Origin of the sequence: Nocardia violaceofusca NBRC 14427 (genome assembly GCF_963869435.1) — a bacterium.
GTDB classification, from domain to species: Bacteria; Actinomycetota; Actinomycetes; order Mycobacteriales; family Mycobacteriaceae; genus Nocardia; species Nocardia aobensis.
The window spans coordinates 1-57,671 of sequence record NZ_CAWMPM010000007.1; the positions used below are offsets into that span (position 1 = coordinate 1).

Consider the following 57,671-nt stretch of genomic DNA (forward strand, 5'->3'; position numbering starts at 1 on the left):
CTGGTGATCAGTTGGCGCGCGGGTATCTGCGTCGTCCGGATCTGACTTCGGATCGGTTCGTGGCCAATCCGTTCGGTGCGGCCGGGGCTCGGATGTATCGCACCGGCGACCTCGTCCGCTGGAACGCGGACGCCCTCGATTATCTGGGTCGGATCGACTTCCAGGTGAAGTTCCGGGGCCAGCGCATCGAGCTGGGCGAAGTCGAAGCCGCCTTGCTGGCCGTTCCGGGCGTCAGCCAGGCGGTCGCGGTCGTCGCTCCCGGGCCGGCCGGCGAGCAGCTCGTCGGCTATGCGGTCGCCGCCCCGAATGCCGCGTTGGACTCCGCGGCTCTGCGCGACGCCGTCGCCGACCGCTTGCCGTCCTACATGGTCCCTTCGGCCGTGCTGGTCTTGGACGCGTTGCCGCTCAACACATCCGGGAAACTCGATCGGAAGGCGCTGCCGGCGCCGGTCTTCGAGACCCACGAGTACACCGCCCCCGCTACACCCATCGAGGAGACCGTGGCGGCCGTGTTCGCCGAGGTGCTCGGCATCGAGCGGGTGGGTCGCGACGACGACTTCTTCGCACTGGGCGGCAACTCGCTGAGCGCCACCCGGGTCGCGGCGCGGCTCGGCTCCGCCCTCGACACCCAGGTGCCGGTCCGCGTGGTGTTCGAAACCGGCACCGTCGCCGGCCTGGCCGCACGGGTCGAGGCGCAGGCTCCGGCCGCCGGACGCCCCGCGCTCGTCGCGGGACCGCGGCCGGAACGCATTCCGCTCTCGCCGGCGCAGCAGCGGATGTGGTTCCTCAACCAGTTCGACACCGCCTCCCCGGCCTACAACATCACCGCGGCCGTGCGGCTGACCGGCGCACTGGATATCGTCGCACTCAACGCGGCGGTGGCCGATCTGGTCGCGCGCCACGAGATCCTGCGCACCTGGTACCCCCAGGATGCCGAAGGGCCCGTGCAGCGGATCCGATCCGCCGCCGAAGCCACTCCCGAGCTGCGGCCGGTCGCGGTCGCCGCGACGGAACTGGCGGACAGTATCGGTGCGGTGGTCGCCCGCGGCTTCGACGTCGCGGCCGAAGTGCCGGTCCGGCTCGCTCTCTTCGCGCTCGGCGCGGAGGAATACGCCCTGGTCCTGGTGGTGCACCACATCGCCGGCGACGGCTGGTCGATGGGACCGCTCACCCGTGACCTGATGGCGGCGTACGCGGCCCGCAGCAACGGCGACGAGCCGGGATGGGCTCCGCTGCCGCTGCAGTACGCGGATTACGCGCTGTGGCAGCGGGAGTTGCTCGGTGACGAGACCGACGACGACTCGCTGGCCGCCGAGCAGATCGCATTCTGGAAGTCCGCGCTGGCGGGGTTGCCGGAGGAATCGACGCTGCCCGCCGACCGGCCGCGACCGGCGACCCAGTCCTTCCGGGCGGGCATCGTCGACGCGGTGGTCGACGCCGACGTTCATGCCGGGCTGAAAGCGTTGGCCCGCAACGGAAATGCTTCGGTGTTCGTCGTGGTGCACACCGCGCTCGCGGTGCTGCTGTCGCGACTGTCCGGTAACTCCGACGTAGCCATCGGCACCCCGGTGGCCGGTCGCGGAGCTGCCGAACTCGACGACGTCGTCGGCATGTTCGTCAACACCGTCGTACTGCGCACGACGACGGCGGCCGCCGAACCGTTCACCGCGTTGCTGGCCCGGCAGCGCGATACCGATCTGGCTGCCTTCGCGCACGCCGATCTGCCGTTCGAGCGCCTCGTGGAAGCATTGGATCCGGTCCGGTCCACCGGCCGCAGCCCGCTGTTCCAGGTGGCCCTCTCGTTCGAGAACCTGCCTTCGGGCAGCTTCGAGCTGCCCGGACTGCGGGCGACCGCGCTCGAATCCGACACCGGCGTCGAACGTTTCGACGTGACGGTCACCGTCACCGAAACCGGCAGTGGTCTGGCCGTGCGGTTCACCTATGCGCGGGATCTGTTCGACGAAGCCACCATTCGTGCTTTCGCCGAGCGGTTCGGCCGGGTGCTGAGTGCCGTCGCCGCCGATCCGGCCATCGACGTCGCCGATCTTCCGCTGCTCTCGGCGGCCGAGACCGAACGCCTGACCCGGGTGGCCGGTCCCGCGGTGACCACCTCCGGCACCCTGCCCGACCTGATGGCCGCCGCGGCGGCGGCCGCACCGGAAGCGATCGCGCTGCGCGGCGGCGGACGGTCGATGACCTACGCCGAATTGGATGCCCGCTCCTCGCGACTGGCCCGGGAACTGATCGGCCGGGGCATCGGCCCGGGCGACCGGGTGGCACTGGGTATTCCGCGGTCGATCGAATCGGTGCTGGCGGTCTGGGCGGTCGCCAAGGCCGGCGCCGCCTTCGTGCCGATCGACCCGAACTATCCCGCCGAGCGCATCGAGCGCATGGTCACCGATTCCGAGGTCCGCCTCGGCCTGGTCGTCGGCGCGGTGCGCGACCGGTTCCCGGCGACCGTGGAGTGGTTGCTGCTCGACCACCCCGCGTTCGGGCTGGAACTCGAAAGGCGCAGTGGCGCACCGGTTTCCGACACGGACCGGATTCGCCCGCTGCGGCCGGCCGATATCGCGTACATGATCTACACCTCCGGTTCGTCGGGTCTGCCGAAGGGTGTGCTGATCACCCACGCCGGTATCGCCGGATATCTGGCCGAACAGCGGGACCGCTTCGGCGTCACCCCGCAGTCGCGCACGCTCCATTTCGCCAGCCCGTCGTTCGACGCCGCGATGCTCGAACTGCTGCTGGCGCTGGCCGGACCGGCCACCATGGTGATCGCGCCGACCACCGTGTACGGCGGTGCGGAACTCGCGGAATTCCTGCGGGCCGAGCGGGTGACGCACGCGTTCGTCACCGCCGCCGCGATGGCGTCGGTCGATCCGACCGGGCTCGACGAGCTCGAGGTCGTCATCACGGGTGGTGAGAGCTGGGCTCCGGAGCTGGTGCGCCGCTGGGCGGTTCCGGTCGCGAGTGGCACCAGGCGGTTCTACAACGCCTACGGTCCTACCGAGGCGACCATCGCCACCAACATCAGTGACGCGCTGCGGCCGGGCGAACCGGTCACCCTCGGTGGACCGATCCGCGGCATCACCGCGTGGGTGCTCGACGAGCGCCTGCGTCCGGTACCGGCCGGTGTCGCCGGGGAGCTCTACGTCGCCGGTGCGCAACTGGCTCGCGGCTACCATCGCCGTCCCGGCCTGACCGCCGAGCGGTTCGTGGCCTGTCCGTGGTTGCCCGGGGTGCGGATGTATCGCACCGGTGACGTGGTGCGCTGGCTGTCCGCTCCGCAGCACGGCGACCAGGCGCAGTACCGGGTGGAATACTTGGGCCGCAACGACTTCCAGGTCAAGGTGCGCGGATTCCGCATCGAACTCGGTGAGATCGACGCGGTGCTGGCCGCCCACGAATCGGTGGACTTCGCGGTCACCGTCGGGCGTACGGCGCCCAGCGGCGCGACCGCGCTGGTGTCCTACGTGCTGCCCGCCGCGACCGGCGCGACGGCGGTATTCGACCGGCAGGTCCTCGACGCCCACGCCCGGGAACAGCTCCCGGCGCACATGGTGCCGACGATGATCATCGAGCTGGACCGGATTCCGCTGACTCCGGTCGGCAAGCTGGACCGCGCCGCGCTGCCGGAGCCGGTCTTCGAGGCCACCGCCTTCCGGGCTCCGGTCACCGCGACGGAGCAGGCGGTCGCGGCGGTCTACGCCGAGGTGCTGGGCGTGGAGCGGGTCGGTCTGGACGACGACTTCTTCGCCCTCGGCGGCAACTCGCTCAGCGCCACCCGCGTGGTCGCGCGCCTGGGTACCGCCCTCGACGCCGAGGTGCCGGTGCGGCTGGTGTTCGAGGCCGCGACGGTGGAGCGCCTCGCCGCACAGGTCGAGACCTCGGCCGCGGCGGCACGCCCGGCGCTGACCGCGCGCAGCACGGCGCCCGCGTCGACGGGAAGCCAGGAGCCGGAACGGATTCCGCTCTCGCCCGCGCAGCAGCGGATGTGGTTCCTCAACCAGTTCGACACCGAGTCCGCGGCATACAACATTCCGATCGCGGTCCGGCTGATCGGGCGGTTGGATGTTCCGGCGCTGCGCCGCGCGGTGGGTGACGTCGTGGCCCGCCACGAGATTCTGCGAACCTATTACCCGCAGACGCAGGACGGTCCGGTGCAGGTCGTGGAGCCGGCCTCGCAGGCGGCTCCGCAGATTCTGCCGATGCGGGTGGCCGAGCGCGACCTGGCCGAGCGGATCATCGACGTGATCGCCGTCGGATTCGATGTGTCGGCGGAGGTTCCGCTGCGGGTCGCGCTGTTCCGGCTCACCGACCGGACCGACGAGCACGTGATCGTGTTCGTGGTCCACCACATCGCGGGCGACGGCTGGTCGATGGGACCGCTCACCCGGGATGTGATGGCCGCCTACGCCGCTCGCGCGCAGCAACTCGAGCCCGAGTGGGCGCCGCTGCCGGTGCAGTACGCCGATTACAGCGTCTGGCAGCGCGAGCTGCTGGGTGCGGAGGACGATCCGCAATCGCTGGCGGCGCGCCAGATCGACTACTGGCGCAACGCCCTCGCCGACCTGCCGGAGGAGTCCACGCTGCCGGCCGACCGGCCGCGGCCCAACGCTCCGAGTTACCTCGGCGCCGGCATCGACTTCACCGTCGACGCGGACGTGCGCCACGGTCTGGTGGAGCTGGCCCGCCGCGCCAACACCACGATGTTCATGGTCGTGCACGCCGCGCTGGCGGTACTGCTGGGCAGGATGTCCGGCAGCGCCGACGTCGCGATCGGCACCCCGGTGGCCGGCCGCGGCCAGGCCGCACTCGACGATCTGATCGGCATGTTCGTCAACACGCTGGTGCTGCGCAGCGAGCTGCGGCCGGGCGAGAGTTTCCTCGACCTGCTCGCGCGCCAGCGGGAGACCGACCTGGCGGCATTCGCCAACGCCGACATTCCGTTCGAACGGCTCGTGGACGCGCTCGCCCCCGAGCGCTCGACCGTCCGCTCGCCGCTGTTCCAGGTGTCGCTGGCGTTCCAGAACCTGCCGTCGGGCTCGTTCGAATTGCCCGGACTCCGGGTGGAGGCCGTCGATTTCGACGTGGCGATCGAAAAGTTCGATCTGTCGGTGACGCTGTTCGAGGCGGGAGACGCGGCCGGTGATGCGACCCTCGCGGGCCGGATCACCTATGCGCGCGACCTGTTCGACGAGTCGACGATCCGTGAGTTCGCACAGCGGTATCACCGGGTGCTGCGCGAGATCGCGGCCGCGCCGGATACCGCGGTCGCCGATATCGAGCTGCTGACCGATGCCGAACGCGATCGCGTACTCGGACAATGGGTTTCGGCGGGAACGGATTCCGGTCCGGAGACGACGCTGGTCGAGGCGTTCGACGCCGCGGCGGCCGCACACGCCGATCGCACCGCGCTGATCTTCGGCGACGAACGGATCGGATACGCGGAACTGTCGCAGCGGGTGAACCGCTTGGCGCGCACCCTGATCGAGGCTGGCGCCGGTCCGGAGACGCTGGTGGCGGTGGCACTGCCGCGTTCGGCGGATCTGGTCGTCGCACTGCTGGCGGCGATCCGTGCCGGAGCCGGATATCTGCCGGTCGACCCGACGTATCCGGCCGACCGCATCGCCTACATGCTCGACGACGCCCGGCCGATCTGCGCGGTCACCACCTCCGATCGGGAGATCGAGTTGCGTGGGGTCCCGACCGTGGTGGAACTGGATCGGCTGGATCTGTCGGCGGTGTCGTCCGACCCGATCACGCCGGACGAGCGCCGGGGCACGCCGACTCCCGACAGCATCGCCTATGTCATCTACACCTCCGGTTCGACCGGTCGCCCCAAGGGCGTGCAGGTGCCGCATCGCACCGTGGCGAAGCTGTTCGCCAACACGCGCGACTGGTTCGCCTTCGACGAGACCGACGTGTGGACGATGTTCCACTCCTACGCGTTCGACTTCTCGGTATGGGAGCTGTGGGGCCCGCTGTTGCACGGCGGCGCCCTGGTCGTGGTGGACTACCACACCTCGCGCTCGCCGGAGCAGTTCCTGGAACTGCTGCGCCGGGAACGGGTCACCGTGCTGAACCAGACGCCCTCGGCGTTCTATCAGCTCGACGCGGCCGATCAGGCCGCCGCCGACTCCGCGGCGCCACTGGCGTTGCGCTGTGTGGTGTACGGCGGTGAGGCGCTGGAGCTGCGGCGCTTGAACGGCTGGTACGACCGCCACGGCGATGCCGCGCCGCGACTGATCAACATGTACGGCATCACCGAGACGACCGTGCACGTCACCTATCGCGCCCTGGACGCGGCGGCCGTCGCCGAGGCCGACGGCAGCGTGATCGGCCGGGCCATCCCGGGGCTGCGCACCTATCTGCTGGACAACCGGCTGCGGCCGGTACCGGTGGGCGTTCCGGGTGAGATCTACGTCGCCGGAACGCAATTGGCGCGCGGCTACCTCGGGCAGCCGGCGCTGACCGCGGGCCGGTTCGTGGCGGATCCGTTCGGTGCGCCGGGCACCCGGCTCTACCGCTCGGGTGACCTCGCGCGCTGGAACGCCGACGGCGATCTGGAATACCTGGGTCGCGCCGACGACCAGGTGAAGGTGCGCGGTTTCCGCATCGAACTCGGCGAGATCGAGGCGGCCGTACTCTCCCGCCCCGGCATCGCCCAGGCCGCGGTGCTGGTGCGCGAGGATCGCCCCGGCGATCCGCGCATCGTCGCGTACGTGGTGCCCGAGGATCCGGCGGACCGTCCGTCCGCCGGAAACGTCGACGATCGCTGGCGTGCCGGGGTGGCCGAATCGCTGCCCGAGTACATGGTGCCGTCGGCCTTCGTGGTGCTCGACGCGATTCCGCTGACCGCCAACGGAAAGCTGGATCGCCGCGCGCTGCCGGCGCCGGCCTTCGCGGTGACGGCGTCGCGGACCTCGCTCACCGCGCTAGAGACGCGGCTGGCCGAGTTGTTCGCGCAGGTGCTGGGCGTACCGGAGGTCGGAGTCGACGACTCCTTCTTCGCGGTCGGCGGTGACAGCATCATGTCCATCCAGCTGGTGTCGCGGGCCAAAGCGGCCGGCATCGTCTTCACCCCGCGAGATGTGTTCGAACACCGGACGGTCGCGGGCCTGGCCCGGGTGGCCGTGGCGGACGGGCTGGCCGAACCCGAGGTGCTGGCCGAACTGCCGGGCGGCGGAGTCGGCGAAATCCCGCTGACTCCCGTGCTGGCGGCGTATCTGGACAGCGGCGTGCACAACCGGTTCGCGCAGACGATGGTGCTCGGATTGCCCGAGCACATCGACGAATCGGGTCTGATCGCGACCATCGCCGCGGTGCTCGACCACCACGACGTGCTGCGCTCGCGGGTCCGGCGGACCGGCGAGGGCTGGACCTTCGAGGCCTCGCCCACGGGTTCGGTGGATGTCCGCGACCTGGTCACCACGATCGACGTCCCCGCCGGGGTCGACGCCGAGGAATTGAACCGGATCGCAAGCGCCGCAATGGATTCGGCGTTGGCAGCGCTCGACCCGCAGGCGGGCCGGATGCTGACCTTCACCTGGTTGCGCCGGCCCGACGGTCGCGACGCGGTGACCGTCGCCGCGCACCACTACGTGATCGACGGCGTCTCCTGGCGCATCCTGATCCCGGATCTGGCGGTCGCCTGGGCGCAGCGCAGCGCCGGTGCTCCGATCGAGCTGCCGCCGGTGGGCACATCGTTCCGGCGGTGGGCACACGGTCTGGTCACCGCGGCGGAGTCCGACGAGCGGATCGCGGAGACGGATTACTGGCGTGGCGTGCTGGCGACGCCGGATCCGCTGCTGGGCGCTCGCGCCCTCGATCCGGCGGTCGACACGCATCGGACCGTGCGTCGCTTCGAGACGCGGGTGCCGGTGGAGGTCGCCGACGCCGTGCTCACCCGCCTGCCCGCGCTGTACCGCGGCGGTGTCAACGACGGTCTGCTGGCCGCGCTGGCACTGGCGGTCCGCACCTGGCGTGGTCGCCGTGGCATCGACGCACCGGTGACCCGGGTGAAGCTCGAGGGCCACGGCCGCGAGGAGGCCACGGTCCCCGGCGCCGACCTGACCCGCACGATCGGCTGGTTCACCAGCATCTATCCCGTCTCGCTGGATCTGACGGGCATAGACGTCGGAGCCGCGTTCGCGGGCACGACGGTGACCGCGGACCTGGTGAAGTCGGTCAAGGAACAGCTGCTCGCGGTGCCCGACCGGGGAATCGGTTACGGCCTGCTGCGGTATCTCAACCCGGCGTCCGCCCCGGCGGTCGCGGGCGAACTGGGCCAGATCAGCTTCAACTACCTGGGCCGGGTCTCCACGGGCGGCGTTCCCGAGGGCCTGCCGGATCTGGGCTGGCTGCCCACGGCGGAACTGGGATCGGTTGTCGCGGATCAAGATCCGGATATGCCGGCGGCGGCGGTGATCGACGTCAACGCGATCGTCAACGACGGTCCGGACGGCCCGCTCATGGACGTCACCTTCCTGTACGCGGCCGATATCGTCGGCGAGGACGCGGTGCGGGAACTGGCGCGGGACTGGGTCTCCGCGCTGACCGCGCTCGCCCGCCATACCCAGGATCCGGCCGCCGGCGGCCTCACTCCGTCGGACGTGCCGCTGGTGCGGGTCGGCCAGGCGGAACTGGACGCCTGGCGGGAGGCTCGCCCGGGACTCTCCGACGTGCTGCCGCTGTCACCGCTGCAGGAGGGTCTGCTGTTCCTGACCGAACTGCAGGCGGCCGACGGCGTCGACGACTACGTCATGCAGTTCACCCTGGAACTGTCCGGTGATATCGATCTGGACCGGTTGCACCGATCCGCGCAGGCGGTCCTCGATCGGCACGCGAATCTGCGCACGGCCTTCGTCACCACGGCGACCGGTGTGCCCGTGCAGCTGGTGGTCGACGACGTGGAGGTGCCCTGGAAGGTCGTGACCGGGGTGGCCGACGACGAGCTGACCCAGGTGCTGGCCGCGGACCGGTACCGGTTCGATCCGGCGGTCGCGCCGCTGGTGCGATTCACCGTGTACCGCACCGATTCCGGCGCCACCCATCTGGCGTTGACGACGCATCACATCCTGCTGGACGGCTGGTCCATGCCGCTGCTGATGAAGGATCTGCTGATTCTGTACGCGGTGCAGGGTGATTCGTCGATGCTGCCGCGGGTCCGGCCGTACCGCGACTACCTGGCGTGGCTGTCCCGGCAGGACCACGATCGGGCGCTGTCGGAGTGGGCCGGTGCCCTGGCCGGGCTCGAGCCCAGTCATCTGGCCCCCGCACTCGCGGCGCCCGCCGCCCCGGGTGACGGCATCGGCACGCTGACCTTCGACCTGTCGCCGGAGCAGACCCGCGCGCTGACGACGTTCGCCGCCGAGGCAGGCGTGACCGTCAATACCGTGGTTCAGGCGGCGTGGGGTGCGGTGATCGCGGCCCATACCGATCGCGACGACGTGGTCTTCGGTGCCGCGGTCTCCGGTCGTCCGCCGCAGCTCGACGGCATCGACGACATGATCGGGTTGTTCGTCAACACGATTCCGGTGCGCGTGCGGTTCGATCCGCGCTGGTCGGTGCAGGATGCGTTGCAGCGCTTGCAGTCCGAGCAGGCGGCTCGGCTCGACCAGCACCACATCGGGCTGGCCGAAATCCAGGGCGCCCTCGGTGTGGAGGGCCTGTTCGACACGATGATCGCGTTCGAGTCCTACCCCATCGACACCGAGGGGTTGCAGGAAGCGAGCACCATCGACGGCATGGCCGTCACCGGCCTGCAGGCGGTCAACTTCACGCATTACCCGCTGACCGTGCTGGTGAACCTGGATTCGCAACTCCGGGTGAAGATGCTGTACCGGCACGACACCGTCGACGCGGCGGCCGCGGCCGCCGTCACCGACAGGTTGCGCATGCTGATCGGTGAGTTCGTCGCCGCGCCGCGTCGCGGTCTGCCGGGCATCGGGCTGCTGCTCGACGCCGAGCGGACCAGCCTGGCGGCCAGCAACGACACCGCGGCGCCGGAACTGCTCGACGACGCCACCCTGGTGTCGTTGTTCCACGCGCAGTGCGACCGCACTCCGGACGCACCCGCGGTCACCTACGGCGACCGGACCCTGACCTACGCCGAATTGCGTTCCGCGGCAACCGGTCTGGCCGGTGCCCTGGCCGAGGCGGGGGCCGGGCCGGAGACCCGCGTCGCGGTAGCGATGCGGCGTTCGGCCGAACTGGTGGTGGCGCTCTACGCGGTCCTCGAGAGCGGCGCCGCGTACGTGCCGGTCGATCCGGACCATCCGGCCGAACGCAACGATCATGTGCTGCGCGGGTCGAACCCGCTGTGCGTGCTCACCACGGCGGCCGACGGATTCACCACCGCCACCGGCATTCCGGTGGTGGACGTGGCGAGCCTGACCGCGCGAGCGGCGCGGCCGCTTCCGCGTCCGCGCCCCGACAACGCGGCCTACGTCATCTACACCTCGGGTTCGACGGGCCGGCCCAAGGGCGTGGTGATCACGCATCGGCAGGTGGCCAACCAGTTCCGCTGGGCACAGGCACGGTATCCGCACGGGGTCGGTGACACGGTGTTGCACAAGACGCCGATCACCTTCGACATCTCCACCTGGGAACTGTTCTGGCCCTTGCAAACCGGTGCCCGGATCGTGGTGGCGGAGCCGGACGGGCATCGGGATCCGCAGTACCTGGCGGAGGTGATCGCCCGGGAGTCGATCGGCACGGTGCACTTCGTGCCCGCGATGCTCGACGCCTTCCTGGAGCTCGGCCGGCAACCGAATTCCCCGCTGCGCCTGGTGTTCGCCGCCGGTGAAGCGCTGACGACGGGCACCGCCGCCGCGTTCCACGACGCCCTGCCCGCGCAGTTGCACAACTGGTACGGCCCCGCGGAGGCCACCGTGGTGACCGCCGCCCGCGCCGAGGCCGGCGCCGGGCGCACCGCGGTGCCGATCGGTGATCCGGTCGCCAATACCCGTGTGTACGTGCTCGATCGGCAGTTGCGGCAGGTTCCGGCCGGTGCGGCCGGTGAACTCTACGTCGCCGGTGTGCAGTTGGCTCGCGGTTACCACGGCGCTGCGGCGCTGACCGCCGAGCGGTTCGTCGCCGATCCGTTCGAGCCGGGCGGGCGCCTGTACCGCACCGGCGACATCGTGCGGTTCGGCGAGGCCGGACTGGAATATCTGGGTCGCGCCGACTTCCAGGTCAAGCTGCGTGGACAGCGCATCGAACTCGGCGAGATCGAGGCGGTACTGCTCGATCACGCCTCGGTGGCGCACGCGGCCGCGGCGGTGGTACCCGATCCGGACCGCCTGGTCGCCTATGTGGTGCCGGCCGCCGGGCACGCCGTCGATCCGGACGAGCTCACCGCCTATGCGCGGCGCCGGCTGCCCGCGTACATGGTCCCGGCGGTGCTGATGCCGCTGGCCGAGCTACCGCTCAACGCCAGTGGGAAATTGGATCGCCGCGCACTGCCGATTCCCGCGCTCGCCGCGCGTCCCTACCGGGAACCGGTGACCGGGTTGCAGCAGTCCGTGGCGGCGGCCTTCGCCGAGGTGCTGGGCACCGATCGAGTCGGGCTGGACGACGACTTCTTCGCCCTCGGCGGGACCAGTTTGAACGCCGGTCGCGTGGTGCATCAGTTGCGCCGGGTCACCGGGGCCGAGATCCGGGTGCAGTGGTTCTTCCTGGATCCCACGGTGGCCGGTATCTCCGCGCGCATCGCCGAATCGCTGGAAGCCGGTCTGGAATACGACGAGCAGTCCGACGCCGCGCTGGGGCTGATCCTGCCGATCCGCGCCGCGGGCGATCGGCGTCCGCTGTTCTGCATCCATCCGATGTACGGCCTGTCCTGGTGCTACGCCGGGCTCGCGCGCTACACGGATCCGGAGCAGCCGATCTTCGGCGTGCAGGCCGCCGCGCTGTCGGAGGATTCCGAACCGCCGCGGTCGCTGGCGGAGATGGCGGACCGGTACGCTCGCGAGATCGTCGCCCGCCAGCCCGAGGGGCCGTACCGGCTGCTCGGCTGGTCCCTGGGTGGTCTGCTGGCGCACGAGGTGGCGGTCCGGCTGCGCGCGGCGGGACACGAGGTGGATCTGCTCGCCATGCTGGACAGCGACCACGGGTTCGACCTCGGCACGTTCCGTGAGGCGATGCAGGAGACGCTGGCGGAACTCGGCATTCGCGATGTCGACCCGGAGCGTCTCGACCAGTTGACGGAGGAGGACTTCGTGCGGTTGCACGATGCGATTCCGGCGGATCTGGTCGTGCTCACACAGGATCGCTTGCGGCGCATCTACACCAGCGCCATGCGTTCGGTTCAGCTGACCCGCGGATTCGTGCCGCAGGTGTTCGACGGCACCGTGCACTACTTCCGCGCCGCCGCGGACGAGCGCCGGACCCACGACGTCATCGCCGGATGGCGTCCGTACGCCGGTGATGTCGTGGACCACCCGGTCCCGACCCGCCACGAGCTGATGACTCAGCCCGAGGCGCTCGCGGTGATCGGACCGGTGTTGCAGGAGCTGTTGCGCGACCGCGACCGAGCGGAGTGACCGGTCCCTGACACGACGAAGGCCGCGTGGCGAATTCGCCACGCGGCCTTCGACTGTCCGAGCTGCTACCGCATGTCAGCCGATCTGGATGCTGGCACCGTTCGCGGCGCCGACGGCACCCGCGGGCACCGTGCCGGTGACATCACCGGTGCAGTCGGCGTTGCTGAAGACGGTGGCGTCGCGATCGGTGTAGTTGGCCACCGAGTTGGCCATCAGCGGGCTGCCGTTCACCTGAATGCATCCCGACGGGTTGCCGATCATCCGGCTGTTGATGCCGAGCGAGCCGGTCGCCGCGTTCGCGGACGCGGGCGCGAGCACTGTGACCAGGCCGGCCAGCGCGGCAGCGCCGATAAAACCTGCAGTTCGCAACATCGAAAGTCCTCCGTGTAGTTTTCTTCCCGACCCGTCATCCGTACAGGGGCGATTCTGGCATGCCGGTCGCGCACCGGACAACGTATGTCGCTTCGCCACAGTGGTTTATCCGGGTGGCCCGGTTTCACACGCTGTTGCCGCCGATCTGCGACCATGCTGAGGGATCGGCGCCCGGGGTGCGTGGGGTCGGCCCATGCCCGACAATGAGCGGGCAACCGGCGGTAGGAGGTAGAGGCTCGTGGTTCGGCTGTTCGAGCGGCGGGAAGATGTTCGGCAGGAGACCACGGTATGACCCACTCTGTCGGCATTCGCCGAGCCCGGTCCCATAGATCGTTCGTGAGAACGCTGCCGCAACTGCTGACCGCCGCGGTGGAATCCGATCCGGACGCGATAGCCGTCGTCGTCGCGGACCGCACCGGCCCGGTCGCCGATCTCACCTATGCCGAGCTGGACGCCGAGTCGGCGCCGTTGGCCCGGTTGCTGATTCAGCGCGGGATCGGCAGTGAGGACCTGGTGGCGGTGGCGGCCGTGCCCTCGCTGGAAGCGGTGATCGCGGTCTGGGCGGTCGCGCAGACCGGCGCCGCCGTCGTACCCCTGGATCCCGCTGCGCCGCAGACCTGGACGAGCCGAATTCTCGCCGATGCGCGTCCCGCGGTGGGGTTGACCATGACGGCCGACCTCGCGGGACTGCCGGCCGGGCCGGAATGGCTGTGTCTCGACAGCGCCGAACTGGGCGCCGCGCTGGACCGGCTGCCCGCCGATCCGGTGACCTATGCCCACCGGGTGCGCCCGCTGCGGGCCGAACATCCGGCGGCAGTGCTCTATCCGGTCGACGAGGCGGACGCGGCCGTCGGCACCGTGATCACCCAGGCCGGGCTGTGCGCCGCCTGCGACGAGCGTCGCGAGCGGCTGGGCGTCGACGCCGAGTCGCGGGTACTGCATCCGGCGGCGTCGGCCTCGGCCCTGTCGTTGCTCGAGCTGCTGACCGCGATCCGGGGCAGTGCGACGCTGGTCGTCGCCGCGCCGACGGTGGCCACGGGCGCGGACCTCACGGAACTGTCGGCGGCGGCGGAGGTCACCCACGCCGTTCTCACCTCGCAGACACAGGCGGTCACGCCCGTCACCGCGCTCGCGACGGCCGGTGTCGCACCGGGCGTCGGTGAGCCGATGCGCGGTATCGCCGTGTGGGTGCTCGACGAGCAGCTGCGGCCGGTGCCGGACGGCGTGGCGGGCGAGTTGTATATCGGTGGTGACAGATTGGCACGGGGCTGTCACGGCCGCGCGGCGGCGACCGCGGCGGTCTTCGTCGCGAATCCGTTCGAGCCCGACGGTTCTCGCCTGTTCCGCACCGGAGAAGTGGTGCGGCGCACCGAGAGCGGGCTCGAATTCCTGCCGCGGCCGAGCACCGTCGCGCGCGAGGATGTGGCTGAGCCGTTCGCGTCGCAGCCCGTTGCTTCGGCGCCGGTGCCTGCTGCGTCCGCGCCGGAGTCCGTTGCGTCCGCGCCGGAGCGGGCTGCTTCCGCTCCGGTGCTGCCTCCGGCCGCTGCCGGACCGGTCGTCACGCCGGAGCCACCGGCGCTGCCTGAGCCGTCTGCACGCCCGGTGCCGTCGGCGCTGCCGGTGTCGTCGGCGCTGTCGGAGCCGTCTGCACGCCCGGTGCCGTCCGTGCTACCGGGGCCGTCCGCGCGCCCGAAGTCGTCAGCGCTCCCGGAGCCACCGGCGCCACCGGTGCCACCGGTGCCGTCGGCGCGCCCTGAGTCGTTGGCGCGCCCAGAGTTGTCGGCGCGCCCAGAGTTGTCGGCGCTCCCGGAGCCACCGGTGCCGTCGGCGCGCCCTGAGTCGTTGGCGCGCCCAGAGTTGTCGGCGCTGCCTGAGCCGTCTGCGCGCACGGTGCCGTCGGCGCTACCGGTGCCGTCGGCGCTGCCGGTCCCGCCTGAGCGCCCGGTGTCGTCGGCGCTGTCGGAGCCGTCCGCGCGCCCGGTGCCGCCCTCACTACCGGGGCCGCCGGTGCGCCCGGACCGTCTTCCGCTGTCGCCGCGGCAGTGGCACATCTGGTTTCACAATCAGTTCGACGCCGGCGACGGCCACACGACCGCACCCGTGGACGCGGTCGCCTCCGCGCTGCGGCTGTCCGGCCGTCTGAATGTGGACGCGATGCGGGCCGCTCTGGCCGACGTGGCCGAGCGGCACGAAATCCTGCGGACCGTCTATCCACAGACCGACGGCATACCCCACCAGGTCGTCCTGCCACCGGAGGAGGCTGTGCGGGAGGTGGAGCCGGTCTCGATCGACGAGGCGGAACTCCCCGGCTGGCTGGCCGACGTCGTGGGCGCCGCCTTCGATGTCGCGACCGAGGTGCCGGTGCGGTTCGCGCTGGCCGAACTGAACGACGCGCAGCACGTGCTCGCGGTCGGCGTGCATCGCATCGCCGCCGACCACGAGTCGATGGCCGTCCTCCTGCGCGATCTGCTGATCGCCTTCCTCGCGCGGCGCAATCGCGCGGTGCCTTCGCGCCCGCCGCTGGCACTGCACTACGCCGACCACGCACTGCTGCATGCCCAACTCCTCGGCGATCGACACGATCCCGCCTCGGTCGCGGCCGGGGAGATCGAATACTGGCGGGAGGTGCTCGCCGGAATATCCGATCCGCTGCCCCTGCCCGCGGATCGCCCGCGCCCGCCGGTGGCTTCCGGGCGCGGCGCGGAATATCCGTTCCCCATCGACGCCCGGCTCCGGGAGCGAATCGACGAGCTGGCGCGGACGTCGGGTGTCGACCTCTTCACCGTGCTGCACGCGGCGTTGGCCGTCCTGCTCGCGCGGCTGTCGGGGCGGCGCGACATCGTGGTCGGCACTCCGCTTTCCGGCCGCAGCGAAGGTGCCCTCGCCGCGCTGATCGGCCCGCTGGAGAATCTGGTCGCACTGCGGACCCCGGTGGACCCGGCGCTGCCGTTCACCGAGCTGCTGGCGACGGTGGCGCACCGCGACCGGGACGCGTTCGAGCACGCCGTCCTGCCGTTCGAGCTCCTGCTGGAAGGGCTGAGCCCGCGGCGTTCGCGCGACCGCCACCCGCTGGTGCAGGTGCTGCTGGCGGTCCGTGAGCCGGATCGGACTCCGCTGTCGTTGCCGGGCCTGTCGCTCGCGCCGGTCGAGATCGACTGCACCGCAACGCCGTTCGATCTGCAACTCACCGTGGCGCCGGTCCGCTCCGACGGCCGCGGGCAGGAGCTGACCGCGCGATTCGGGTATGCGACCGATCTGTTCGACGAGCCGACGGTGGCCCGTCTGGCCGATCGATTGCTGCGGTTGCTGACCGAGGTTACCGACGCTCCGGACCGCCCGATCGGTGACCTCGAGGGTCTCGCTCCGGACGAGCTGACCCGGATCGTTTACGAATACAACGACAATCGGCACCCGGTCGCGCCGGCGCTGCTGCTGGACGGCTTCCGCCGGGCCGTGGCGCAGGTGCCCGACGCGACGGCCGTCTCCTGCGCGGGCGCCGAACTCACCTACGCCCAATTGGACGCTCAGGTCAACCAGCTTGCCCGCCTGCTCATTTCCCGCGGGGTGCGACCGGAGACCACGGTCGGCCTGGCCGTTCGCCGGTCCCCGGATCTGCTCGTCGGGATGTACGCGATCCTGGCGGCCGGTGGCGTCTGTGTGCCGCTGGATCCCGACGATCCGGCCGATCGCACGGCACATATCGTCGATGTCGCGCGGCCGGTCTGCGTGGTGACCACCGTCGCCGACGTCATCACCGTGCCCGCGCGCATCCCCCTGCTGCGGTTGGACACGATGGATCTCGGCGGGTTCGATCCGAGCCCGATCAGGCCGCCGGAACTGCTGTCGCCGTTGCTCCCCGGGCATCCGGCCTACATCGTCTTCGCTCCGGCAACGGCGGGCCGGCCGACGGGCGCCGTGCTGTCGCACGCCGCGCTCGACCAGCAGATCGAGTGGATGTCGGCGGCCTATCCGCTGGGCAGCTGGGACGTCTATCTCCAGTGGACGGCGGTGACCGCGGATGTGGCGCTGTGGGGCTGCCTGCTGCCTCTGCGCGCCGGCGCCACGCTGGTGCTCGCCACGCGCGGCAGCGAGCGTGATCCGCGCGTTCTCGCGAAAACGATTGCCGCCCAAGGTGTTACGGTCACCGACTTCTCCCCGTCGGCACTGTCGGAATTCGCCGAGCACACCGCCGCGGGAAGCTGCCCCACGTTGCAGGACGTCTTCGTCATCGGCGAGGAGTTGTGCCCGGAAACCGTCGATGCGGTACACGCCGTCTGCGATGCCCGCGTGCACCAGCTGTACGGGCCGCCCGAGGCCGCGATCTCGGTCACCTACTGGCCGGCGGACGGCGAGGATCGGCCGGTCGTGCCGATCGGGTTGCCGCAGTGGAATGTTCGCGCCTACGTGCTCGACGACCGCCTGCGTCCCGTGCCGGAGGGGGAGCAGGGCGAACTGTATGTCGCCGGAGAGCGGCTGGCCCGCGGATACCTGCGGCGACCCGGTGCGACCGCGGAACGTTTCGTGGCCGACCCGTTCGGCTCCGGTGAACGCATGTACCGGACCGGCGATCGGGCGCTCTGGGATGCCCCGGAGGACACGCGGCCCCCACGCCTGGTTCGGCTGGGCGGCACGGATCATCGGATGGAATTCCGGCGGCGGCCGGGCGCGACCCGGATCGGCGGGACGGCACCGTCCGAGCCGATGCGTGCCGAGCCCGAGTTCCGCGCGGCCGTCACTCCCACGGAGCAAATGGTCGCGGAGGCCTTCGGCTCGGAACTCGCCCGCGAGCGGGTAGGCGCGGACGACGACTTCTTCGCAATCGGTGGCGGTTCCGCCCTCGCCCTCAGAGTGGTGACCCGGCTGGGCGCGGCGCTCGGCGAACGGGTGCCGCTGCGATGGCTGTTCGAGAACCCCACCGTCGCGGGGCTCGCGGCCCTTCTCGACGCGGAGATACATGCCCGCCGCCGGCCTCGCCTCGGTTCGATCGAGCGTCCCGAGCGGCTGCCGCTCGCTCCGGCGCAACAGCGGATGTGGTTCCTCAACCGTTTCGACCGTGGTGATGCCGGCACGCCGGAGTCGCGCCCGCATGCCGAGGCCCACCACCTGAGCTTCGCGCTGCGGTTGACCGGCAGCCTGGACACCGAGGCGCTCGGTACCGCATTCGACGACGTTCTCGTCCGGCACGAGATCCTGCGCACGGTGTATCCGGACACCGCGGACGGACCGGTGCCGACGGTGCTCCCCGCCGATATCCGGCTGGAGCTGCGTTCCGAACGGCTCGACGCGGACGATGTACCGGAAGCGGTGAAGGCAACGGCGGCAACGCCGTTCGACCTCGCGACCGAGATCCCCCTGCGGGTGCGGTTGCTCGAGATCGCCGATCTCGCCCCCGGAGCGCGCCGGGAGTACATCCTCATCGTGGTGGTCCACCACATCGCCGCCGATGTGTCCTCGACGCGTCCGCTGGTCCGCGATGTGCTGGCCGCCTACGCCGCCCGTACTCGCGGCGCCGCGCCCGAGTGGGCGCCGCTGCCGGCGCAGTACGCGGACTATGTGCTCTGGCGCGAAGGCGTACTCGGATCGGCGTCGCAGCCGGGTTCGGTTGCCCACCGCGAACTGTCGTACTGGCAGCGCGAACTGCGCGGGCTGCCCGAGGTTCTGGCGTTGCCCACGGACCGTCCGCGTCCGCCGCTGGCGACGCGAGCCGGCGCCCGCGTCGACGTGTGGATCGCGCCGCAGGTGCACGCCGGTCTGCTCGAGGTGGCACGCGCTCACCGCGCGACACTGGCCACCGTCGTCCATGCGGCCTTCGCCGTGCTGCTCGCCCGGCTGTCGGACAGCACCGACATCGCTGTCGGTACTCCTGTCGAGCGCCGCACGGAGACCGAACTCGACGATCTGATCGGCGTGTTCACCGATACCGTGGTGGTCCGCACCCACGTCGATGCCCGGGAACCGTTCACCGAGCTGCTGACGCGCCGACGCGACGGCGACGCGCAGATCCACGCGCACACCGAACTGCCGTTCGCGATCCTGATCGAGGCGCTGGCCGCGCCCCGGTCGACGGCGCATCATCCGCTGTTCCAGGTGGGCCTGTCGCTGCGCGACCGGGCTGCCGAATCGGCACTGCCGGAACGGGACCTGCCCGGTCTGAGCGTGACCGAGGTCGACGCCGATACCGCCGCCACGCCACTCGATCTGCATCTGAGCGTGGCCGACACCTACGGCGAGGACGGAAACCCCACGGGAATCGGCGGCGCTCTCACCTATGCGACCGACCTGTTCGAGGCCGCCACCGCGACCACGATCGCCGAGCGGTTGACTCTGCTGCTCGCGGAGGTGGCGGCCGACCCCACGACGCCGGTCGGTGACCTGAACATCCTGACACCCGCCGAGCGGAGCCTGCCGGACCCTGGCGCGCCCGGCGAACCGGATCCGGACGCCACCACCCTGCCGGCCCTGCTGGCGGCCGCCGTCGCCACCGCACCGCCGGATGCGGTGGCGCTGGTGGCCGACTCGGCCGATGCCGGAGAGCCCGATCAGGCCCCGGTGCGACTGAGCTACGCGGAACTCGACGCTCGGGTCAATCGCCTTGCGCGACATCTGATCTCGCTGGGCGTGGGCCCCGAGTCGCGGGTGGCGCTGGTGATGCCGCGCGGTGTGGACCTCATGATCGCGACGTTCGCGGTCTCGGTCGCCGGTGGTGCCGCTGTGCCGGTGGACCCCGCTCATCCCGTCGAGAGGATCGGCCGTCTCCTCGCGGCCGCCGAGCCGGTCGTCGTGCTGTCCGCGACGGACCTGCCGGTGCCGCCCGGGCCCGGCGCGCCCGCCGAACCCGCGGTGGTGGCCCGTGATTGGCGCGGCCGCTCCCAATCCATGCCGGCGTTCACCGAGGCGGGCCGGGGTGTGGCCCGCGAGGACGTCGTACGCATCGACGAACTGGACTTGTCCGGAATCTCGCCGCGGCCGGTCGGCGACGACGATCGGCTCGCGCCGCTGCTCCCGCAGCATCCGGCCTTCGTAATCGTCGGTCCGGGGCCGGACGGTCGGCTCCGGGGCCTCACCATTGCGCACCGCGCCGCCGCGCGCCAACTGGTCCGGTACCGAACACGATTCGAGCTCGGACCCGACGATGCGGTGCTCCCGGCGACCACCTCGCCCCTCGAGTCGGCGGCCTGGGAACTCTGGACCGCGGTCACGGCGGCCGGTCGGCTGGTACTCGCCGCACCGGACGCCACCGACGGTTCGCTGTCCGAGCTGATCGAGCGCGAGCGGGTGACCACGCTGCACACCGCGTCCGCGGCACCGCTGGACGATGCGGCGCCCGGCGACGACGCGGAGGTGAGTCCGAGTTCGCTCCGGCGCGTGATCGTCCTCGGTGATGTGCCCGGCACGCCGCCGCAACGTCCGGACGTCTCGCATCCGGTGGAGCTCCACCACCTGTGCGCCTACGCCGAGGGCGGGATCTCGATCGTCGACCGTCGTTCCGACGCGGCGCACGCGGCCGGTGCGGCGTCCCGCAACAGCCATATATACGTGCTGGATTCACGGCTGCATCCGGTTCCGGTCGGTGTCTCCGGCGAGCTGTATCTGGCGGGTCCGGACCTCGCCCGTGGCTATGTCGCGGGTCCGGCCCGGACGGCGGAACGCTTCGTGGCCGACCCGTTCGGCGGCGGTGGGCGGATGTATCGCACCGGCGATCTGGTCGCGTGGACCGCGGCCGGCGATCTCGACTATCGCGGCCGCACCGATCATCAGGCGCTGGTCGGGGGTTTCCGCGTCCAACCGGGCGAGATCGAGGCCGTGCTGCTGCGGTTGCCGCAACTCGCGCAGGCGGCGGTGGTGGCGAAATCCGATCCGCGCACCGGCGATCGACTGGTCGCCTATCTCGTCTCCGCCGATCGGGAACTCGATCTGGCGCAGGTGAGATCGGCGTTGCGCGCGGCGTTGCCGGATCGTCTGATCCCCGCCGCATTCGTGGTGCTCGACTCGCTGCCGCTGACCGCGAACGGGAAGCTCGATCGAGACGCGCTGCCGGAGCCGGAATCCCCGTCCACCGGTTTCCGGGCGCCCGTCACCCCGGTGCAGGGAGTCGTGGCCGGTGCCTTCGCCGAGGTGCTCGGCGTCGACCGGATCGGCATCGACGACGACTTCTTCGCGCGCGGCGGCAACTCCGTGCAGGCGGTTCGGGCGGCCGAGAACATCGGCGGCGCACTGGGATTCGCCGTACCGGTGCGAGCCCTGTACGAGGCCGCGACGGTGGGGGCGCTGGCCGCGTGGCTGGAGCGCGGCACACGACCGGCGCTGAGCGCGGCGCCGCGGCGGCAACCGCTGCCGCTGTCCTACGCCCAGCATCGGTTCTGGCTGCTCGACCAGTTCGACACCACCGCAACGGATTACATCATCTCGTGCGAGATCCGGGTGTCGGGCGCGCTGGATGTGGCGGTGTTGCGGCAGGCGCTGGCGGACCTGGTGACGCGGCACGACATGCTGCGCACGGTCTATCCCGAGGTCGAGGCCGGAACGGGCATCCCGATTCAACGGGTGCTGCCGGTGGCCGAGGCGACGCCGGATCTCGAGGTCGTGCAGGCCGGCGCGGACCGGGGGAGAGGCGAATTCGGCGGCGGTGTCGACGTCACCGTCGACCTTCCGTTCCGTGTACGTCTCCAGCAGCTGTCCGGTACCGAATCTGTGCTGATGATCGCCGCCCACCGGATCGCCGTGGACGATCTCTCGATGAGGTTGCTGATCCGGGACCTCGCGACCGCGTACACATCCCGGCGCGCGGGCCGAGCGCCGGCGTGGGCACCGCTACCCGTGCGCTACGCCGATTACGCGCAGTGGCAGCTCGCGGTATCGGGTTCCGAGGACGATCCGGACTCCCCGATCTCCGGCCGATTGCGTTACTGGACAACGGAACTCGCCGATCTCGCGGACGAACCGCGCTGGCCCGCCGGTCGCCCGACGCAGCGGAGTTTCGACGTCGGCACGGTCGACATCACCGTCGACCCGCGGGTGCACGCCGCCCTCACCGCGCTGGCGCCGGCGTACAGCTCGACCGTGTCCACGGTGGTGCACGCGGCGCTCGCGGTGGTGCTGGCCCGGATGTCCGGTACCGACGACGTCACGATCGGAATCCCGGTCACCGGCCGTGGCGAACCCGGCCTCGCCGATGTGGTCGGCCCGTTCGCCGACATCCTGGTGCTGCGCAGCCGGGTCATGCCGAATCGCACCTTCGCGCAGTTGCTGACCGAGGTCCGTGACACCCGGCTGCGGGCTGTCGCCAACGCCGGCGTCCCCTTCGAACGCCTGGTGGACGCGCTGGCTCCGCAGCGCGGCGAAGCGTGGCATCCGCTGACGCAGGTGGCGTTCTCGTTCGGCGAACCGGTGGCGTGCGGTTTCGACGTACCGGACCTGAGTTCGGTGGTGGCGGAACCGGTCACCGGCAGCGAGCGGTTCGATCTGCGCCTGAGTCTGCGCGAACATCGCACGGCCGCCGGCGGCGCGGCCGGGATCCGCGGTGAATTCACCTATGCCACCGACCTGTTCGACCGCGAGTCGGTCACGCAGGCCGCTGAGCAACTGGTCCGGATTCTGGCGGCGGTGGCGCACGACGCCGACATCGCGCTCGACGGCCCGGAGATGCCCGGGGCACCCGAGACCGGCGATCTCGTCGCGGATACCGACGTGCCGGTGCGTGCGCCCGTGACGCTGCCCGACCTGATGGCGGCCGCGGTCGCCGCCGATCCGGACGGTCCGGCGGTGGTCGTGGGCGGTCGCGCGTTCACCTACGCCCAGCTCGACCTGGCCTCGACCAAACTGGCCCGGCTGCTGATCGAACTGGGGGCGGGCCCGGATGTCCGGGTCGCGGTGGCCATCGGACGTTCGCTCGAAGCCGTGGTGGCGCTGTGGTCGGTGGTCAAATCGGGCGCGGTGCTCGTGCCGATCGATCCGAGCGGTCCCGCCGACCGGATCGCCCGGATCGTGTCCGACTGTCGCGCGGACCTCGGCGTCACGGTGCGAGCCGCGGGCGCGCGGCTACCGGACACCGCGGGCGGCTGGATCGTGCTGGACGACCCGAGGTTCGCCTACGAGGTCGACTCCTGTTCCGGCGCACCGATTTCCGATGCCGACCGCACGGTCGCGCTGCATCCGGACAATGCCGCGTGCCTGCTCTACGCTCCCGATTCCGACGATGCCGCCGACCGGCTGGGCGCCGTCGTGCTCACGCACTCGGGGCTGGGAAACCTGAGCGCCGAACTCGCTGAGCGCTACGAGCCGGGCCCGGCCGCTCGGGTCCTGGCCTTCGCGTCGCCCGCGCATGCCGCGGCGCTGCTCGAGCTGGTGCTCGCCGTCGGGGTGGCCGGGCCGCTGGTCATCGTGCCGCCGCATATCGCGGGAGGCGCCGAACTGGCCGGGGTCATGCGCGACCGCGAGGTGACGCATGCCGTTCTCGACGTGCCGACCCTCGCCGCACTGGACGGCGATCTACCGGAGTCGGCGCAGATCATCCTCACCGGTGCCGAGCCGGTCGGGGCCGATGCACCGGCGTGGTGGCAGAACGGCCCCGAGGGCCCGGATCCCCGCGTGCACATCGCCTTCGGCGCCGCCGAGAGCACCGTCGCCTTCGCCGTGGGCGAGGCGGCCGCGCCCGATGCGGTGCCGGCGATCGCTGCGCCGAACCGAGGCGTACACGCGGTACTACTCGACGCACGGTTGCGGCCGGTGCCGGCGGGAGTGGCCGGTGAGCTGTATCTCGGCGGTGTCCAGCTGGCGCGGGGATATCACGACCGCCCCGGTGCCACCGCGGCCCGGTTCGTCGCCGATCCCGGCGGGGCACCCGGGCAGCGGTTGTTCCGCACCGGTTACGTGGTTCGCCGGCAGCGCGGTGTGCCGACGCTGGAATACGTGGGCCGTACCGAACCGCGCGCCGGCCGCCCGGCGATCGAGCACCGAGCACCGGAAACCCCGGCCGAACAGTTGATCGCCGAAATCTTCGCCGAGGTGGCGGGGATCGAGCACGTCGGCGCGACCGACGACTTCTTCGCACTGGGTGGTGACATCGAGCTCGCCGTTCGACTCGCGGCGCGGGCTCGCACCCGGGGTCTGCGTTTCACCCCCCGCGACGTGTTCACCGCGCGAACGATCGAATCGCTCGCCCGCGTCGCGATCATCGAGGCGCCGGCCACCACCGGCGGGCCGATGCCGTTGCCGCCGATGGCGGTTCGGCTGCTGGGACTGGAAGCGTCGACGCTGCCGCAGCAGGCGATCGTGGTCGACCTTCCGTCCGACTGCGATCCCGAGCGGATCCGGGAAGCGGTGGCAGGCGTCCTCGAGCGGCATCCGATGCTGTCGGCGCGGCTGGACGACGAGGCCGGAGTGTTCGTGATTCCGGAAACGCCCCCGGCGGCGGTGCTGCGGCAGTTCGCGCCGGGCTCGGAGGCCGTCGATCTGGCGGTCCGAGCGATGGGCCGGGAACTGGATCCGGCGAGCGGGCACAACATCGCCTTCGGGCTGATCCCGTCGCCCGAAGGCGGCGACGCGGCGGCCAATGTGGTCGTGGTCGCGAACTGCCTGGTCATCGACGATACGTCCTGGCGCATCGTGGTCGACGAGCTGTCGGACGCCTGGGCGGGCGGCCATTCCGCGCCCGCGGCCGTCGACGCCGGTCCGATCGGATTCAGTCGCGTCCTGCACGAGCGGGCGAACGCCGCCGACACCGTCGAGCAACTCGACTGGTGGCACCATCATCTCCGGCCCGCCCCGGCCGACGCCCCGATTCAGGGGCTCGATCTCGCGGCGCGCGGCCGGGTTTCGCTGGTGATCACCGCCGAGGGCGCGATCGCCGTGGACGCGGTGGCGCGGGCCTACCATGCCACCGTCGAGGAGGTATTGCTCACCGCGTTCGCCCTGGCGCAGGAACCCACGCCCCGCGGCACCGCCGGCGACCTGATCGGTGCCGTGGTGCAGCTGCCGGCCGACGCTCGCGCGGTGTGCGGAACGGAATACGCCACTACCGCAGGCGGTTTCACGGCCACCCACCCGTTGCTCGTGGGCCTTGCGGGGATCGATGTGGACGAGGCTCTGCTCGGCGGCCCCGCTGCCGGCGTGGCCATCGGCCGGATCAAGGAGTTGCGCCGCGCAGTACCCGATTCCGGGGTCGGCTACGGCCTGCTGCGTTATCTCAACCCGCGGACCGGTCCGCAGTTGGCCGCGGCGGCCCGAGGGCGCACCGCCTTCCGCTACCGGGATCTGCGTCCGGCCCGGCCCTATCCGGGACCGCCGCCCGGCGATGTGCTGCTCGACATCACCGTGGACGCGACCGACGACGGCCTGCTGGCACGATTCGACTACGCGGCATCGGCTTTCACCGTCGATCAGGTGAAAGAGTTCGCCGGGCAATGGGTTCGGGCCCTGGGCGGTCTGGCCGAACACGGAACCCGCCCCGACGCCGGCGGTTTCACGGTGTCGGACTTCACCCTGGTGCGGATGGAGCAGAACGAGATCTCCGAACTGTCGCAGATCTACCCGAACCTGGCGGATGTCTGGCCGGTACCCGCGGCGCAGGCGGATATGCTGGCCGCCCGCGCCGACTCCCCGGCGGGCCCAGCGCTGACCAGGGTCACCGTGGATCTCGACGGCTCCGTGGACGAGTCCCGGTTGCGCGCTGCGGCCCAAGCCGTGCTCGAGCGCCACGACGCCCTCCGCGTCGCCTTCACCGCCGACCACGCCGGCACTCCGATCCAGGTCGTGTCGTCCCGGGTCGACGTCGCCTGGCGCGGTATCGATCTCACCGATCTCGAAGTCGACGCGGCGCAGGCCGAGGCGACGCGCATCGCCGAACTCGACTCCGCCGAGCATGTCGAGCCGGATCGGGCGCCGCTGCTGCGCTTCACCTTCCTGCGGTTGCCCGCCGCGGCCTACCGCCTGCTGATCACCGGCCATCGTGCGCTGATCGACGGCTGGTCGGCGTCGCTGCTCGTCCGGGATCTGCTGACGCGCTACGCGGTGGGCACGCGGACCCGGCAGCTGCCGAAATCCGTTTCGCACGCGGAGTATCTGCGGTGGCTGGTCGCACAGGATCTCACCACCGCACGCGCGCGGTGGCGGCACGCGCTCGCCGGAGTCACCGAACCGACGCTGCTGGCCCCGGCCGAGGCGGGTCGTGCCCGCTCGAACGAGACGGGCGTCGTGGGCTTCGAACTGTCGGCCGCGGACACCGAGCGCCTGACCCGACTCGCGGTCCGGCTGAACGTATCGGTGGACACCGTGGTGCGGGCGGCCTGGGGCCTGGCCGTCGCGCGGGAGACCGGCCGCGACGACATCGTCTTCGGCGCAGTGGTTTCCGGCCGGCCCACGGCCCTGCCCGGAGTGGCGGCGATGGTGGGGTCGTTCCGGACCGTGGTTCCGGTGCGGCTGCGCGCGGCGTCCTCGGGCACCGTGACCGAGTTGCTGACCCGCATGCAGGCCGAACAGTCCGCGCTGTCGGAATCCTGCTGTCTGGGGCTGCGCGATATCGAGAATGCCGCCGGTGTGGGCGGAATGTTCGACTCCCTGGTCGTATTCGAATCGTTCCCGGTCGATCGCGAGGTACTCGACCGGCTGGCCGTCGACGGCGTCGGGGTGACCGGATTCGCCGTAGCGGACGATCTCGACTATCCGCTGACCGTTGTCGTGGTGCGCGACAACCAGCTTCGCGTCACCCTGAAATACGCGTGCGATGTCTTCGACGAATCCGCCGCCGGCGCCTTCTCGCAACGACTCGCCGCACTCGTCGCCCGGTTCGTCGAGACGCCGCAGGCGGACCTCGCCGACCTCGACGTGTCGGCGGCCGCCGGATCGGCGGCGCCTTCCGACCTCGGGCCACTGCTGGCGCGCGGGGCCGGTCCTCGCCCGGAGGGGCCGTCTCCGGCATGATGGGCGGCGCATACGTAACGGACCGGTCTGGTCAGACGACTAGATAGGCCGTAGGGTCGGGCGAGGTCTCGACCGTCCGGGTGGCGCCTCGCCGGGCGCCCCGCGGAAAGCTGAAACCGAATTCGAGCAGATAGCGAAGGTGTGAACATTGATTCGTCGACACTTCCGGCGTAGTGGTCTGAGAGCTGCTGCCGTGCTCGCGGCCACCGGAGTCCTCACAGGCGTCGTGGCCGGAGTCGGCGCAACGTCCGCCTCGGCGGACGATCCGGTCATCGCCTCGAAGTCTCTGTTGGCCGACCCGCAGTCGCCCGACGGATCGCGGATCGAGAAGGCCACCTACAAGGACGACCGCAGCATCCGGCTGTACGTCCACTCGGCGGCGATGAACCGCACCTTCCCGGTCGATGTGCAGCGCCCCGCCGACGCCTCGGTGCCGCGCCCGACCCTGTATCTGCTCAACGGCGCGGGCGGCGGCGAGGACGACGCGTCGTGGCAGAAGAAGACCGATATCGTCAACGGCTTCCTGTCGGACAAGAACGTCAACGTCGTGCAGCCCATCGGCGGTAAGTGGAGCTACTACACCGACTGGCTGAAGGACGACCCGAGCCTGGGCCGCAACAAGTGGAAGACCTTCTTCACCGAGGAGCTGCCCTCGCTGATCGACGGCGCGCTGGGCACCAACGGCGTCAATGCCATTGCGGGTCTGTCGACTTCGGGCACCTCGGTGCTGAACCTGGCGATCGCCAAGCCTGGCCTGTACAAGTCGGTGGCCGCCTACTCCGGCTGCGCGGAGAGCAGCACACAGGTCGGCCGCGAAGCGGTGAAGCTCACCGTCAACACCTGGGGCGGCGGCGACGTGCGCAACATGTACGGCGAGGACGACAACCCGGCCTGGCAGGACAACGACCCGCTGCTGCACGCCGATCAGCTGCGCGGCGCGAACCTGTACATCTCCTCGGGTAACGGCCTGCCCGGCCAGTGGGACACCCTCAACGGCCCCTACGCCCTCCCCGGCGCCTACGGCTTGGGTAACCAGCTTGTCGTCGGCGGTGTGATCGAGGCCGCCACCAACTACTGCAGCCACGACCTGCAGGCGAAGCTGGACTCGCTGAACATTCCGGCGACCTACAACTTCCGCAGCTCGGGCACCCACTCGTGGGGCTACTGGCACGACGACTTCCTCGACTCGTGGCCGGTGCTGGCCCGCGGTCTGGGCATCTGACCGCCTCACCCGAACCACCGGATCCGCCTCGATCGCCCTCGCGATCGGGGCGGATTCACTCTTTTCGGGGGGGCTGGCTCACTAAAAAGTTCGGTTGCCCGTAAACTATTTTTCATGGACGCGATCACCGTCGAATCCGGGCCGGCGAGCCGGAATCGGCTGCGTTCGCTCGTGGTCCTGCTGGGCCCGGCGTTCGTGGCGGCGATCGCCTACGTCGACCCCGGCAATGTGGCCTCCAATATCAGCGCCGGCGCGCAGTACGGGTATCTGCTGGTGTGGGTGGTCGTCATGGCGAATGTGATGGCCGCGCTGGTGCAGTATCTGTCGGCGAAACTGGGCGTGGTGACCGGCCGCTCACTACCGCAGATCGTGCGCGAACGAGCCGGGCGCCCGGTCCGGCTGGCCTACTGGGGACAGGCCGAATTGGCCGCGATGGCAACCGATCTCGCCGAAGTCGTCGGCGGCGCCATCGCCTTGAACCTGCTGTTCGGACTGCCGCTGCTGCTCGGCGGCGTGATCACCGGCGTGGTGTCGATGGCCTTGCTGGCCGTGCAGAACCGCCGCGGACAGCAGCCGTTCGAGCGCGTGATCATCGGCCTGCTGGCGGTGATCGCGATCGGCTTCCTGGCCGGTGTGGTGATCTCGCCGCCCTCGCCGTCCGGCGTGGCCGGCGGGCTGGTGCCGCGTTTCGAGGGTGCGCAGAGTGTGCTGCTCGCCGCCGCGATGATCGGCGCCACGGTGATGCCGCACGCGATCTATCTGCACTCCGGCCTGACCCGCGACCGGCACGGCCGCACCGAGCCGGGCCCGCGCCGCAGCCGCCTGTTGCGCGCGACCCGGATGGACGTCGGCCTCGCGATGATCATCGCCGGTGCGGTCAATCTGGCGATGCTGCTGATGGCCGCCGCTACGCTCGGCGGCCGCGATATCGACTCGATCGAATCCGCGCATGCCGCGGTCCGCGAGGTCCTCGGTCCGTGGGCCGCCCTGCTGCTGGCCGTGGCCCTGCTCGCCTCCGGACTGGCGTCCACCTCGGTGGGCGCCTACGCCGGCGCGATGATCATGGACGGGCTGCTGCGCCGCAAGATCCCACTGCTGTTCCGCCGCGTGGTCACCTTGATTCCCGCTCTGCTCATCCTCGCCGCCGGCGTGGACCCCACCCGCGCCCTGATCGTCTCGCAGGTGGTGCTGTCCTTCGGCATCCCGTTCGCGCTGATCCCGCTGGTGCGGTTCACGAGTGATCGCGTTCTGATGGGCGCCGACGCCAATCATCGGGCGACCACCGCGGCCGCGTGGCTGATCGCCGCGGTGATCAGTGCCTTGAACCTGCTGCTGATCTATCTGACCGTGGCCGGTGGGTAACGGCCGTCACGCCGTCGTCCGTCGGTAATGCTCCGCGATCTCGTCGCTCGTGGTCACCCAGACGCCCGGATGATTGACCACGTAGTCGAGCGCCTCGTCCAGATAGCGGTGCCGGAACGCCTGGCCGGTGACGAACGGGTGCAGCGCCAGCGCCAGCACCCGGCCGCTGTCGGCGGAATCGGCGTAGAGCTGGTCGAGCTGGTCGCGGACCATGCGGACGAAGTCGGGGCCGGTGAGGCCCTTGCTGACGAAGATGCCGATGTCGTTCAGTTCCACCGAATACGGAACACTCAGCAGCCCGGGCACATTCAGCCGATAGGGCTGATCGTCGTTGGTCCAGTCGAGCACGTACTCGAGTCCCAGTTCGGCCAGCAGCTGCGGCGTGTGGAAGGTTTCGGTGAGGCCGGGTCCCATCCAGCCGCGGGGCCGGCGGCCGGTGGTCTTCTCGATGGTGGTGACGATATCGGTCAGGACCCGGCGTTCCTCGTCCAGTGACAGTCCGGTGTGCAGATGGCTGTTGCTGCTGCCGTGCGCGAGCCAATCCCAGCCGCGTTCCTTGCCGGCCGCGATGATCTGCGGATACCGTTCGCCCACATCGGAATTCAACAGGGCGCTGGCCCGGATCCCGTACTTGTCGAGCAGTTGGATCTGGCGCCAGATGCCCACCCGCGGGCCGTAGTCACGCCAGCCGTAGTTCAGGGCGTCCGGCGTCAGAGTGGTGGTGCCCTCGTAGGTCGCGGTGCCCGGCAGGTCGACGTAGAAATGTTCGATATTGAGGCCGACGTAGAACGCGACTCGTTTACCCTCGGGCCAGTGGATCGGCTCGCGCTCGGTGATGGGGGAGTAGTCGTACAGTGTGATGTCCGTGCTCATGCCGGTATCGTCGAACCTTGCCATACATGTGAAGGTCAATCGAAAGCCGTTGTGAGGTAGGACATATGCGAATCGGCGAGTTGGCGGAGCGGACCGATACGTCCCGGCGGCTGTTGCGCTACTACGAGGAGCAGGGCCTGATCCGGGTGCGCCGCTGCGCCAACGGTTACCGCGACTACGACGAGCGTCTGGTCGATCAGATCCTGCACATCCGCGGGCTACTGGACGCGGGCCTGCCCACCCGGATCATCAAGCAGATCCTGCCCTGCCTGGACGACCCGCGCGACATCCATTTCGCCGACGCCACACCGGAAATCATCGCCACCCTCGAACACCAGCGCGACCGCCTGACCCAGCGCATCGACCTGCTCACCCGCAACCGCGACGCCATGACCGCATACATCGGCGAACTACGCGGCTGCGCCCGCCCGGCGTCGTAGGCCGGCCCTTGGCGGCCGTATCGGCGGGCTCAGCTCGCCTGGGCCTGCTCACGTGCCTTGGATGCTGTCATCTGTCCGATCCGCTGGAAGGTGTATCCGGTGAGACTTGCGATGTCTCGCAACGGAATTCCCTGCTCGGCGAGTTCGACGGCCAGCGCCTGCGCCTCGGCCTGGTTCTCCCGCTCGATGCGCTCGATTTCGGCCCGTCCGGCGCGGATACGCGCGGCGCGTTCGTTGATATTGCGCACGCCACCGAGGTCATCGATCACCACCTCGATATCGATCGTGGAGGGGGCTACGTCGAGGGTGACGGTGACATAGTCCCGTGCCTCGTCCGCGACGTCGTCGAGTCTGCGTGCCTGGGTCTGTGCGTCCTCGCCTAGTGCGGGGATGGTCACCGCCCACCACCGGCCCTCGCGTCCGGTTACGTGTGCCTCGTATTTCATCGCCGTCTCCTCTCGGCAACTGCAGCCGTCGACCGCTTTCCGGATGCTCCGCACCACGCCGGCTCGGATCGTCGTATGCCCATCCGGAACAGTCACCGAATGTTGCCCGGTCGGACACTGCCACAGACTGTGACTGCCCTTGCCCTGGCGCTTACGGCTCCATCCCGAACGGATGAGTTCCTGGAGGATCGTCCGGGTCGGCTGTTCGCTGATCACCAGTGTTGTCTACTCATTGGACAATTACAAGTCAAATGAGTAGACGTGTCCTTGTCGAATCAGGCTCCTGTTTCGGCGGCGCGGCGGTAGCCGCGTACGGCCGGGTAGCCGAAGACGACGATCATGCCGAAAACCCAGGCCACCGTCTTCCACAGGGATTCGGCGACCGGGCCGTCCCAGCAGAGGCCGCGCATGGCGTCGATGGCGGTGCTCATGGGCTGGTTCTCGACGATCGTCTGCAACCAGGTGGGGTAGGCGAAGACCGGGACGAAGCCGGAGTTGAAGAACATCAGCAGGGTGTTGATGATGCTGATGATGTTGACCAGCATCACGCCCTCGGAGACGGTGGCCAGGGCGGTCACCATCACCGCGAAGCCCACGCCGAACAGCACCGGAATGCCGATCATGGCCAGGGACGCCAGCGGGCCGTTCCAGAAGCGGAAGCCGATGCAGACGCCGACCGCGATCACGAACAGCGTGGTCACCAGGACGCGCAGCGCCTCGGCCAGCAGCCGCCCGGTGAGCCCCGCGGCCCGATGGATCGGCATCGTCCAGAAGCGTCCGAGCAGGCCGGTGTACTTCTCGGTTTTGAAGCCCAGCGCACTGACCACGGCTCCGGACATGGCCGCCACCAGCGTGATCAGCGGGACCGTGCCGTAGACGCTGGGCATGCCGGTGGCCGCGGTGATCGAATCACCGAGCACGATCCGGAACATCAGCAGCGTCAGGGCGGGGTAGATCAGCGTCTGAATGGTGGTCGCGGGGTCGCGCGCCCACACCATCAGCAACCGCTTGCATTGGATCAGGCTGTGCCGCGCCCAGGTCGCGACGGACCGCTCCGACCGCGGCGCGACCACCGGCAGCGGCGTCTGCCAGCCGAGAGTTTCCGGGGCGGTCTCGGTCGTTTCGATGGTCAGACTGCTCACGATCGCCTCACACTCGCCCACACCGCCAGCGGTACGAACGCCGCCGTCAGACTGATCAACCACACCAGCGGCACCCACAGCACATGCCAGCTCACCCCGCCCGCGGCCATATCCCGCAGCGCGAAGGAGAACTGTGAGACCGGCTGATTACGCGCGAACGGCCGAATCCACGCCGGGAATCCGGATTCCGGCACGAAGCCGCACGACAGCATGCCGAGGATCAGCGTCGGCAGGGTCAGTGCCTGACTCAGCGCCTCCGGACTCTTGGTGAAACTGCCCAGCGCGTCCGCGCCGATGGCCAGCACGGTTCCGACGGCCAGTGAGAACGCGCAGAACAGCACCGCCTGGCCGAGGCCGGCGGTGAACCGGAAACCGATCATGTAACCGAAGATCAACGCCGCGATCAGCGAGGTCACCGAGCGCACCAGACCCGCGCAGATACGCGAGATCAGCGGGACCATCGGCCCGATCGGCATGGTCTGCATCCGGGTGTGCAGACCGGTCATCGATTCGAAGGCGGCGATCTGCGCATTCGACATCATGGTGAACGACATGGTCTGCAGCACGATGATCGGCATCACGAACTGCGCGTAGTCGATGCCGCGGAACTGCATCACATAACGCAGCGGCAGATAGAAGCCGAGGGTGAACACCAGCGGCGTGATCACCGCGACGACCAGTTCTCCCTTGGTCGCCATCGTGCGCACGATCCGCCCGGTCAGCGCCCGCCACTGGGCGAAACTGGAGATCCGCGCCTCGGGCATCTGTGCGAAGAGGCGGGCCTCGGCGGCCACCGGCGCGCTCACTGAACTCCGCCGGAATGACCGGTGATGGACAGGAAGACGTCGTCGAGCGAGGGCCGCCGCAGCGCGATATCGGCCAGTTCCAGGCCCGCGGCGTCGAGACGGCGCACCGCCTCGGCGAGGGTGCTCGCCCCGTCCGGGGCGGGGATGGAGATCCGATCGCCGGCGAATTCGTGCCGCAGCGCCTCGGGCACCAGCTCGCCGAGCGCGGACACCGCCTTGCGCAACTGCGTCGGGTCCAGCGGGACCACCTCGCAGTAGCTGCCGCCGGTCTTCTCCTTGAGTTCGTCGGCGGTGCCCTCGGCGATCACCGTGCCCTTGTCGATGACGATGATGTTGTCGCTGAGAACGTCGGCCTCTTCCAGATACTGCGTGGTCAGCAGCACCGTGATGCCCTGCTCCTTGAGCGCGTTGACCAGATCCCACACGCCTTGGCGGCTGCGCGGGTCGAGGCCGGTGGTCGGCTCGTCGAGGAAGACCACCTCCGGCCGCACCACCAATCCGCAGGCGATGTCGACGCGACGGCGCATACCGCCGGAGTAGTGCCGCACCGCGCGCTTACCGGCGCCGACCAGGTCGAATTCCTCGAGCAGCGTGTCGGCGCGGCGACGCGCGTCCTTCTTGGGCAGGCCCATCAACCGCCCGAACAGTTCCAGGTTCTCGCGGCCGGAGAGATTCTCGTCCAGTGCGGCGTACTGCCCGGTCATCATGATCGAGCGGCGCACCCCGGCCGCGTCGGCGACCACATCGTGCCCGGCCACCGAGGCGCTGCCCGAATCGGGGCGCAACAGGGTGGACAGGATCTTGACGGTGGTGGTCTTGCCGGCGCCGTTGGGTCCGAGGATGCCCAGCACCGAGGCGCGCGCGGCGGTGAAGCTGATGCCCTGCAGCGCCTGGACCTCGCCGAAGGATTTGCGCACATCGTCGACCACGACGGCCGGATCGGTGCCCGATGCGGTCACGGCGGTATCGGCACCGGTGGTGATATCGGTGCTCACCCGAGACGCTGCCGCGTGGGTGTCTGCGCGAGACGCTGCCGCGTCGGTGTTTGCCCGAGACGCTGCCGCGTCGGTGTCTGCCCGAGACGCTGCCGCGTCGGTGCCGCCCGAATCCTCACGCGGTGTGTGCGATTCTGCGTTGTCCAAACTCGGCATCAATTCTCCACTATCGGCCGGGCCGCGACCGGATTGTCCGGAACGCTGATCTTTGTCCCGGTTGATGGATACCTTCCACCGGGCGCGATGTTACTTCGTCCGGCTGCGCGGCCGTCGGTGCCGCGGGCTCGGGGCGTCGACCGAGCCCCGGCGTTTTCCGCCGCGATAGTTTTCTACCGCGATCTGAAACAGGTCGTCGTCGAAACGCGTCGGCGGGTTCAATCTGTGGCGTTGCTCACACTTCCGTCGGCGAATCGGCCTCGATCACCATTGTCGCTGGTCCGGACGCGGACCGGGCGGTTCGTAGGATGTTCGTGGTTGTTGTCGCTCGCCCGGGACGCACCATAGTCTGACGACCAGGGGAGCGGTATCGATTCGTCCGCACCCGCCCGCGGCATCGTCGCCCGCCCGCTGCTGGTGCACACGTCGAACGAATGCCGAGGTCTCCGCCGGCGAGAGGGTGGCCAATGGCCGAGATGCTGAAGTCCCACGATCCACGCACCGGCGAGCTCATCGGCGAATATCCGATCATGGACGCGGCAGCGGTCACCGAGGTCGTGCGCGCCGCTCGATCGGCCGAGACCTGGTGGGCGGCAATCGGATTCGCCGGGCGCAAGCGCTGGCTGCTGGAATGGAAGCGCAGTATCGCCCGCAACGCCGGCGAACTGGCCGAACTGATCTGCACCGAATCGGGTAAGCCGCGCGTCGACGCCGCGATCGAGATCATGCTCGCCGTGGAACATCTGAACTGGGCCGCGCGCAACGCCGAAAAACTCTTGGGGCGAGGCAAACTCGCCTCGACCTGGCTCACCCGCAATCAGCGGGCCTCGGTGGGCTATCTGCCGCTGGGCGTGGTCGGAGTGCTCGGCTCGCCGAACAATCCGGTCTTCACCCCGATGGGCTCGATCGCGTACGCGATGGCCGCCGGCAACGCGGTGGTGTTCAAGCCCAGTGAGCTCACCCCCGGTGTCGGTATCTGGCTGGCCGACAGCTGGGCGGCGCTGGCGCCGAACAAGCCTGTCCTGCAGGCGATCACCGGAACCAGCGCGACCAGCGCCGAACTGTGCCGCGCCCGGGTCGACAAGATCGCCTACGCCGGCTCCGAGGCCGGTGCGCGCGAGGTGATCGAACTGTGCGCGCCCACGCTGACGCCCGTCGTGGTCGAGAAGGCCGGCAAAGGCACGATGATCGTGCACGTCGACGCCAAACTCGACACCGCGGCCGAGGCGGCGGTGTTCGGCGCCATGTCCAACGCGGGGCAGAGCCCGGCCGGTATCCAGCGGGCCTACGTCGCGGACTCGGTCTACGAACCGTTCCTGGAAAGGGTCGTCGCCCAGGCGCGTTCGCTGCGTCCCGGTGGCGATCGCAAGGCCTCCTACGGTCCGATGATCATGGATTCCCAGGTCGACGTGGTCCGCCGGCAGGTCAAGGATGCGATCGCGCGCGGCGGCCGGGCCGTGGTGGGCGGCCTGGAATCGATCCGCGAACCGTATATCGAGCCGATCGTGCTGACCGATGTGCCCGAGGACAGCCAGGCGATCACCGCGGAGGCGGTCGGGCCGGTGCTGATCGTGAATCGGGTGGCGAATATCGACGAGGCGATCGACCGCATCAACGCCGCCGATCAAGGCCTGGCGGTCTCGGTGTTCACCCGCGACGTGCGGGGTGTCGCCGACTTCGCCGAACGCATCAGAACCGGTGTGGTGACCGTGAATTCGACCATGGCCTACGCCGCCAACCCGGCCCTGCCCTTCGGCGGGGTCGGCGAGTACGGGCAGGGGCATACGCACGGCGAGGCCGGATTGCGCGAATTCAGCCGCACCCTGGCGATCGCGGAGAAGCGCTACCGGGCGCCGGTGGATCTGTCGAGTTTCGACCGGCACCCGCGCCATCTGCGGTTGACGCGGGCGATCTTCCGGATCCGCCACAGCCGGTTCTAGCCGCGGCCGGTTCCGGCGCCGCTACGCCTCGAGCTGTTCGCCCTGCGCCGCCTCCGGTGCTGAATTCCAGCCCAGCAGAACCGCTTCCATCAACGCGCACACCCGGGCGACATGTTCCGGCCGATTCTCGAAGCGCACGCGCCGCCCGACGTCGACGACCTGCGCGATGGCCGCATGGACGCGGCAGCGCGCCTCGGCCGGGTCGTCGTCGAGCAGATGCGCCCATTCGAGCACGTTCTGCCGCTGCACCGAACGCAGCTTCTGCTGTTCGGCCGCGGGCAGATTCGAGAATTCGGCGAAGTAGACCGGCAGGATCTCCGGCGTCGAGAAGGTCAGCCGTGCGAACCGCGCCGCGATGCGCAGCGCGGCGTCGGAGCGGCTGGTCGCCTCCGCCAGTGCCTCGGAATTCGCGATCGCGACGCGTTCCCCGGTGCGGTGGAACGCGGCGGCCAGCAGATCGGATTTACTCGCGAAGTAGCGGTACACGCTGGACGCGTTGATGCCGACCGCCGCGCCGATCTCCTCGATACTGGCCTCGTGATAGCCCTGGCGGCCGAAGATACGGATCGCCTCGGTGAGCAGCTGTTCGCGTTTGGAACTCAGCGGCAGCCCGCGCACCGGCGCCCCGCCGGCCGCGGGGTCGGGCAGCGGCGGCAGCTCGGTGTGCAGGAGCGACCAGCACATATCGAGCATCAGATCGGTCAGCCGCGCGTTGGACAGGGCCGTGCGGTGCGCGGTGATGCTGCCGATCACGCCCAGCATGCCCGTCGCGATCAGTTCCACGTCTGCGGGCGATGCCTCCGGCCGCAGCGCGGCGACCGCGGATTCGATCAGATCCTGCAGCTCGTCGTAGATCACCCGGATGCGCGCGCGGTCCTCGCGCTCGAGGTAGCGGCGCTCCCAGCGGTACAACCCGCCCTCGCGGCGCACATCGATGGTGTGCTCGGCCAGGGCGCGGATCAGCGCGGTGAGTCGCGATTTCGGATCGAGTCCGGGTGCGTCGGCGGCCTTGGCGGCGTCGAGCAGTTGCTGGGCGCCGGCCTCGGCGGCGGCCACCAGCAGTGCGTACTTGTTGGCGAAGTGGCGGTACAGCGCCGGTCCCGAGATGCCCACCTCGGCGGCGATCTCGTCCACGCCGACCGGGTGATAGCCGCGTTCACTGAAGGCACGGGCGGCGACCCGCACGATCTGTGCCTTGCGATTCTTCGGCCGACGCCGGGTCGTCGTGGTGGTACCCGGTCGCGCGGATGCGAGCCCGGCCTCGCTGCGATCCGCGACCATACACCTCTCCTTCTGCGTTTCGGCTCGTCGACGGCGCCGATTGGTTGACAGCGCCGGACAAGTCAACATAAGTTAACCACAATTCGCAAAGTTAACCATCATTCTCGTCTCGTCGCCAGCGGCGACGGCCCACCTGGGAGTAACCATGAGCGATCACGACCACACCCCCGGCCTCACCATCGTGCGGGACGATCGCGTTTTGCGGGTGACCATCGACAATCCCGGTCGCAAGAACGCCCTCAGCTACGACGCGATGATCGCCCTCGGTGACACGCTGGGGAATGTGGCCGAGGATCAGTCGATTCGCGTCGTCGTGCTGACCGGGGCGGGCGGTGATTTCTGCACCGGCGCCGACCTGGCCGCGGCGGCCGCCGAGAAGGAGCGGGGCATCACCCCCGAGATGACCATGGACGGCGCGAACCGGATGATCCGTTCGATCATCGACGCGCCGGTGCCGGTGATCGCGCGGGTACGCGGCGCCGCCGCGGGAATCGGTGTGGCGCTGGCACTTTCCGCCGATTTCACCTATGCGAGCGAAGAGGCCTATCTGCTGCAGGCCTTCATCAACATCGGCCTGATGCCCGACGGTGGCGCCGCCGCGCTGGTGGCCGCCGCATCCGGGCGGGCACTGGCCGCGGAGCTGGCGCTGCTCGGGGAGCGGCTGCCCGTCACCGAGGCCTATCGACGCGGCCTGCTGGCCGGGGTCCTGCCCGTCGACGAGCTCGATGCGAAGGTCGAGGCGGTCGCCGCCAAACTCGCCCACGGCCCGCGCCGCGCCCTCGAACTCACCAAGCGCACCCTCAACCGGGCCGCCCTGGCGTCGTTGGACGAGGCGCTCGCCGCCGAGAAGGCCGGGCAGGCGGAGTTGCTGCGCGGACCCGATTTCGCCGAGGGCGCCGCCGCGATGCTCGGCAAGCGCAAAGCGGTGTTCACCCACTAGGACGCCCTGGCCGCTAGCCGCCGGTGCTCCCGTCCTCCGGGAGCGCTGCGTCCAGCACCGGATCCGAGGTCGCCGCCGGATACTCGTAGCCCACCCAGCGGTTGCGATTCGCCCAGCCGACCAGATCGAATCGCCAGCGGAACGGCCAGGTTCGCGACACCGTCAGGAACAGCACCGCCCCGAGGGCCGCGTAGTCGTCGTGCGCCGACAGCAGCGCCCGCTGCTGGCGCGGGGAGGCGGTGAAGAAGGCCTCGAACATCGAGATCGATTGCGCGGTCGTCAGCCGCCCCAAGCCGTAGAGGCCGCGCATCCGCATCCAATACACCAGCCGCGCCTGCCACGGCCACAGCGCCGCGACCGGATCGGCGCCCGTGCGCACCGCGTCGACCAGCGTGTCGACCAACGCGAACGAATCGGCGACGCTGTAGCCGGTGCACGGATGCATCATGCCGCCGCGGGAGCCGAACGGCACCGGATCGTCGCCGCGCAGCGACCGGCGCATCGGCGGGGGCGGCTGATCCAGCGGATAGTGCGCGGCCTCGGACGGTTCGTCACCGCGCAGCCGGACGCCGTGCGCGGCGAGCCGATGCAGGGTGCGCCGGCGCAGTTCGTGCTGCGGCATGCCGCCGCGCAGGCCGAGACTGGTCTCCTCGAAGATCACCGTGCCGTCGCCGAGCGGGACCGCGTACAGGAACGAGGGCGGCTCGTCCGGGCCGGCGCCGTTCTCCTCGCGCCAATCCAGCAGCAGCCCTTCACCATCGGCGATCATCGGCGCCGCCCGGTCGGCATCGACGAAGATGCCGTGCGCGCTGGCGGTGCGCCGCGACCCCGGCGAAGCCAGTCCGCGGGTATCGACCACCGCGGCGGCGGTGACGGTGCCGCCGTCCTGCAATTCCACGCGATGAGCGTCGACGGAGGTAGCGCGCCCAGCCAGGACGGTGGCATCGTCCAGAGGAAGCGCGTCGCGTAGCCCGGGCTTGGAGAGTACGCAGTACGGCCTGTCGATTCGATGTGGCGTCTGCGTCCAGACGGTGGGCGCCTCGATGCGCTGGGCGATCGCGCTGTGCGGCAGCCATGCGGGAAGTTCGTCGACCCAGCAGGAGAAGGTCGGCGGCCACAGCCGCTCGGGCCGCGGATCCACCGCCACGACGTCGAGCCCCGCCCGCATCGCGCGGTGTGCGACGGCACGGCCGGTCGGCCCGAGCCCGACCACGCACAGATCGGCTCGACGGACATCCTGCGCACTCATGGCTGCATTCTCCCAGCCCGGCCCCGCATCGCCGCGCAGGCCGTGGACGTTACGCCCCGAAAACTCGTGGCGTAGCAATTCGCGTCGTGAAATGCGTTGGGACAGTTCATAACCTGAGACCACGGGCGCCGTCGGGGGGTGCTCGCGAACTGCTGGTGGCCAGGGAGAACGAGATGCGAAGATATCGATACGAGGGGCGAATTCCGCGGCGCAGATTCCGGCCGCGAATCGGTCCGGTCACCGCCGCCGTGCTCGCGGCGAGTGCGCTGATGATGTACCCCGCCACCGGTTTCGCCGATCCGGTGCCGTCCGGATCGGGGGGAGGGGAGTCGGCGATCGCCGGAGTGCGCACCGACGACGCGCGGCATCAGACCGTCACGGTCCATTCGGCGTCGATGGCCAAGGACATCGAGGTACAGGTCCAGCGCGCCGCCGATCAGACCACGCCGCGGCCGGTGCTGTATCTGCTGCTGGGCGCGGGCGGCGGCATCGACGGCGCCACCTGGGCGAGCCGCACCGATGCGTTGAATTTCCTGGCGGACAAGGACGTCAACGTCGTGACGCCGATCGGCGGCCAGTTCAGTTATTACACCGACTGGAAACACGACGATCCCTTTCTCGGGCGCAACAAATGGCGAACATTCCTGACCGAGGAACTGCCGCCCCTGCTCGATAAATTCCTGAATGCCAACGGTCGCAACGGCATAGCCGGATATTCGATGTCCGCGACCACCACATTGGCGCTGGCCGCCCTCACTCCCGGACTGTATTCCGCCGTCGGGTCCTACAGTGGCTGTGCGCAAACCAGCGATCCGATGGGACAGGAATTCGTGCGCCTCACGGTGAATACCTGGGGATGGTCGAATACCGACAACATGTGGGGCCCGACGGGTGATCCGGAATGGGTGCGCAACGATCCCTACGTGCACGCGGAAGGATTGCGCGGCAAGGCGATCTATATCGCCAACGGCACCGGCCTGCCGGGTCCGTACGACACCTACGGCGGCAAGTACTCACTGCCGGGAGCATGGGGTTTCTCGAACCAGATCGTGATCGGCGGCATCATCGAGGCGGCCACCAACCTCTGCGCGCACAACATGCAGACGCGATTGGATTCGCTCGGCATTCCGGCCACCTACAATTTCCGGCCCACGGGCACCCACACCTGGGGTTATTGGCAGGACGACCTCGAGCAGTCGTGGCCGGTTCTCGCCGGAGGCCTGGGATTGTGATCGATATCTCGAGCCGGAGGGGGCGATATGAAAATGCCACATCATCGCTGATCATTCGTGATAACAGGTGGCGGTCCGGGTGCCGGGAAATATCGTGCACTTCCCCTACCATGGGCTGCCATGAGTAGGGTGCGGTTCTCGGCGAGAGCCGTGTTCTTTTGCGCCTTGGTCGCCATAATTACGGGCCAGGCGCCTGTGGCCGGCGCATATCCGGTGGAGGTTCCGCCATTGCCCGGCGCGAACGATTTCACCTGCCGGCCGGCGCCGGACAAACCCTATCCGGTGGTGCTGGCGCACGGCGCCGCCACCGACGCGCAGCGCAGTTTCGGAGCATTGGCGCCCGCGCTGCGCCGCGCGGGATATTGCGTATTCGCGGCCGATATCGGCCGGGTTCCGTTCCCGGCGCCGGGCACGAGCGGCGCCGCCGATCGGGGGTGGCCCGGTCTGGGCCCGGTGGCGGCGGCCCTGCAGGGAAATGTGATCTACGGCGTCGCGGATATCGGGTCCCAGACGACGGAGCTGAGCACCTTCGTCTCGACGGTCCGTAACGCCACCGGCGCGGCGAAGGTGATCATGGTCGGCCATTCCACCGGCGGCACCGAGATCCGCGAGCTGGTGCGGCGGCGCCCCGACGTGGTGGCGAGTGTGGTCACCGTCGGGACGCCGTACCGGGGATCCACCTTCGAGGGCCTGCCCAGCATGTTCCCGTTCTACGGGGCCCTGGGGATGGACGGGCAGCAGACCGCGGCGCAGGTCTTCGGTCCCGCGGGGGCCGAACAGGTTCCGGGCGCCCCGACGCTGGCCGCGCTGAACGCCGGCGGCGAGACCCCGCCCGGCATCCGCTACACCGCGATCGCGAGCCGCACCGACGAGGTGATCACACCTCCGGAGACCGCGCTGCTGGCCGCACCGCGGCCGGGGGACCGCAATTCCTGGGTGCAGGACGGCTGCCCGAACCTCGCGGTCGGCCACGACGAATTGCTGTCGGCCCCGCGCGTGATCGCCGACATCCTGGCCGCGGTCGCGGACGCGCCGCCGCCCCCGCCCTGCTGAGTCGCGTGCCCTGCCGAGTCGCGACGCCCGGCGAGCCGGGCCGAATCGGCTACTTCGGTGTCACCCAGGTGGTGATGTCGGCGTGTACGACCTCGACGCCGCGTTTGTCATAGATCGACACGGGGACAACCACTTCCGTTCCCTCGGTGAGGCCGTCGAAGTCCGGGATCCGGTCGAGTTTCGCGACCGCGCGCAGACCCGATTCGGCCTTGGCCAGGTACTGCACGTTCATCGCCTTGGGGATCCAGCGGTGGGTGGTCGGCACCGTCGCCTCGCTCAGCATGCCCATCGCGACCTCGGCCAGATTGCAGGCCGCGATCGCGTGGAAGGTGCCCAGATGATTGTGGATCCCGAACCATTTCGGCGCGGTGACCTCGCACAATCCCGGCTCCAGCCGCACGACGTTCGGGACGACGGTGCCGAAGTAGGGGACGCGCGCGATCATGCCGACCGAGAACAGGGCATGTCCGAGCCGGTTGTCGGGCAGCTTCTTCCAGCCGCGATACGTGGCGGTCTCTGTGCTCATGGCCAGCATCTTACTCTGGAGTAAGTTCGACGTGCCGCGACCCGGTCCGGTACCGTCCGACCAGGACCGCGGCATGTCCGCCGGAGCGGACGACCCCCGATTTGGAGTGGGTGGGGGGCCTCGGGCATACTGTTCGGGTTGCCTGCAGCGGTGGTGTGCGTCCATCGCCGGTAGGTGAGCAGGACCCACTGAGTATCGGCGTCGAGTCCGGCGCGGGTACGTCCGGGACGAAGTTCCGAGACCCACCAGGTGAAGTATGCCCGGGGTCGAAGAATGAGCGGAGAGGCGACACGCCCGACCGCGTGGACCGGAAGAACCATGACAGATGAACAGCGGCGATGGATCGGGTGCGCCCCGGTCGTGATGGTGGCTGATGCGTCTTCGTGTGTTCGGGCTGTGCAAATGAGGGTGGTTCGGGAGCGAAAGCTCCTGGGTCACAACGTAAGCGGAGAAAAGGACACTCAGCGTGGCGGGACAGAAGATCCGCATCAGGCTCAAGGCCTACGACCATGAGGCGATCGATGCGTCTGCACGCAAGATCGTCGAGACGGTGACCCGCACCGGTGCCCGCGTCGTCGGGCCGGTGCCGTTGCCGACCGAGAAGAACGTGTATTGCGTCATCCGCTCGCCGCACAAGTACAAGGACTCGCGCGAGCACTTCGAGATGCGCACGCACAAGCGGCTGATCGACATCCTCGACCCGACGCCGAAGACGGTCGACGCGCTCATGCGCATCGATCTGCCGGCCAGCGTCGACGTCAACATTCAGTGACGGGGATTGCAGATATGACTGACAACAAGAACAGGCCCGCCGCGGGCATCCTGGGCACCAAGCTCGGTATGACCCAGGTGTTCGACGAGAAGAACCGCGTCGTTCCGGTCACCGTCGTCAAGGCCGGACCGAACGTCGTGACCCAGATCCGCACCGAGGAGCGCGACGGCTACTCCGCCGTTCAGATCGCTTTCGGCGCGATCGACCCGCGCAAGGTGATCAAGCCCGTCGCCGGGCAGTTCGCCAAGGCCGGTGTCACCCCGCGCCGCCACGTCGCCGAGATCCGCGTCGCCGACGCCGGCTCGTTCGAGGTGGGCCAGGAACTGTCGGCCGATGTCTTCGAAGAGGGCACCTACGTCGACGTGACCGGCACCAGCAAGGGCAAGGGCTACGCCGGTGTCATGAAGCGTCACGGCTTCAAGGGCCAGGGTGCCGCCCACGGTGCGCAGGCCGTGCACCGCCGGCCGGGCTCCATCGGTGGTTGCTCCACCCCGGGTCGCGTGTTCAAGGGCATGCGGATGGCCGGCCGGATGGGTAACGACCGCGTGACCACGCAGAACCTCTCGGTCCACAAGGTGGACGCCGAGAACGGCCTGCTGCTGATCAAGGGCGCGATCCCGGGCCGCAAGGGCGGCATCGTGATCGTCAAGAGTGCTGCGAAGGGTGGTGCCCGGGCATGAGCACCGACACTAAGACCAACCTGACGCTTCCCGTGAAAGAGCCGGGCGGCAAGACCAACGGCACCGTCGAACTCCCCGCGGAGATCTTCGACGCGACCGCCAACATCGCGCTGATGCACCAGGTCGTCGTGGCCCAGCAGGCCGCGGCTCGCCAGGGCACGCACGCCACCAAGACCCGCGGCGACGTCCGCGGCGGTGGTAAGAAGCCGTACCGCCAGAAGGGCACCGGTCGCGCCCGCCAGGGTTCGACCCGTGCGCCCCAGTTCACCGGCGGTGGCACCGTGCACGGCCCGCAGCCGCGCGACTACTCGCAGCGCCTGCCCAAGAAGATGAAGGCCGCCGCCCTGCGTGGCGCCCTGTCGGACCGGGCCCGCAACGAACGCATCCACGTGATCAGCGAACTGGTCGCCGGCCAGACGCCGTCCACCAAGGCCGCCAAGAACTTCCTGGCCGAGCTGTCGGACCGCAAGAAGGTTCTGGTCGTGGTGGGCCGCGAAGACGTCACCGCGTGGAAGAGCGTGGCGAACCTGCAGGGTGTGCACCCGATCGCGCCGGACCAGCTGAACACCTACGACGTGCTGCTCAGCGACGACGTCGTGTTCAGCGTCGAGGCGCTCAACGCGTTCGTGCACGGCCCGGCCGAGTCTGCACAGGAGGAAAGCAAGTGACCACCATCGCCGACCCCCGCGACATTCTGCTCGCGCCGGTGATCTCCGAGAAGTCCTACGGGCTGATCGAAGAGGGCACCTACACCTTCCTGGTGCACCCGGACTCGAACAAGACGCAGATCAAGATCGCCGTCGAGAAGGTTTTCGGCGTCACGGTCACCAGCGTCAACACTGCCAACCGTCAGGGCAAGCGCAAGCGGACCCGCTTCGGTTACGGCCAGCGCAAGAGCACCAAGCGCGCGCTCGTGACCATCTCGGCCGACAGCAAGCCCATCGAGATCTTCGGAGGCCCGGTCGCGTAAGCGGTCGGATCTTCAGAAAGCAGAGAAGAACTCATGGCAATCCGTAAGTACAAGCCGACTACGCCGGGTAGGCGCGGGTCGTCCGTTTCGGACTTCGCCGAGATCACCCGGTCCACTCCCGAGAAGTCGCTGCTGCGCCCGCTCACCAAGTCCGGTGGTCGTAACGCGCACGGCCGGATCACCACCCGTCATCGCGGTGGCGGTCACAAGCGGGCCTACCGTCTGATCGACTTCCGTCGGTTGGACAAGGACGGCATCCCGGCCAAGGTCGCTCACATCGAGTACGACCCGAACCGCACCGCCAACATCGCCCTGCTGCACTACGCCGACGGCGAGAAGCGCTACATCATCGCGCCGAAGGGCATCGCCCAGGGCACGCGGATCGAGTCCGGCACCGGCGCCGACATCAAGCCCGGCAACAACCTGCCGCTGCGCTCGATCCCGACCGGTACCACCATCCACGCGGTGGAGCTGCGTCCGGGCGGTGGCGCCAAACTGGCTCGTGCCGCCGGTATGAGCATCCAGCTGCTGGGTAAGGAAGGCGCCTACGCCGTCCTGCGTATGCCCTCCGGTGAAATCCGCCGCGTCGACGTGCGCTGCCGCGCCACCGTCGGCGAGGTCGGCAACGCCGAGCAGTCGAACATCAACTGGGGTAAGGCCGGCCGTATGCGCTGGAAGGGTCGCCGCCCCACGGTCCGTGGTGTCGTCATGAACCCCGTCGACCACCCGCACGGTGGTGGTGAGGGCAAGACCTCCGGTGGTCGCCACCCGGTCTCGCCCTGGGGTAAGCCCGAAGGCCGTACTCGTAAGCCCAACCGTCCGAGCGACAAGCTCATCGTCCGCCGCCGCGGCAAGAAGCGTTAAGGAGGAGGTTAAAGATGCCACGCAGCCTCAAGAAGGGCCCGTTCGTCGACGAACACCTCCTCAAGAAGGTGGACGTCCAGAACGAGAAGGGCACCAAGCAGGTCATCAAGACCTGGTCGCGTCGTTCGACCATCATCCCCGATTTCATCGGCCACACGTTCTCGGTCCACGACGGCCGCAAGCACGTGCCGGTGTTCGTCTCGGAGAACATGGTCGGGCACAAGCTCGGTGAGTTCGCGCCGACCAGGACGTTCCGGAGCCACGTCAAGGAAGATCGGAAGAGCAAGCGGCGATGAGCGAACAAGACACCACGCTTCAGAACCCGACCGCGCGCGCGACCGCGAAGCACGTTCGCGTCACTCCGATGAAGGCTCGCCGCGTCGTGGACCTGGTCCGCGGCAAGCGGGTCGAGGATGCGCTGAACATCCTGCGCTTCGCGCCGCAGGCCGCCAGCGAACCCGTCGCCAAGGTCGTGGCCAGCGCCGCGGCGAACGCCGAGAACAACTTCGGCCTGAATCCCGACACTCTGGTCATCTCGACGGCGTATGTCGACGAGGGCGCGACCATGAAGCGTTTCCAGCCGCGCGCCCAGGGCCGCGCGTTCCGGATCCGCAAGCGCACCAGCCACATCACGATCGAGGTCGAGAGCGTCGCCAGCGCCGCCCCGGCTCGTAGCCGCCGGAAGGGAGGGGCTAAGTAAATGGGACAGAAAATCAATCCCCACGGCTTCCGCCTCGGTATCACCACCGATTGGAAGTCCCGCTGGTACGCCGACAAGCAGTACAAGGAATACGTCAAGGAAGACGTAGCCATCCGCAAGCTGCTGAGCACGGGTATGGAGCGGGCCGGCATCTCGAAGGTCGAGATCGAGCGCACTCGTGACCGCGTCCGGGTGGACATCCACACCGCGCGTCCGGGCATCGTGATCGGCCGTCGCGGCGCCGAGGCCGACCGCATCCGCGCCGAGCTGGAGAAGCTCACCGGCAAGCAGGTTCAGCTGAACATCCTCGAGGTCAAGAACCCCGAGTCGGATGCGCAGCTGGTTGCCCAGGGTGTGGCCGAGCAGCTGTCCAACCGTGTGGCGTTCCGTCGCGCGATGCGCAAGGCCATCCAGTCGGCCATGCGTTCGCCGAACGTCAAGGGCATTCGAGTGCAGTGCTCGGGCCGCCTCGGCGGCGCCGAAATGTCGCGCTCGGAGTTCTACCGCGAGGGTCGGGTGCCGCTGCACACGCTGCGCGCCGACATCGATTACGGCCTGTACGAGGCTCGCACCACCTTCGGCCGCATCGGCGTGAAGGTGTGGATCTACAAGGGCGACATCGTCGGCGGTAAGCGTGAGGTCACCGCCGCCGCCGCGCAGCCCGAGCGTCGCGAGCGTCGGGAGCGGCCGAGCCGTCCGCGGCGGTCCGGTTCGGCCGGTACCACCGCGACCAGCACTGAGGCCGGACGGGCCGCCACCGCGGTGGCGGAGGCTCCGGCAGAGAATCAGGAGGGCTGACCCATGTTGATGCCCCGCAAGGTCAAGCACCGCAAGCAGCATCACCCCCGTCGTACCGGTATGGCCAAGGGCGGCACCTCGGTGGCGTTCGGTGACTTCGGCATCCAGGCTCTGGAGCCGGCGTACGTCACCAACCGGCAGATCGAGTCGGCGCGTATCGCGATGACCCGCCACATCCGTCGTGGCGGCAAGATCTGGATCAACATCTACCCGGATCGCCCGCTGACCAAGAAGCCGGCCGAAACCCGCATGGGTTCCGGTAAGGGTTCGCCGGAGTGGTGGGTCGCGAACGTCAAGCCGGGTCGCGTGATGTTCGAGATGTCTTACCCGAACGAGGAGACCGCTCGTGAGGCGCTGCGCCGCGCGATGCACAAGCTCCCGATGAAGTGCAGGATCGTGACCAGGGAGGAGCAGTTCTGATGGCTACCGGAACTCCGGCCGCAGACCTGCGCGAGCTCAACGAGGACGAGCTCGTCGCCCGCCTGCGTGAATCGAAGGAAGAGCTGTTCAACCTGCGCTTCCAGATGGCGACCGGCCAGTTGCAGAACAACCGGCGCCTGCGTGTGGTTCGTCACGAGATCGCGCGCATCTACACGGTCATGCGTGAGCGCGAGCTCGGCTTGGCCTCCGGTCCTGAAGGCAAGGGAGACGCCGCATGAGCGACGTAAAGGGCCCGGCCAAGACGCCGGCCAAGGAGACCGAACGTGGCTCGCGCAAAGTGCGTGTCGGTTACGTCGTCTCCGACAAGATGAACAAGACGATCGTTGTCGAGCTGGAAGACCGTAACCGGCACCCGCTCTACGGCAAGATCATCCGCACCACCTCGAAGGTGAAGGCGCACGACGAGAACGAGATCGCCGGTGTCGGCGACCGCGTGCAGCTGATGGAGACCCGTCCGCTGTCGGCCACCAAGCGGTGGCGGCTGGTGGAGGTCCTCGAAAAGGCGAAGTAGGAAGGCTCCTTCTTCTCCGGCCTCGGCTGTGTAGTCGAAATACGAAGGCCCGCTTCCCGTTCGGGAAGCGGGCCTTCGTGCATCCGAGGCCGAGCTCTCCGCTTGCGGTTTCGCCGGATCGGCAGCTCGTTCGCACGCGACGGGTCTGCCACGACCACACCGGCCGGCGAGTGTCCGCTGCGTTCGTATGATCGTCGGATGCGGATTCCCGAGCGTATTCGACCAGATGTCCGCACCCTGTGGGAGTACAACCTCATGGGGCATGAGGTGCGGCCGGTGGATGTGGGGATCGGGCTGGGGAGTCACGACATCGGGGTGGCGGTGTATGCGGTCGAGTTGTTTCGGCGGGGGATCTTTTCGACGGTCGTGTTCAGTGGCGCCAACGCGCCCACGACGGTGGCCGAGTTTCCGGACGGGGAAGCGGTTCACTATCGGGAACACGCTGTCGCGCAGGGGATTCCGGACGACGCTGTCCTGGTCGAGCCGCGCGCCACGAATACCGCTGAGAACATCGACCTTTCGCGTGCGTTGCTGCGCGACTCAGGTCGCGTCGTGCGGTCGGTTCTGCTGATCTGCCGGCCGTATCAACAGCGGCGCAGTTATGCGACCTGCCGGAAGCGCTGGCCGGAGGTCGAGGTGGTGTGCGGATCGCTGCCGGAGTCGCTGGACGACTATGTGGCGCGGATCGGCGATGCGGAGCGGGTCGTCACGATGCTGGTGGGGGATACGCAACGGGTGTGGCGGTATGCGGCCGAGGGATGGGCGATCGAACAGGATGTTCCGGACGCGGTTCGCGCCGCGTACGACCGGCTGGTGGCGGCCGGCTTCACCGGGCGTCTGCTGCCACCGCACCGATAACCGGCCGGCCGCGGGTGGCCGTCGATCGGAACACACCCACCCACGGTGAATGACTGGGCTGCCCACACCGGAGAATCGGTAGATTACTCGCGTCCTCGGGGCATCGGCGGGAGGAACGAGAAGGTGTGGGGTGTACGGAATTTCGATTCACTGCGACTGCCGGCGGGAGAGCGGTGATGCGGGTTGTGATCGCGGGCGCAGGGATCGCCGGACTGACCGCTGCGGCCTGTCTGCACCGGGTGGGCATCGACGCGGTGGTGTTCGACGCGGTCACCGAACTGCGTCCCCTCGGTGTCGGGATCAACCTGTTGCCCCATGCGGTGCGGGAACTGACCGAGCTGGGAATCGGTGCGGCCCTGGCCGATTGCGCGATCGCGACGTCGCGCACGCTGCACCTGGATCGGTTCGGGAATCGAATATGGAGTGAGGCACGCGGATTGGCCGCCGGTCAGCGCTGGCCGCAGTACGCGGTCCATCGCGGCGAATTGCAGGAGTTGCTCGTGGAGCTGGTGCGTGCCCGGCTGGGTGCGGACGCCGTGCGTGAAGGGCTGGCGCTGCACTCGTTCACCGAGGACGCCGATAGGGTGCGCTGCCGCTTCCACGACCGGTCCGCAGGCCGCTTCGTCGAGGAGACTGCGGATGTATTGATCGGCGCCGACGGTCTGCATTCGGCCGTCCGAGCGCAATTGCATCCGGCCGAGGGACGTCCGCTGTGGAACGGCATTCGAATGTGGCGGGGCGTCGGTGAGATTCGGCCCTTCCTGGATGGCCGGACGATGGTGGTCGCGGGTTCCAACCACGCCGCGAAATTCGTCATGTACCCGATTTCCGGCGCCGCGCATCGTCGGGGGAGTTCGCTGGTGAACTGGGTTGCCGAAGTGCGCGTGCACGATACGGCGGAGCAGAGCCCGGACTGGAATCGCGCCGGTCGGCTGGCGGATGTGCTCCCGCACTACGACGGTTGGCGCCTGGCCGGTGTCGACATTTCCGCGTTGCTGCGCGCCGGCGCGGAAGTGCTCGAGTATCCGATGGTCGACCGAGACCCGTTGCCGCACTGGGGGAGCGGACGCGTCACGATAGTGGGCGATGCCGCACATCCGATGTATCCGGTCGGCTCCAACGGCGGCTCGCAAGCGATTCTCGATGCCGGTGTGCTGGCGTCCGAACTCGCGGCGGCCGCCGATCCGATCGCCGGACTGGCGCGCTACGAGCAGGTCCGGCGGAAGGCGGTCAACGCCATCGTGCTGGCGAACCGCGATATGCCGATGGACCGGGTGCTGCACGCGGTGGCGCAACGAGCGCCGCGCGGCTTCGATCGGATCGAGGAGGTACTCACCGCGGCCGAACTCGCCGGCCTTGCCGAGGCGTACCGCCATACCAGTGCCGCTGTTCCCGTCGACCACGCATCGGACGCGGCAGAAGACACGACCTATGCCGCCGGTGCCTCGGCGGACGACGGCCGTCCATACGACTCCGGGACGGAGTGACCGGTCTCGTAGGCCGCCGCGCGCCGCGGCGCTGCCGGGCCGAGCGACCGCACTCGGCGTCCGAGCGGGGTTGTTCCCTCGATCCGGGGCCGGCCGGTGAGGTAGATACTGCCGGGCGCGTGGCGCACCACGCCGACGATCGCGAGGGTCACCGCCAGGACCGCCACGAACAACAGCGCCGTCGCGCCCGCGGCGCCGACCGCGTCGTGCAGCCGCGGGTAGAGAGGGATCAGCAGTTCCAGCACGATCGGATGCATCAGGAAGACAGCGAACGAGCGATCGGCGCCGTAGCGTGAGATGCGGCCGACGACGCGGTACTTCGGACGCAGCCAGGACCACCACGTACTCACGGTGTAGAGGCCGACGATCAGCGCGACGAAATAGGCGGCCATGTACGGGTTGAAGACGTTGTCGGCCTGCCACGGTGTGGTGCCGCCGGCGACGGCGTGCTGATAGCACCACTCGGCGCCCGCCGCCACGAGGACAGTGCCGAGGATCAGCAGCGGGCCGAAGCGACGCACGGCCCGGTCGACGGTGCCGATATGCCAGGCGGCGACCGCGCCGAACAGGATGTAGAACTGGTACGGCAGTACCGTCACGTAGAGGTGGTCCCACAGCTCCTCCGGCATACCGGTGAGCGTCGGCGGATGCGTGAGCGCCCCCAGCATGCCCGCTTGGACGAGCGCGCTCGTCCCGAGTACCCACCGGTGGTGGCCGGCCGACCAGCGGACGAACCGGAGCAACAGCGGAAAGAGCAGATAGATCTGCATCGAGACCAGCAGGAAGTACAGCTGATACCAGGCCTCTCCGGTCACGAGTTCGATCGCCAACCGGCGTACCGCTCCCGCCGCGGACTCCTGATGAATACCGGCGACCACCGAATAGCCCCAGTAGAACACCGACCAGAGGACGTAGGGGATGCCGACGAGGGCGAAGCGGCGGCGCCAGAAATGCGGCGCGTCGAAGGACCGGTCGGCGTACTGGTAGATCAGCACGAATCCCGTCAGCGTGAAGAAGGCCTCGCGGGGAAAGTGCAGCAGCACCATGGCCCCGTTCGCGGACACGTTGTTCGGATCACTGGATCTGTCGATCACGTGTACGGCGATCACACTGGCGAAGGTCAGGATCCGGAACAGATTCACCTGATGCAGATAGGGCCGCGACGGCTGGGGTTGTGCGGCCTCTCCGGATCCGGTCGTGGCGGAGGTGGGCGTACCGCGGACCGAGGTCGCAATCGCCGTACTCATCGTGCCGTGATCCGTGGGCAGGAGCACCGTCCGTCGCGCAGCAAGGTCGCCGACGAATGCGCTCGCGGAAAGGTCTCGATCATCTGCTTCCTCGAGTCGGTCGTCGCACTCCATGATTACGACCGAGCCTGTGAGGTTCCTTATCGGGCCCTTCGAGGCGCCTGAACCGCCTGGTAGCGGCGTTGCGAATCGGCGCTCAGCCGCCGACCGCCACGGGCATGCTGATGCGGCGCGCCGCCTCCAGTATTCCCAGTATCCGGGAGCCCGGCAGGCCGATGGCGGCGCCGATCGCGGCGGGGGTCCACGATTCGTCGGTGAGGGTGAGGATTTCGGCGAGCTGGTCGACCGACAGCTTGGACAGGCCGCGGCGGCGGATTTCGTGTGCCACCGACCGGATGGCTACCTCGCCGGTCTCGTCCTCCGCCGAACCGACAGCTAAGGCATCGACAGCGACGGAATCCACAGCGACGGATTCGATATCGGCGAATTCGGCCTCGTCCGTGTCTTCGATGGGGGTGAGGTCGGCGGGTTCGTCCGTCGGCGTCGTGCGGTCGAGTTCGGCGGCGGCCGCAACGGGTCGCGGCGCTTCGGCGACCGGCTCGCCCAGGACCAACTGCACGGCGTCGTCCACCGCTCGCCGCGTGCGCGTCCTGCGCGGTTCGTCGGAGACGATCCGGAGCCCGGCACCGTGCGATCCCGACCGCTCATCGGTGCGCACGGGCTCCTCCGCCTCCGTGACTTCCGTTGGCGCCCCGGCATTTACCGACGGCTCGTCGGCCTTGCCGGTTGCCCCGTCGGCGGAGCCGTCTGTGATTGTCGCGTCGGCGGATTCATTGGTCGCTGTCGCGGCGGTAGGGGCGTCGGTCGCTGTCGCGTCGGTGACCACCTCGTCTGCGGCGTCTTCCGCGGTCGCGATGGCGGGTGCAGGGGACGGTGCGGCCGAATCCCGGGACGACGCCATCGCAGCGGAGTCGGTCGCGGGAGAGTCGACGGTCGGCGAATCCGCGGGAGTCGGCGCGCCCACTTCGCCGGATGCCGGAACCGGTGGTTCGAACAGCACCGGAACGGCCGGTGCGGTGCGCGCGGCGGACTGCGGCGGTGCGGACACCGGTTCGGACGCTGTCCGGGCCGCGTGCACCGTGGGCCGGCGACTTTCCACCGCGTCCGCGAGCAGCAGCGAGGCATCCCATCCCGCCACCGAAACAGGTTGCGGCACAGCCGTCGACGGGAGCTGTGGATAACTGGGGAATTCCGCGGTTCCGGCGGATTCGGGCAGCGGACGCGCCTCCGCCCATTCGGGAAGGTCGTCGGGCCGGTAGCTCGGGCGGTACCCGGTCGGCGGTAGGTCGGAGTCGATGTCCTCCATCGGGATGTCGTCGATGAGCTGGGCGTAGCGCGCGGAAACCCAGGCGTGCAACCAGATCACGACGCCCACCATGACGGGGGCGACGGCGGCCTCGGCGGCGCGTGCCGGTGCGCCCGCGACCAGATGTGGGCCGGCGTTGAGGGCGATGGTGACGCCGAGCAGCGCGGTTTCCAGGAATACGACCTTGCCGCGATCGATATCGCGGCCCCACCGGGCGGCGGTGGTGGCGACCACCATGATGGTGATGATCGGGATGGAGATCATCGCCTCGAAGCCGTAACTGAGCCAGTACAGCGGATCCGACATGTCGCCGCTGGGCACGAGATTGTGCTGGACGTTCACTCCCGCCCACACCATGCCGAGGACGACGACGCCGATCAGTGCGCGCGACGACCATTCGGCGCGGCGGAACAGTTGTGCCAGGCGCGCATCGGGATTCGACACCCGCATGCGCGCCGCGCGGGCCCGCCGGTGCCAGCGGGCGTCCGCGTCGTCGGCCCGGCGCAGAGCCAGGGCGACACGGCGATCGCGCTTCTCGGCCGACAGCTGGGCCGTCACCGCGCGCTTGCGTTGCCGGCGGCGCTGGGTGCGAATCCATTCGGCGAGATCGCGTTCGGCGGCGATCTCGCGATCGGACAGTTCGGCGAACAGCGCCGGGTCAGCCTGCAGGGGCAGCTTGCCCCGTGCGGTCGCCACCCGCCGGGCCAGCGCGTTGAGCTCCGCCTGCGGGGAGTGCTCGGTGGCGCCCCGCCGCCGGGCGTCCTTCGGCGTGGCCGGGGGCAGTGCGGCGTCGTGGGTCGGAGGATGCGCGGAGTCCGCCGGAGGGACGGCGGTCGTGGTGGTCGACTGCTCGTCGAGCATGGCGTGCCTTTCCCGGCAGCAACCGCGCTACCGAGGTCGATTACCCGAGTACTCGAACATATGTGTGATCGAAGTGAGAGAGTAATCGCCGACCATCGGCGCGGTCAACGCTTTCACCGAACATCAGTTCGGGCGAATATGCAAATGGGCTGTTCGGCCCGGCGATTGGCGAATTACGCTGCGACAGCGGAATTTCAGTGCACCGCGGTATGCCAGACAATGGCCGCCGCGAGCGCGCCCGCCCCGTTGAGCGACCAGTGCAGTGCGATCGGCGCGAGCAGGCTTCCGCTGCGCCGGCGCAACCAGGTGAAAATCACACCGGCGGCCGCGGTGGCCAGGACGGCCAGTGCGATTCCGGCGATCTGCCCGCCGACACCACCGCCGAGCAGTGTGCTCAAACCGCGGTTTCCGCTGGTCAAGCCGAGTGACGAGGCGATATGCCAGCAGCCGAAAAGCAGTGACCCGACGATGAATACACCGCGTGCGCCGGTCGCTCGATCCAGTGCGCCGTGCAGGACGCCGCGGAAGGCGAGTTCCTCCGGAATCACGGTCTGCAGCGGAATGACGATCATGGAGGCGATCAATGCCCCGGACAGGGTCGCATATCGATTGGCGAGAAAGAACGGCCGCGTAATCGGTAGCAGTGCGCCGATCACCACCGCGCCCACGACAATCGCGACCGCGCCGAGCGCATAGAGCGTTCCGCGTCGCCACTGCCGCGGCGAAAGCCCCAATTCCGCCCAGCCGAGCCCGCGTCGCCGCATCAACAGCACGAGAATCACCGCGGCCGCCGGAACGGTCGCGATATTCGCCCATTGCGAGGTGAAATGCGCGATGAGATTCGTACCGGCGAGCACCGCCACCACGACGGCGACGTCGAGGTAAGCGTGTAACCGGCGCCCCGCGTCGACCGGGGCCGAGGACTGCACAACCCCGTTATCGTTTCGAGACATCGCCGCCAGTCTACGTTCATCCGCGCGGGCGCGCCGTGTTCGGCGGGTCACGATCGACGCGTCGGACGCCGGTGTCGCGGCTCGCGGGCGAACGACCATTCGCGCTATCCGGTCGGTTCGCCGCTCCAGCCCGCGTAATCGGTCCATGCCCGCAGGGTGCGCGTGGTCTCGAATACCCGCTCGGCCCCGCTGATCGGGTCGGTGAAGGCGAGTCGCGCGGCCAGCAGTTGCAGCGGCCGGGTGAAATCGTCCACGGGGCGATCGGTGAGGTGGGGATAGAAGTCGTCGCCGAGGATCGGCACCCCGAGCCCGTTCATGTGCAGTCGCAGCTGATGGGTGCGGCCGGTGTGCGGGCTCAGCCGGTAGCGGCCGAGGCCGTCGCGGTGGTCGATCAGCTCGATCAGCGTTTCGGCGTTGGGTTCGCCCTCGACCTCGAAGGCGCGAAGGATCGTGCGCTCCTTGACGATACGGCTGCGCACCGTGCGGGGCAGAGCCAGTTCGGGATCGTAGGGCGCGATCGCCTCGTACTGTTTGTGCACCCGGCGCTTGTGGAACAGGGTCTGATACGCCCCGCGCCGCGCCGGATCGACCACGAACAGGATCAGTCCGGCCGTGGTCCGGTCCAGCCGGTGCGCCGGCACCAGATCCGGGAGGTCCAGGTCGCGCCGCAACCGGACGAGTGCGGTCTCGAGGATGTGCTGTCCGCGCGGAATCGTGGACAGGAAGTGTGGTTTGTCGACCACCAGCAGATGGTCGTCGCGATGCACCACGGTGACGTCGAAGGGCACCGGTGTCTCGTTCGGCAGATCGCGGTGGAACCACACCGCGCCCCCGGGGACATAGGGCGCGTCCGGCTCGATCGGACCGTCGAGGTCGACGATGTCACCGCCGGCGAGCATCTCGTCGATGCGCGCGGCGGGGACCCGGGGGAGCCGATGGACCAGATGGTCGCGAATCGTCGCCCAGGTTCCGTCTTCGGGTAACCGCAGCCGCGCCGGATCGAGTCCGTGGCGCTTGGGCAGCGGCGGCTGTTGCCGGCGTCGCACGTAACGACCCTAACGACAGCGCCGCGGTGCCCCGGATCAGAGGTCGTGGTCCCGTGCCGCCGGTCGGTCGTCTGCCATTCGATAGCGGCCGGCCTCGAGCCGTTCCAGCACGCCGGCCGTCCACTGCGACAGGTTGTCGAATGTGCCGCTCCACAGCTCGAGCAGGTCGGCGGAATGCGGAGCTTCGTACCGAGGCGGGTAGTCGGCCTTCATGGCGAGTAGTTCGTCTCGCACCTGCGCACTGCGTTCGCGTTGCTGTCGCAGCAGACCGATGACATGCGATCGCGGCAGGGTGTCCATGAACGCGATACCGGCACCGAGTTCCTCCATATCGATGCTGACCAGCGCCGCGTCCAGGAGGGTGCGGAACTCGGCGTCACCGGCCTCGGTCATTTCGAAGAGGGTGCGGCCGGGCCCGGTGCTGCTGGCCTCGGTTCCGCTCGCCTGCAGTTTGCCCTCGTGGGTGAGCTGTTTGAGGGCGTGGTAGATCGAGCCGGGCTTCACATTCGTCCACGTGTCGGCGCGCCAGGACAGCAATTCGCGCCGAACCGCGTAGCCGTACGTCGGCTGCCGCAACCGGATCACGCCGAGGACGAGTAATCGCACTGTGGACACGAATGGATGATAGCCTCCACTAGTCAAATTTGAATACCGGGAGGGATGTGGGATGCCCGAGAGTGCGGTGCCGTTGTTGTGGAGCCGTAAGTCCGAGCTGTCCGAAGTGCTCGACTTCTACCGCGGCCTCGGTTTCGAGGTCACCTATGAGCAGACTCGCCCCTACGTGTACGGCGCGGTCACGCGCAGCGGGTACGAACTGCACTTCGTCGCCCGGCCCGACGGCGTCGACGCGGAACTCAGCTGTTTGATTTTCGTCGACGACGTCGGCGCCTGTCACGGCGAATTCTCTGCCGCGCTGCGCGCGCGGCTCGGCAAGGTGCCGGCCAAGGGGATACCGCGAATCACGCGGTTCAAGCCCGGGCAGACCCGCTTCACGATGGTGGATCCCGCGGGCAATCACGTGCTGGTGATCCAACGGGACGAGCCGCGCGAGCTGGAGTACGGCGGGTCCGCGGAGCTCGAAGGTCTCGCCCGGGTGCTCGACAATGTGCGCATACTGCGTGATTTCAAGAACGACGACGCGGCGGCGCTGCGAGTGCTGGAAGTCGGCCTGCGCAGATACGGACCGACCGCGACGCCGGAGGATCTGGAGCGTGCGCGGCGGGAGCGGGCGGAGCTGTCGGGCGAGTTGCCCTAGCGTCCGCGATGGCGGTCCCGGGCACGACGGCGGCGCCCGGGACCGCTGCGTGCACTAGACGGTGCAGGGCAGGTTCGCGTAATAGGCGATCGTGCACTCGGATTCGCGGGTCAGCTTCCAGGTGCCGTCGATGTCCTTCCACTTCAGCTCGATGTACATGGCATCGAAGCCGGGGACGTTGATCTGCAGGCTGTGGGTGAGGGTGTCGCCCTGCACAGTCACCGGAGCGACGGCCTGCCACTGGAATCCGGGCACCGAGGCCATCACGCCGCCGACCTGGTCGACCAGGCTCAGACCGGCCTCGCCGGCCTCCAGCTCGTTGGCGCGAGCGGACCGTGAACCGTTCGGGTCGAGCACCAACT

Annotated in this window: 38 protein-coding genes and 1 pseudogene (1 of these 39 running past the window's edge); 23 read left to right on the forward strand and 16 right to left on the reverse strand. The window is 69.2% G+C overall.

The features are described from left to right. A partial coding sequence (locus AC5592_RS07525; RefSeq protein WP_063063798.1) for a non-ribosomal peptide synthetase occupies window positions 1-12,548 on the forward strand: 12,548 nt, incomplete at its 5' end. 75 nt (window positions 12,549-12,623) lie between these two features. Here AC5592_RS07525 and AC5592_RS07530 read toward each other — a convergent pair. After that, window positions 12,624-12,920 carry a hypothetical protein gene (locus AC5592_RS07530; RefSeq protein ID WP_036498138.1) on the reverse strand — a complete coding sequence of 99 codons (297 nt, stop codon included), beginning with the start codon at window positions 12,918-12,920 and terminating at the stop codon, window positions 12,624-12,626. A 336-nt stretch (window positions 12,921-13,256) separates the two neighbouring features. Between AC5592_RS07530 and AC5592_RS07535 the strand changes: the two genes are divergently transcribed. The 3 genes from AC5592_RS07535 (at window position 13,257) to AC5592_RS07545 (ending at window position 29,421) form a co-directional block, all read left to right on the forward strand. After that, on the forward strand, window positions 13,257-26,837 hold the full coding sequence (locus tag AC5592_RS07535) for a condensation domain-containing protein (protein ID WP_063063799.1): 13,581 nt from the start codon (window positions 13,257-13,259) through the stop codon (window positions 26,835-26,837). Between the two features lie 193 nt (window positions 26,838-27,030). After that, the gene (locus AC5592_RS07540; protein ID WP_063063800.1) at window positions 27,031-28,059 is read left to right on the forward strand and encodes an alpha/beta hydrolase; all 1,029 of its coding nucleotides are present in this window, start codon (window positions 27,031-27,033) and stop codon (window positions 28,057-28,059) included. 114 nt (window positions 28,060-28,173) lie between these two features. Continuing rightward, window positions 28,174-29,421, forward strand: coding sequence for an Nramp family divalent metal transporter (locus tag AC5592_RS07545; RefSeq protein WP_063063801.1), 1,248 nt, complete (start codon window positions 28,174-28,176; stop codon window positions 29,419-29,421). A 6-nt stretch (window positions 29,422-29,427) separates the two neighbouring features. On the opposite strand, the gene AC5592_RS07550 is transcribed toward AC5592_RS07545, so the two are convergent. Next, the gene (locus tag AC5592_RS07550) at window positions 29,428-30,294 is read right to left on the reverse strand and encodes a polysaccharide deacetylase family protein (RefSeq protein WP_063063828.1); all 867 of its coding nucleotides are present in this window, start codon (window positions 30,292-30,294) and stop codon (window positions 29,428-29,430) included. Between the two features lie 65 nt (window positions 30,295-30,359). Here AC5592_RS07550 and AC5592_RS07555 point away from each other — a divergent pair, with 65 nt between their 5' ends. Beyond that, window positions 30,360-30,734 (forward strand): MerR family transcriptional regulator, encoded by a 375-nt coding sequence (locus tag AC5592_RS07555; protein ID WP_036498148.1) that lies wholly within the window; start codon window positions 30,360-30,362, stop codon window positions 30,732-30,734. A gap of 29 nt (window positions 30,735-30,763) precedes the next feature. Here the strand turns inward: AC5592_RS07555 and AC5592_RS07560 are convergent, their stop codons facing one another. From AC5592_RS07560 to AC5592_RS07580, 5 genes and pseudogenes are all read right to left on the reverse strand, one after another. Next, the gene (locus tag AC5592_RS07560; protein ID WP_036498158.1) at window positions 30,764-31,180 is read right to left on the reverse strand and encodes a hypothetical protein; all 417 of its coding nucleotides are present in this window, start codon (window positions 31,178-31,180) and stop codon (window positions 30,764-30,766) included. Between the two features lie 45 nt (window positions 31,181-31,225). Next, a pseudogene (locus AC5592_RS07565) lies at window positions 31,226-31,396 on the reverse strand (type II toxin-antitoxin system HicA family toxin); the annotation flags it as partial. Between the two features lie 59 nt (window positions 31,397-31,455). Then, window positions 31,456-32,322: an ABC transporter permease gene (locus AC5592_RS07570; protein WP_063063830.1), complete on the reverse strand. Its 867-nt coding sequence runs from the start codon at window positions 32,320-32,322 to the stop codon at window positions 31,456-31,458. After that, complete coding sequence (locus AC5592_RS07575) at window positions 32,319-33,086, reverse strand: ABC transporter permease (RefSeq protein ID WP_083870587.1); 768 nt, start codon at window positions 33,084-33,086, stop codon at window positions 32,319-32,321. Before AC5592_RS07575 ends, AC5592_RS07570 begins: the two co-directional genes overlap by 4 nt. A 38-nt stretch (window positions 33,087-33,124) precedes the next feature. Beyond that, window positions 33,125-34,123 (reverse strand): ATP-binding cassette domain-containing protein, encoded by a 999-nt coding sequence (locus tag AC5592_RS07580; RefSeq protein ID WP_269750165.1) that lies wholly within the window; start codon window positions 34,121-34,123, stop codon window positions 33,125-33,127. A 590-nt stretch (window positions 34,124-34,713) separates the two neighbouring features. Between AC5592_RS07580 and AC5592_RS07585 the strand changes: the two genes are divergently transcribed. After that, window positions 34,714-36,219 carry an aldehyde dehydrogenase family protein gene (locus AC5592_RS07585; RefSeq protein ID WP_442789558.1) on the forward strand — a complete coding sequence of 502 codons (1,506 nt, stop codon included), beginning with the start codon at window positions 34,714-34,716 and terminating at the stop codon, window positions 36,217-36,219. Window positions 36,220-36,240: 21 nt separating this feature from the next. Here AC5592_RS07585 and AC5592_RS07590 read toward each other — a convergent pair whose 3' ends face one another. Beyond that, window positions 36,241-37,500: a TetR/AcrR family transcriptional regulator gene (locus AC5592_RS07590; RefSeq protein ID WP_051024269.1), complete on the reverse strand. Its 1,260-nt coding sequence runs from the start codon at window positions 37,498-37,500 to the stop codon at window positions 36,241-36,243. A gap of 145 nt (window positions 37,501-37,645) precedes the next feature. On the opposite strand from AC5592_RS07590, the gene AC5592_RS07595 reads away from it, so the two are divergent. Next, window positions 37,646-38,440 carry an enoyl-CoA hydratase gene (locus AC5592_RS07595; RefSeq protein WP_036498154.1) on the forward strand — a complete coding sequence of 265 codons (795 nt, stop codon included), beginning with the start codon at window positions 37,646-37,648 and terminating at the stop codon, window positions 38,438-38,440. A gap of 13 nt (window positions 38,441-38,453) precedes the next feature. Here the strand turns inward: AC5592_RS07595 and AC5592_RS07600 are convergent, their stop codons facing one another. Then, on the reverse strand, window positions 38,454-39,689 hold the full coding sequence (locus AC5592_RS07600; protein WP_036498155.1) for a lycopene cyclase family protein: 1,236 nt from the start codon (window positions 39,687-39,689) through the stop codon (window positions 38,454-38,456). Window positions 39,690-39,862: 173 nt separating this feature from the next. On the opposite strand from AC5592_RS07600, the gene AC5592_RS07605 reads away from it, so the two are divergent. Further along, the gene (locus tag AC5592_RS07605; RefSeq protein WP_036498156.1) at window positions 39,863-40,921 is read left to right on the forward strand and encodes an alpha/beta hydrolase; all 1,059 of its coding nucleotides are present in this window, start codon (window positions 39,863-39,865) and stop codon (window positions 40,919-40,921) included. 228 nt (window positions 40,922-41,149) lie between these two features. Beyond that, window positions 41,150-41,974 carry an esterase/lipase family protein gene (locus AC5592_RS07610; RefSeq protein WP_232329250.1) on the forward strand — a complete coding sequence of 275 codons (825 nt, stop codon included), beginning with the start codon at window positions 41,150-41,152 and terminating at the stop codon, window positions 41,972-41,974. A gap of 49 nt (window positions 41,975-42,023) precedes the next feature. Here AC5592_RS07610 and AC5592_RS07615 read toward each other — a convergent pair whose 3' ends face one another. Continuing rightward, the gene (locus AC5592_RS07615; protein WP_063063831.1) at window positions 42,024-42,500 is read right to left on the reverse strand and encodes a hotdog fold domain-containing protein; all 477 of its coding nucleotides are present in this window, start codon (window positions 42,498-42,500) and stop codon (window positions 42,024-42,026) included. Between the two features lie 466 nt (window positions 42,501-42,966). Here AC5592_RS07615 and rpsJ point away from each other — a divergent pair, with 466 nt between their 5' ends. The 13 genes from rpsJ (at window position 42,967) to AC5592_RS07680 (ending at window position 50,581) form a co-directional block, all read left to right on the forward strand. Beyond that, window positions 42,967-43,272, forward strand: coding sequence for a 30S ribosomal protein S10 (gene rpsJ, locus AC5592_RS07620; protein WP_003938093.1), 306 nt, complete (start codon window positions 42,967-42,969; stop codon window positions 43,270-43,272). A gap of 14 nt (window positions 43,273-43,286) precedes the next feature. Next, entirely contained in the window at window positions 43,287-43,952 is a 666-nt protein-coding gene (gene rplC / locus AC5592_RS07625; RefSeq protein WP_036498166.1) for a 50S ribosomal protein L3, read from the forward strand. Next, window positions 43,949-44,620 carry a 50S ribosomal protein L4 gene (gene rplD, locus AC5592_RS07630; RefSeq protein ID WP_036498167.1) on the forward strand — a complete coding sequence of 224 codons (672 nt, stop codon included), beginning with the start codon at window positions 43,949-43,951 and terminating at the stop codon, window positions 44,618-44,620. The genes rplC and rplD overlap by 4 nt, the downstream gene beginning before the upstream one ends. Then, entirely contained in the window at window positions 44,617-44,922 is a 306-nt protein-coding gene (rplW, locus tag AC5592_RS07635; RefSeq protein WP_025347175.1) for a 50S ribosomal protein L23, read from the forward strand. Before rplD ends, rplW begins: the two co-directional genes overlap by 4 nt. Window positions 44,923-44,955: 33 nt before the next feature. Continuing rightward, on the forward strand, window positions 44,956-45,786 hold the full coding sequence (gene rplB, locus AC5592_RS07640) for a 50S ribosomal protein L2 (RefSeq protein ID WP_036498168.1): 831 nt from the start codon (window positions 44,956-44,958) through the stop codon (window positions 45,784-45,786). 14 nt (window positions 45,787-45,800) lie between these two features. Next, window positions 45,801-46,082 (forward strand): 30S ribosomal protein S19, encoded by a 282-nt coding sequence (rpsS, locus tag AC5592_RS07645; protein ID WP_030513362.1) that lies wholly within the window; start codon window positions 45,801-45,803, stop codon window positions 46,080-46,082. Further along, window positions 46,079-46,486, forward strand: a complete 408-nt coding sequence (gene rplV, locus AC5592_RS07650; RefSeq protein WP_025347178.1) for a 50S ribosomal protein L22 — start codon at window positions 46,079-46,081, stop codon at window positions 46,484-46,486. Before rpsS ends, rplV begins: the two co-directional genes overlap by 4 nt. Beyond that, complete coding sequence (gene rpsC / locus AC5592_RS07655) at window positions 46,487-47,284, forward strand: 30S ribosomal protein S3 (RefSeq protein ID WP_039776445.1); 798 nt, start codon at window positions 46,487-46,489, stop codon at window positions 47,282-47,284. It begins immediately after the preceding gene. Window positions 47,285-47,287: 3 nt separating this feature from the next. After that, a complete protein-coding gene (gene rplP, locus AC5592_RS07660; protein WP_030513364.1) occupies window positions 47,288-47,704 on the forward strand; it encodes a 50S ribosomal protein L16 in 417 nt (138 codons plus the stop codon). Beyond that, window positions 47,704-47,943, forward strand: coding sequence for a 50S ribosomal protein L29 (gene rpmC, locus AC5592_RS07665; RefSeq protein ID WP_025347181.1), 240 nt, complete (start codon window positions 47,704-47,706; stop codon window positions 47,941-47,943). Before rplP ends, rpmC begins: the two co-directional genes overlap by 1 nt. Continuing rightward, window positions 47,940-48,236, forward strand: a complete 297-nt coding sequence (gene rpsQ, locus AC5592_RS07670; protein ID WP_036498176.1) for a 30S ribosomal protein S17 — start codon at window positions 47,940-47,942, stop codon at window positions 48,234-48,236. Before rpmC ends, rpsQ begins: the two co-directional genes overlap by 4 nt. A gap of 198 nt (window positions 48,237-48,434) precedes the next feature. Then, a complete protein-coding gene (locus AC5592_RS07675; RefSeq protein WP_063063803.1) occupies window positions 48,435-49,094 on the forward strand; it encodes a YdcF family protein in 660 nt (219 codons plus the stop codon). Between the two features lie 176 nt (window positions 49,095-49,270). Further along, window positions 49,271-50,581, forward strand: coding sequence for a flavin-dependent oxidoreductase (locus AC5592_RS07680; protein ID WP_063920265.1), 1,311 nt, complete (start codon window positions 49,271-49,273; stop codon window positions 50,579-50,581). On the opposite strand, the gene AC5592_RS07685 is transcribed toward AC5592_RS07680, so the two are convergent. From AC5592_RS07685 to AC5592_RS07705, 5 genes are all read right to left on the reverse strand, one after another. Beyond that, window positions 50,524-51,828 (reverse strand): acyltransferase, encoded by a 1,305-nt coding sequence (locus AC5592_RS07685; RefSeq protein ID WP_198163783.1) that lies wholly within the window; start codon window positions 51,826-51,828, stop codon window positions 50,524-50,526. The two genes, AC5592_RS07680 and AC5592_RS07685, sit on opposite strands and share 58 nt — an antisense overlap. A 196-nt stretch (window positions 51,829-52,024) precedes the next feature. Next, a complete protein-coding gene (locus AC5592_RS07690) occupies window positions 52,025-54,055 on the reverse strand; it encodes a hypothetical protein (protein ID WP_063063805.1) in 2,031 nt (676 codons plus the stop codon). A gap of 194 nt (window positions 54,056-54,249) precedes the next feature. Then, window positions 54,250-55,008 (reverse strand): CPBP family intramembrane glutamic endopeptidase, encoded by a 759-nt coding sequence (locus tag AC5592_RS07695; RefSeq protein WP_063010400.1) that lies wholly within the window; start codon window positions 55,006-55,008, stop codon window positions 54,250-54,252. A gap of 104 nt (window positions 55,009-55,112) precedes the next feature. Further along, complete coding sequence (locus tag AC5592_RS07700) at window positions 55,113-56,054, reverse strand: RluA family pseudouridine synthase (RefSeq protein WP_036498178.1); 942 nt, start codon at window positions 56,052-56,054, stop codon at window positions 55,113-55,115. A gap of 36 nt (window positions 56,055-56,090) precedes the next feature. Beyond that, the gene (locus AC5592_RS07705; protein ID WP_036498180.1) at window positions 56,091-56,669 is read right to left on the reverse strand and encodes a PadR family transcriptional regulator; all 579 of its coding nucleotides are present in this window, start codon (window positions 56,667-56,669) and stop codon (window positions 56,091-56,093) included. Window positions 56,670-56,721: 52 nt separating this feature from the next. Between AC5592_RS07705 and AC5592_RS07710 the strand changes: the two genes are divergently transcribed. Then, entirely contained in the window at window positions 56,722-57,309 is a 588-nt protein-coding gene (locus tag AC5592_RS07710; protein WP_063063806.1) for a DUF8817 family protein, read from the forward strand. Between the two features lie 54 nt (window positions 57,310-57,363). Here AC5592_RS07710 and AC5592_RS07715 read toward each other — a convergent pair whose 3' ends face one another. Further along, on the reverse strand, window positions 57,364-57,671 hold the 3' portion of the coding sequence (locus AC5592_RS07715) for an MTB12 C-terminal domain-containing protein (RefSeq protein WP_063063807.1). 157 nt of this gene lie beyond the right edge of the window; only the last 308 of its 465 coding nucleotides appear in the window; its start codon lies beyond the right edge, outside the window — the gene reads right to left on this strand; the stop codon is at window positions 57,364-57,366.

Excerpts from the sequence above, each read along its gene's own strand:
- AC5592_RS07530 (WP_036498138.1), bottom strand. The coding sequence starts at position 12,920 with ATGTTGCGAACTGCAGGTTTTATCGGCGCTGCCGCGCTGGCCGGCCTG.
- AC5592_RS07545 (WP_063063801.1), top strand. The coding sequence starts at position 28,174 with ATGGACGCGATCACCGTCGAATCCGGGCCGGCGAGCCGGAATCGGCTG.
- AC5592_RS07550 (WP_063063828.1), bottom strand. The coding sequence starts at position 30,294 with ATGAGCACGGACATCACACTGTACGACTACTCCCCCATCACCGAGCGC.
- AC5592_RS07555 (WP_036498148.1), top strand. The coding sequence starts at position 30,360 with ATGCGAATCGGCGAGTTGGCGGAGCGGACCGATACGTCCCGGCGGCTG.
- AC5592_RS07560 (WP_036498158.1), bottom strand. The coding sequence starts at position 31,180 with ATGAAATACGAGGCACACGTAACCGGACGCGAGGGCCGGTGGTGGGCG.
- AC5592_RS07575 (WP_083870587.1), bottom strand. The coding sequence starts at position 33,086 with ATGCCCGAGGCGCGGATCTCCAGTTTCGCCCAGTGGCGGGCGCTGACC.
- AC5592_RS07585 (WP_442789558.1), top strand. The coding sequence starts at position 34,714 with ATGCCGAGGTCTCCGCCGGCGAGAGGGTGGCCAATGGCCGAGATGCTG.
- AC5592_RS07590 (WP_051024269.1), bottom strand. The coding sequence starts at position 37,500 with ATGGTCGCGGATCGCAGCGAGGCCGGGCTCGCATCCGCGCGACCGGGT.
- AC5592_RS07595 (WP_036498154.1), top strand. The coding sequence starts at position 37,646 with ATGAGCGATCACGACCACACCCCCGGCCTCACCATCGTGCGGGACGAT.
- AC5592_RS07600 (WP_036498155.1), bottom strand. The coding sequence starts at position 39,689 with ATGAGTGCGCAGGATGTCCGTCGAGCCGATCTGTGCGTGGTCGGGCTC.
- AC5592_RS07605 (WP_036498156.1), top strand. The coding sequence starts at position 39,863 with ATGCGAAGATATCGATACGAGGGGCGAATTCCGCGGCGCAGATTCCGG.
- AC5592_RS07615 (WP_063063831.1), bottom strand. The coding sequence starts at position 42,500 with ATGAGCACAGAGACCGCCACGTATCGCGGCTGGAAGAAGCTGCCCGAC.
- rplC (WP_036498166.1), top strand. The coding sequence starts at position 43,287 with ATGACTGACAACAAGAACAGGCCCGCCGCGGGCATCCTGGGCACCAAG.
- rplD (WP_036498167.1), top strand. The coding sequence starts at position 43,949 with ATGAGCACCGACACTAAGACCAACCTGACGCTTCCCGTGAAAGAGCCG.
- rplB (WP_036498168.1), top strand. The coding sequence starts at position 44,956 with ATGGCAATCCGTAAGTACAAGCCGACTACGCCGGGTAGGCGCGGGTCG.
- rpsS (WP_030513362.1), top strand. The coding sequence starts at position 45,801 with ATGCCACGCAGCCTCAAGAAGGGCCCGTTCGTCGACGAACACCTCCTC.
- rplV (WP_025347178.1), top strand. The coding sequence starts at position 46,079 with ATGAGCGAACAAGACACCACGCTTCAGAACCCGACCGCGCGCGCGACC.
- rpsC (WP_039776445.1), top strand. The coding sequence starts at position 46,487 with ATGGGACAGAAAATCAATCCCCACGGCTTCCGCCTCGGTATCACCACC.
- rplP (WP_030513364.1), top strand. The coding sequence starts at position 47,288 with ATGTTGATGCCCCGCAAGGTCAAGCACCGCAAGCAGCATCACCCCCGT.
- rpmC (WP_025347181.1), top strand. The coding sequence starts at position 47,704 with ATGGCTACCGGAACTCCGGCCGCAGACCTGCGCGAGCTCAACGAGGAC.
- rpsQ (WP_036498176.1), top strand. The coding sequence starts at position 47,940 with ATGAGCGACGTAAAGGGCCCGGCCAAGACGCCGGCCAAGGAGACCGAA.
- AC5592_RS07675 (WP_063063803.1), top strand. The coding sequence starts at position 48,435 with ATGCGGATTCCCGAGCGTATTCGACCAGATGTCCGCACCCTGTGGGAG.
- AC5592_RS07680 (WP_063920265.1), top strand. The coding sequence starts at position 49,271 with ATGCGGGTTGTGATCGCGGGCGCAGGGATCGCCGGACTGACCGCTGCG.
- AC5592_RS07685 (WP_198163783.1), bottom strand. The coding sequence starts at position 51,828 with ATGAGTACGGCGATTGCGACCTCGGTCCGCGGTACGCCCACCTCCGCC.
- AC5592_RS07690 (WP_063063805.1), bottom strand. The coding sequence starts at position 54,055 with ATGCTCGACGAGCAGTCGACCACCACGACCGCCGTCCCTCCGGCGGAC.
- AC5592_RS07695 (WP_063010400.1), bottom strand. The coding sequence starts at position 55,008 with ATGTCTCGAAACGATAACGGGGTTGTGCAGTCCTCGGCCCCGGTCGAC.
- AC5592_RS07710 (WP_063063806.1), top strand. The coding sequence starts at position 56,722 with ATGCCCGAGAGTGCGGTGCCGTTGTTGTGGAGCCGTAAGTCCGAGCTG.